At 63.9% G+C, this 56725-nt stretch carries 56 protein-coding genes and 1 pseudogene (2 of these 57 cut by a window edge); 33 read left to right on the top strand and 24 right to left on the bottom strand.

The genetic code is table 11. From position 1 onward, the window contains the following. The 5 genes from miaB to lnt form a co-directional block, all read left to right on the top strand. A protein-coding gene (miaB, locus tag RTH74_RS17175; RefSeq protein WP_039965056.1) for a tRNA (N6-isopentenyl adenosine(37)-C2)-methylthiotransferase MiaB crosses the window boundary here: on the top strand, positions 1–612 show its 3' end. Its footprint begins 732 nt before the window's first position; only the last 612 of its 1344 coding nucleotides appear in the window; the start codon falls outside the window, past its left edge; it ends in the stop codon at positions 610–612. A gap of 87 nt (positions 613–699) precedes the next feature. After that, positions 700–1692 carry a PhoH family protein gene (locus tag RTH74_RS17170; protein ID WP_099526385.1) on the top strand — a complete coding sequence of 331 codons (993 nt, stop codon included), beginning with the start codon at positions 700–702 and terminating at the stop codon, positions 1690–1692. Next, positions 1685–2164 carry an rRNA maturation RNase YbeY gene (gene ybeY, locus RTH74_RS17165; RefSeq protein WP_099526378.1) on the top strand — a complete coding sequence of 160 codons (480 nt, stop codon included), beginning with the start codon at positions 1685–1687 and terminating at the stop codon, positions 2162–2164. The genes RTH74_RS17170 and ybeY overlap by 8 nt, the downstream gene beginning before the upstream one ends. 6 nt (positions 2165–2170) lie before the next feature. Beyond that, on the top strand, positions 2171–3010 hold the full coding sequence (locus RTH74_RS17160) for an HlyC/CorC family transporter (RefSeq protein WP_099526377.1): 840 nt from the start codon (positions 2171–2173) through the stop codon (positions 3008–3010). A gap of 92 nt (positions 3011–3102) precedes the next feature. Then, a complete protein-coding gene (lnt, locus tag RTH74_RS17155; protein WP_316915438.1) occupies positions 3103–4626 on the top strand; it encodes an apolipoprotein N-acyltransferase in 1524 nt (507 codons plus the stop codon). A gap of 82 nt (positions 4627–4708) precedes the next feature. On the opposite strand, the gene RTH74_RS17150 is transcribed toward lnt, so the two are convergent. Then, entirely contained in the window at positions 4709–5479 is a 771-nt protein-coding gene (locus RTH74_RS17150; RefSeq protein ID WP_316915437.1) for a YdcF family protein, read from the bottom strand. Positions 5480–5529: 50 nt separating this feature from the next. Next, positions 5530–5958: a hypothetical protein gene (locus RTH74_RS17145; RefSeq protein WP_179543964.1), complete on the bottom strand. Its 429-nt coding sequence runs from the start codon at positions 5956–5958 to the stop codon at positions 5530–5532. Between the two features lie 179 nt (positions 5959–6137). Between RTH74_RS17145 and leuS the strand changes: the two genes are divergently transcribed. From leuS to lipA, 6 genes and pseudogenes are all read left to right on the top strand, one after another. After that, entirely contained in the window at positions 6138–8750 is a 2613-nt protein-coding gene (leuS, locus tag RTH74_RS17140) for a leucine--tRNA ligase (RefSeq protein ID WP_316915436.1), read from the top strand. 54 nt (positions 8751–8804) lie between these two features. Further along, positions 8805–9416, top strand: a complete 612-nt coding sequence (gene lptE, locus RTH74_RS17135; RefSeq protein WP_296229642.1) for an LPS assembly lipoprotein LptE — start codon at positions 8805–8807, stop codon at positions 9414–9416. Between the two features lie 57 nt (positions 9417–9473). Next, complete coding sequence (gene holA, locus RTH74_RS17130; protein WP_316915435.1) at positions 9474–10508, top strand: DNA polymerase III subunit delta; 1035 nt, start codon at positions 9474–9476, stop codon at positions 10506–10508. Positions 10509–10645: 137 nt separating this feature from the next. After that, positions 10646–10792: pseudogene (gene arfA, locus RTH74_RS17125) on the top strand (alternative ribosome rescue factor ArfA); the annotation flags it as partial. Positions 10793–10873: 81 nt separating this feature from the next. Next, on the top strand, positions 10874–12130 hold the full coding sequence (locus RTH74_RS17120) for a lytic murein transglycosylase (protein ID WP_125881758.1): 1257 nt from the start codon (positions 10874–10876) through the stop codon (positions 12128–12130). 194 nt (positions 12131–12324) lie between these two features. Further along, a complete protein-coding gene (gene lipA / locus RTH74_RS17115; RefSeq protein WP_316915434.1) occupies positions 12325–13377 on the top strand; it encodes a lipoyl synthase in 1053 nt (350 codons plus the stop codon). 207 nt (positions 13378–13584) lie between these two features. Here lipA and lipB read toward each other — a convergent pair whose 3' ends face one another. The 11 genes from lipB to RTH74_RS17060 form a co-directional block, all read right to left on the bottom strand. Continuing rightward, positions 13585–14202, bottom strand: a complete 618-nt coding sequence (gene lipB / locus RTH74_RS17110) for a lipoyl(octanoyl) transferase LipB (protein WP_316915433.1) — start codon at positions 14200–14202, stop codon at positions 13585–13587. A 5-nt stretch (positions 14203–14207) separates the two neighbouring features. Next, positions 14208–14486: a DUF493 domain-containing protein gene (locus tag RTH74_RS17105; RefSeq protein ID WP_017675504.1), complete on the bottom strand. Its 279-nt coding sequence runs from the start codon at positions 14484–14486 to the stop codon at positions 14208–14210. A 151-nt stretch (positions 14487–14637) separates the two neighbouring features. Then, complete coding sequence (locus tag RTH74_RS17100) at positions 14638–15813, bottom strand: D-alanyl-D-alanine carboxypeptidase family protein (protein WP_316915432.1); 1176 nt, start codon at positions 15811–15813, stop codon at positions 14638–14640. A gap of 109 nt (positions 15814–15922) precedes the next feature. Beyond that, positions 15923–16936 carry a septal ring lytic transglycosylase RlpA family protein gene (locus tag RTH74_RS17095; protein ID WP_106733489.1) on the bottom strand — a complete coding sequence of 338 codons (1014 nt, stop codon included), beginning with the start codon at positions 16934–16936 and terminating at the stop codon, positions 15923–15925. Beyond that, positions 16933–17943, bottom strand: a complete 1011-nt coding sequence (mltB, locus tag RTH74_RS17090) for a lytic murein transglycosylase B (RefSeq protein ID WP_316915431.1) — start codon at positions 17941–17943, stop codon at positions 16933–16935. Before mltB ends, RTH74_RS17095 begins: the two co-directional genes overlap by 4 nt. An 18-nt stretch (positions 17944–17961) precedes the next feature. Beyond that, positions 17962–19065: a rod shape-determining protein RodA gene (gene rodA, locus RTH74_RS17085; RefSeq protein WP_279922021.1), complete on the bottom strand. Its 1104-nt coding sequence runs from the start codon at positions 19063–19065 to the stop codon at positions 17962–17964. A gap of 38 nt (positions 19066–19103) precedes the next feature. Then, entirely contained in the window at positions 19104–20996 is a 1893-nt protein-coding gene (gene mrdA, locus RTH74_RS17080) for a penicillin-binding protein 2 (RefSeq protein ID WP_106733488.1), read from the bottom strand. A 10-nt stretch (positions 20997–21006) separates the two neighbouring features. Next, on the bottom strand, positions 21007–21474 hold the full coding sequence (gene rlmH, locus RTH74_RS17075; RefSeq protein WP_013717179.1) for a 23S rRNA (pseudouridine(1915)-N(3))-methyltransferase RlmH: 468 nt from the start codon (positions 21472–21474) through the stop codon (positions 21007–21009). 9 nt (positions 21475–21483) lie between these two features. Next, on the bottom strand, positions 21484–21837 hold the full coding sequence (gene rsfS, locus RTH74_RS17070) for a ribosome silencing factor (protein WP_003240193.1): 354 nt from the start codon (positions 21835–21837) through the stop codon (positions 21484–21486). Between the two features lie 66 nt (positions 21838–21903). Next, positions 21904–22563 (bottom strand): nicotinate-nucleotide adenylyltransferase, encoded by a 660-nt coding sequence (gene nadD / locus RTH74_RS17065; protein ID WP_316915430.1) that lies wholly within the window; start codon positions 22561–22563, stop codon positions 21904–21906. Beyond that, positions 22564–23829: a glutamate-5-semialdehyde dehydrogenase gene (locus RTH74_RS17060; protein ID WP_316915429.1), complete on the bottom strand. Its 1266-nt coding sequence runs from the start codon at positions 23827–23829 to the stop codon at positions 22564–22566. It lies immediately after the preceding gene. Between the two features lie 234 nt (positions 23830–24063). Between RTH74_RS17060 and RTH74_RS17055 the strand changes: the two genes are divergently transcribed. Next, positions 24064–24783 carry a DNA-3-methyladenine glycosylase gene (locus RTH74_RS17055; RefSeq protein ID WP_316915428.1) on the top strand — a complete coding sequence of 240 codons (720 nt, stop codon included), beginning with the start codon at positions 24064–24066 and terminating at the stop codon, positions 24781–24783. Further along, the gene (locus RTH74_RS17050) at positions 24780–26096 is read left to right on the top strand and encodes a bifunctional DedA family/phosphatase PAP2 family protein (RefSeq protein ID WP_106733485.1); all 1317 of its coding nucleotides are present in this window, start codon (positions 24780–24782) and stop codon (positions 26094–26096) included. The genes RTH74_RS17055 and RTH74_RS17050 overlap by 4 nt, the downstream gene beginning before the upstream one ends. A 9-nt stretch (positions 26097–26105) precedes the next feature. On the opposite strand, the gene RTH74_RS17045 is transcribed toward RTH74_RS17050, so the two are convergent. From RTH74_RS17045 to RTH74_RS17035, 3 genes are read right to left on the bottom strand one after another with little or no spacing between them, the layout of a single operon-like run. Next, positions 26106–26690, bottom strand: a complete 585-nt coding sequence (locus RTH74_RS17045; RefSeq protein WP_316915427.1) for an LON peptidase substrate-binding domain-containing protein — start codon at positions 26688–26690, stop codon at positions 26106–26108. A 60-nt stretch (positions 26691–26750) separates the two neighbouring features. Further along, positions 26751–27467: an LrgB family protein gene (locus tag RTH74_RS17040; protein WP_316915426.1), complete on the bottom strand. Its 717-nt coding sequence runs from the start codon at positions 27465–27467 to the stop codon at positions 26751–26753. Further along, positions 27464–27823, bottom strand: coding sequence for a CidA/LrgA family protein (locus RTH74_RS17035; protein WP_179543953.1), 360 nt, complete (start codon positions 27821–27823; stop codon positions 27464–27466). The genes RTH74_RS17040 and RTH74_RS17035 overlap by 4 nt, the downstream gene beginning before the upstream one ends. A 255-nt stretch (positions 27824–28078) precedes the next feature. Between RTH74_RS17035 and RTH74_RS17030 the strand changes: the two genes are divergently transcribed. The 6 genes from RTH74_RS17030 to RTH74_RS17005 all read left to right on the top strand — a co-directional run bounded on the left by RTH74_RS17030 (position 28079) and on the right by RTH74_RS17005 (position 34878). Beyond that, on the top strand, positions 28079–28534 hold the full coding sequence (locus RTH74_RS17030; protein ID WP_099526354.1) for a MaoC family dehydratase: 456 nt from the start codon (positions 28079–28081) through the stop codon (positions 28532–28534). Positions 28535–28682: 148 nt separating this feature from the next. Then, positions 28683–30407 carry a C13 family peptidase gene (locus tag RTH74_RS17025; protein ID WP_316915425.1) on the top strand — a complete coding sequence of 575 codons (1725 nt, stop codon included), beginning with the start codon at positions 28683–28685 and terminating at the stop codon, positions 30405–30407. A 174-nt stretch (positions 30408–30581) separates the two neighbouring features. Next, positions 30582–31223, top strand: coding sequence for an oxidoreductase (locus RTH74_RS17020; protein ID WP_099526351.1), 642 nt, complete (start codon positions 30582–30584; stop codon positions 31221–31223). Positions 31224–31239: 16 nt separating this feature from the next. Continuing rightward, positions 31240–31584, top strand: coding sequence for a DUF5629 family protein (locus tag RTH74_RS17015; RefSeq protein ID WP_099526350.1), 345 nt, complete (start codon positions 31240–31242; stop codon positions 31582–31584). Between the two features lie 3 nt (positions 31585–31587). Beyond that, complete coding sequence (locus RTH74_RS17010; protein WP_179543951.1) at positions 31588–32199, top strand: class I SAM-dependent methyltransferase; 612 nt, start codon at positions 31588–31590, stop codon at positions 32197–32199. Positions 32200–32268: 69 nt separating this feature from the next. Beyond that, on the top strand, positions 32269–34878 hold the full coding sequence (locus RTH74_RS17005; protein WP_316915424.1) for an EAL domain-containing protein: 2610 nt from the start codon (positions 32269–32271) through the stop codon (positions 34876–34878). Between the two features lie 4 nt (positions 34879–34882). Here the strand turns inward: RTH74_RS17005 and RTH74_RS17000 are convergent, their stop codons facing one another. Beyond that, the gene (locus tag RTH74_RS17000; RefSeq protein ID WP_064494980.1) at positions 34883–35521 is read right to left on the bottom strand and encodes a response regulator transcription factor; all 639 of its coding nucleotides are present in this window, start codon (positions 35519–35521) and stop codon (positions 34883–34885) included. 87 nt (positions 35522–35608) lie between these two features. Beyond that, a complete protein-coding gene (locus tag RTH74_RS16995) occupies positions 35609–37543 on the bottom strand; it encodes an ATP-binding protein (RefSeq protein WP_316915423.1) in 1935 nt (644 codons plus the stop codon). Positions 37544–37684: 141 nt separating this feature from the next. Here RTH74_RS16995 and RTH74_RS16990 point away from each other — a divergent pair, with 141 nt between their 5' ends. From RTH74_RS16990 to RTH74_RS16965, 6 genes are all read left to right on the top strand, one after another. Then, positions 37685–39304, top strand: coding sequence for an acyl-CoA synthetase (locus RTH74_RS16990; protein WP_316915422.1), 1620 nt, complete (start codon positions 37685–37687; stop codon positions 39302–39304). A gap of 125 nt (positions 39305–39429) precedes the next feature. Further along, positions 39430–40803, top strand: a complete 1374-nt coding sequence (locus RTH74_RS16985; RefSeq protein ID WP_316915421.1) for a solute carrier family 23 protein — start codon at positions 39430–39432, stop codon at positions 40801–40803. Positions 40804–40862: 59 nt separating this feature from the next. Then, the gene (locus tag RTH74_RS16980) at positions 40863–42635 is read left to right on the top strand and encodes an acyl-CoA dehydrogenase C-terminal domain-containing protein (protein WP_316915420.1); all 1773 of its coding nucleotides are present in this window, start codon (positions 40863–40865) and stop codon (positions 42633–42635) included. A gap of 131 nt (positions 42636–42766) precedes the next feature. Beyond that, complete coding sequence (locus RTH74_RS16975; protein WP_125834457.1) at positions 42767–43945, top strand: acetyl-CoA C-acetyltransferase; 1179 nt, start codon at positions 42767–42769, stop codon at positions 43943–43945. Positions 43946–43983: 38 nt separating this feature from the next. Next, complete coding sequence (locus tag RTH74_RS16970) at positions 43984–44850, top strand: MBL fold metallo-hydrolase (protein ID WP_316915419.1); 867 nt, start codon at positions 43984–43986, stop codon at positions 44848–44850. A gap of 159 nt (positions 44851–45009) precedes the next feature. Further along, positions 45010–45489: a YbaK/EbsC family protein gene (locus RTH74_RS16965; RefSeq protein ID WP_316915418.1), complete on the top strand. Its 480-nt coding sequence runs from the start codon at positions 45010–45012 to the stop codon at positions 45487–45489. A gap of 55 nt (positions 45490–45544) precedes the next feature. On the opposite strand, the gene RTH74_RS16960 is transcribed toward RTH74_RS16965, so the two are convergent. The 5 genes from RTH74_RS16960 to RTH74_RS16940 form a co-directional block, all read right to left on the bottom strand. Next, positions 45545–45835 carry a YceK/YidQ family lipoprotein gene (locus RTH74_RS16960; RefSeq protein WP_316915417.1) on the bottom strand — a complete coding sequence of 97 codons (291 nt, stop codon included), beginning with the start codon at positions 45833–45835 and terminating at the stop codon, positions 45545–45547. Next, positions 45832–46122, bottom strand: coding sequence for a DUF2845 domain-containing protein (locus tag RTH74_RS16955; protein ID WP_316915416.1), 291 nt, complete (start codon positions 46120–46122; stop codon positions 45832–45834). The genes RTH74_RS16960 and RTH74_RS16955 overlap by 4 nt, the downstream gene beginning before the upstream one ends. Positions 46123–46133: 11 nt before the next feature. Beyond that, positions 46134–46763 (bottom strand): flavin prenyltransferase UbiX, encoded by a 630-nt coding sequence (ubiX, locus tag RTH74_RS16950; RefSeq protein WP_064494985.1) that lies wholly within the window; start codon positions 46761–46763, stop codon positions 46134–46136. Continuing rightward, on the bottom strand, positions 46764–48119 hold the full coding sequence (gene mpl, locus RTH74_RS16945; RefSeq protein WP_316915415.1) for a UDP-N-acetylmuramate:L-alanyl-gamma-D-glutamyl-meso-diaminopimelate ligase: 1356 nt from the start codon (positions 48117–48119) through the stop codon (positions 46764–46766). 89 nt (positions 48120–48208) lie between these two features. After that, the gene (locus tag RTH74_RS16940) at positions 48209–48370 is read right to left on the bottom strand and encodes a hypothetical protein (protein WP_316915414.1); all 162 of its coding nucleotides are present in this window, start codon (positions 48368–48370) and stop codon (positions 48209–48211) included. Between RTH74_RS16940 and RTH74_RS16935 the strand changes: the two genes are divergently transcribed. Continuing rightward, entirely contained in the window at positions 48369–48824 is a 456-nt protein-coding gene (locus RTH74_RS16935; RefSeq protein ID WP_036998299.1) for a GNAT family N-acetyltransferase, read from the top strand. The two genes, RTH74_RS16940 and RTH74_RS16935, sit on opposite strands and share 2 nt — an antisense overlap. A gap of 27 nt (positions 48825–48851) precedes the next feature. Here RTH74_RS16935 and RTH74_RS16930 read toward each other — a convergent pair whose 3' ends face one another. Then, entirely contained in the window at positions 48852–50435 is a 1584-nt protein-coding gene (locus RTH74_RS16930) for a protein kinase (protein WP_316915413.1), read from the bottom strand. Positions 50436–50549: 114 nt separating this feature from the next. Here RTH74_RS16930 and RTH74_RS16925 point away from each other — a divergent pair, with 114 nt between their 5' ends. From RTH74_RS16925 to RTH74_RS16895, 7 genes are all read left to right on the top strand, one after another. Further along, on the top strand, positions 50550–51377 hold the full coding sequence (locus tag RTH74_RS16925) for a zinc-dependent peptidase (protein ID WP_316915412.1): 828 nt from the start codon (positions 50550–50552) through the stop codon (positions 51375–51377). Between the two features lie 78 nt (positions 51378–51455). Next, positions 51456–51983, top strand: coding sequence for an inorganic diphosphatase (gene ppa, locus RTH74_RS16920; protein WP_013717208.1), 528 nt, complete (start codon positions 51456–51458; stop codon positions 51981–51983). Positions 51984–52137: 154 nt separating this feature from the next. Next, the gene (locus RTH74_RS16915) at positions 52138–53766 is read left to right on the top strand and encodes a methyl-accepting chemotaxis protein (RefSeq protein WP_099526338.1); all 1629 of its coding nucleotides are present in this window, start codon (positions 52138–52140) and stop codon (positions 53764–53766) included. Between the two features lie 2 nt (positions 53767–53768). Further along, positions 53769–54263, top strand: a complete 495-nt coding sequence (locus RTH74_RS16910) for a chemotaxis protein CheW (RefSeq protein WP_316915411.1) — start codon at positions 53769–53771, stop codon at positions 54261–54263. Positions 54264–54267: 4 nt separating this feature from the next. Then, positions 54268–55515 carry a CheR family methyltransferase gene (locus RTH74_RS16905; protein WP_316915410.1) on the top strand — a complete coding sequence of 416 codons (1248 nt, stop codon included), beginning with the start codon at positions 54268–54270 and terminating at the stop codon, positions 55513–55515. After that, positions 55508–56191: a chemotaxis protein CheW gene (locus RTH74_RS16900; RefSeq protein WP_316915409.1), complete on the top strand. Its 684-nt coding sequence runs from the start codon at positions 55508–55510 to the stop codon at positions 56189–56191. The genes RTH74_RS16905 and RTH74_RS16900 overlap by 8 nt, the downstream gene beginning before the upstream one ends. Continuing rightward, on the top strand, positions 56188–56725 hold the beginning of the coding sequence (locus RTH74_RS16895) for a hybrid sensor histidine kinase/response regulator (protein ID WP_316915408.1). It continues 1727 nt past the right edge of the window; only the first 538 of its 2265 coding nucleotides appear in the window; its start codon is at positions 56188–56190; its stop codon lies beyond the right edge, outside the window. Before RTH74_RS16900 ends, RTH74_RS16895 begins: the two co-directional genes overlap by 4 nt.

Here is a 56725-nt window from a genome sequence, read left to right as displayed (position 1 = left end):
TCCGACGCGATCATCCAGGCCCACGCCGAGATCCCGCAGTTGGTCAAATACCTGCACCTACCGGTGCAGTCCGGCTCCGACCGCATCCTTGCGGCGATGAAGCGCAACCACACCGCGCTGGAATACAAGTCGCGCATCCGCAAACTGCGTGCGGCGGTACCGGACATCCTGATCAGCTCCGACTTCATCGTCGGCTTCCCCGGCGAGACCGAGAAGGATTTCGAGCAGACCATGAAGCTGATCGAGGACGTCGGCTTCGACTTCTCCTTCTCCTTCATCTACAGCTCGCGCCCCGGCACCCCGGCCGCCGACCTGGTCGACGACACCCCGGACGAGGTGAAGAAACAGCGCCTGGCCCTGCTGCAGCACCGCATCAACCAGAACGGCTTCGAGAACAGCCGGCGCATGGTCGGCACGGTGCAACGCATCCTGGTCAGCGATTATTCGAAGAAGGACCCGGGCATGCTCCAGGGCCGCACCGAGCAGAACCGCATCGTCAATTTCCGCTGCGATAACCCGCGCCTGATCGGCCAGTTCGTCGACGTGCACATCGACGACGCCCTGCCGCACTCGCTGCGCGGCACCCTACTGGATGCCGAGACCCTCCACTAACGTAGCGGTCGTCCACACTTTGCGTTGTGGGCGACCAGCGTTATGCTGCCTTTTCATACCCAGACAAGTGACGATCACTCCATCACCTTGAACGCCTCTCTAGAACCTCATCGTTTCACCCTCGAACCCTTCGAGGCCCGCCGTTTCGCCAACCTCTGCGGCCAGTTCGACGAGCACCTGCGCCTGATCGAAGAGCGCCTTGGTCTGGAAATCCGCAACCGTGGCAACCAGTTCGAAATGCTCGGCAGCGCCGACAAGACCCAGGCTGCCGAGCAACTGCTGCGCAAGCTGTACCGCGAAACCAAAGCCACCGAGCTATCGCCCGACCTGGTGCACCTGTACCTGCAGGAGTCCGGCGTCGAGGAACTGGTCAACCCCAGCAACCTTCCGCAAGTGACGTTGCGTACCAAAAAGGGCGTGATCAAACCGCGCGGCGCCAACCAGCAGCGCTACGTCAAGGCGATCCTCGACAACGACATCAACTTCGGCATCGGCCCGGCCGGTACTGGCAAGACCTACCTGGCCGTGGCCTGCGCGGTGGACGCGCTGGAGCGCGAGCAAGTGCGGCGCATCCTGCTGGTGCGCCCGGCGGTCGAGGCCGGCGAGAAGCTCGGCTTCCTGCCTGGTGACCTGGCACAGAAGATCGACCCTTACCTGCGCCCGTTGTACGACGCACTCTACGAAATGCTCGGTTTCGAATACGTAGCCAAGCTGATCGAGAAGCAGGTGATCGAGATCGCGCCGCTGGCCTACATGCGCGGCCGCACGCTTAACAACAGCTTCATCATTCTCGACGAAAGTCAGAACACCACAGTCGAGCAGATGAAGATGTTCCTCACCCGTATCGGTTTCGGCTCCACCGCCGTGATCACCGGCGACATCACCCAGGTCGACCTGCCGCGTGGCACCAAGAGCGGCCTGGCCCACGTCATCGAGGTACTGCGTGACGTGCCCGGCATCAGCTTCACCCACTTCAAGCCCAAAGACGTGGTGCGCCACCCGTTGGTGCAGCGCATCGTCGAAGCCTACGAGCGCCACGACGCACGCCTGAACGGCAAGGGCGACGGCCACGATGCTTGAACTGGACCTGCAACTGGCCAGTGACGGCCAGCACCCGGACGAGGCGCAACTGCGCCGCTGGTGCGAGCTGGCGCTACGCCAACGCACGGCCGATTCGGAGCTGACCATCCGCCTGGTCGACGAGGCCGAAGGTCGTGAGCTGAACCATACCTGGCGGCACAAGGACTACGCCACCAACGTCCTGTCCTTCCCTGCCGAGATTCCCGATGGAATTCTCGACATCCCGCTGCTCGGCGACCTGGTGATCTGCGTGCCAGTGGTCGAGCGCGAAGCGGCCGAGCAAGGCAAGGCGCTGGAGGCGCACTGGGCGCACCTGGTGATCCACGGCTGCCTGCACCTGCTGGGCTATGACCACATCGAGGAAGACGAAGCCCTCGAGATGGAAGATCTGGAACGACAATTGCTCGCCGAATTGGGTCATCCCGACCCGTATGCCGGTGACGAATCTCCTAATGAAAAGGACCCCGAGTAAAACGCCATGAGCGAAGACCGATCGAGCAACGAGCAGAAGTCCTGGTTCAACAAGCTGACCCAGGCTTTTGCTCATGAGCCGAGAAACCGCCAGGAACTGCTGGAAGTCCTGCGCGAAGCCCACCAGAACAAGCTGCTCGACAGCGAAGCACTGGCCATCGTCGAAGGCGCCATTCAGGTCGCCGACCTGCAGGTACGCGACATCATGGTGCCGCGCTCGCAAGTGATCAGCATCAAGGCCAGCCAGACGCCCCGCGAGTTCCTGCCCGCCATCATCGATGCCGCGCACTCGCGCTATCCGGTAGTCGGCGAGAGCCTCGACGACGTGATCGGCATCCTCCTGGCCAAGGATCTGCTGCCGCTGATCCTGCAGGGCGAACAGCCCAACTTCAACATCAAGGACCTGCTGCGCCCGGCCACCTTCGTGCCCGAGTCCAAGCGCCTGAACGTGCTGCTGCGTGAGTTCCGCGCCAACCACAACCACATGGCCGTGGTCATCGATGAATACGGCGGCGTCGCCGGCCTGGTGACCATCGAGGACGTGCTCGAGCAGATCGTCGGCGACATCGAGGATGAGCACGATGTCGAGGAAGACGGCTACATCAAGCCGCTGCCATCCGGCGACTACCTGATCAAGGCGCTGACGCCCATCGACAGTTTCAACGAAACCTTCGACAGCGAGTTCTCCGACGACGAGTACGACACCGTCGGTGGTCTGGTGATGAGCGCCTTTGGCCACCTGCCCAAGCGCAATGAAGTCACCGAGATCGGCGAATTCCGCTTCCGCGTGCTCAATGCTGACAGCCGCCGCATCCACCTGCTGCGCCTGACGCCGGTTAGCCGCTGAGTCTCAGCCGCCCTTGCCCAGCGAGGGCGGCCGCTTCCCCCTGCGCCATTTCCGCTCTACCCTTGCGCCACCCTGATTCCAAGGATCTAACCATGCTGCAATGGATCACTCGTCCAGGCTGGCCCGGCCACCTGCTTGCCTGCGGCGCAGGCGCCCTGACCACCCTGGCGCTCGCCCCGTTCGATCTCTGGCCATTGGCCGTGCTGTCCATTGCCCTGTTCTATTTCGGCCTACGCCATCTGCGCCCCGGCCAGGCAGCGCTGCGCGGCTGGAGCTACGGCTTCGGTCTGTTCGCCGCCGGCACCAGTTGGGTGTATGTCAGCATCCATGACTATGGCGCGGCATCACCGGCACTGGCCGGCTTTCTCACCCTGGGTTTCGTCGCCGGCCTGGGCCTGCTCTTCGCCCTGACAGGCGCCCTCTGGGCGCGCTGGATACGCCGCAACGAAGCGCCACTGGCCGACGCCCTGGCATTCGCCGCGCTATGGGTCGCCCAGGAAGTGTTTCGCGGCTGGTTCCTCACCGGCTTCCCCTGGCTCTACGCCGGCTACAGCCAGCTCGAAGGACCGCTGGCCGGCCTGGTGCCAATTGGCGGAGTCTGGCTGTCGTCCTTCGTCATCGCCCTGTCGGCGGCGCTGATCATCAACCTGGAGCAACTGCGCAAGCATAAACCGCGTTACCTCTGCGCTCTGCTTCTGCTGCTGAGCCCCTGGCTCGCAGGCCTGGCACTTAAGGATCACAACTGGACCCGCGCCGCCGGCAACAGCCTCACCGTCGCCGCCGTGCAGGGCAACGTCGAACAGAACATGAAATGGGACCCGGCCCAGCTCAACGCGCAGCTCGCCCTGTACCGCGACCTCAGCTTCAGCGCCAAGCAGGTCGACATACTGGTCTGGCCGGAAACGGCGATCCCGGTACTCAAGGACATGGCGCAAGGCTATATCGGCGTGATGGATCGCTTCGCCCGTGACCGCAACAGTGCGCTGATCACCGGCGTACCGGTGCGGCAGTCCAACGAGCGCGGGGAGATTCGCTATTACAATGCGATCACCAGTTTTGGCGAAGGCCAGGGCACCTACCTCAAGCAGAAGCTGGTGCCGTTCGGTGAATACGTGCCCCTGCAGGACCTGCTGCGCGGCTTGATCGCTTTCTTCGACCTGCCGATGTCCGACTTCGCCCGCGGCCCGAATGACCAGTCACCGCTGCTGGCCAAGGGACATCGCATCGCGCCGTTCATCTGCTACGAAGTGGTCTACCCGGAGTTCGCGGCGGCACTTGCGGCGGACAGCGACATCCTGCTGACGGTCAGCAACGATGCCTGGTTCGGCACCTCCATCGGCCCGCTACAGCACCTGCAGATGGCACAGATGCGCGCACTGGAGGCCGGGCGCTGGATGATCCGCGCCACCAACAACGGCATGACGGTGATCATCGATCCACAAGGGCGCATCCAGTTCCGCTTGCCGCAGTTCGAACGCGGCGTGCTCTACGGCGAAGTGGTGCCCATGCAGGGGCTCACGCCCTACCTGCAATGGCGCATCTGGCCACTGGCGATTCTCTGCGCCCTGCTATTGGGCTGGGCGCTGCTGGCCAGCCGCATGGCCAAGACGCTGTAGGGCGGTCTCGCGAGCGAAGCGAGCAGCCCGCCAGCCCTCGGAACGCAGAATCCGCAGGCGAACTGCCTGCGGCGAGCACGCCCTACTGCTTGCCGTAGACAATGGGATACGCCAACAACCCTATGAACTCGTTGAGCAACTGACTGCTCTGCCAGATAGCCCTCGACTCCGGTAGCCAGCCACCCAGCGGGCGATCGTAACCCGCGCTGAGATAGCCCATCGGCGCGGTGATCACCTCGAAGCCGGCCTGCTCGAAACTCCAGCGTGCACGCTGCATATGCCAGGCCTGGGTGACCAGCACCACGCGCCGCACGCCCTGGGGCTGCAACAATTCAGCGCTGAGCACGGCATTCTCCCAGGTGGTGCGGCTTTGCTCCTCCAGCCAGCGAATCTCCAGCCCGTAGTCGAGGCGCATGGCATCGGCCATCAACGCTGCCTCACTGGGCGGCTGGCCGTAGTGCAGGCCGCCAGTGGCAGCAAGTGGCAGGCCGGAGGCGCGCGCCAGGCGAGCGGCGTAGCGCAGGCGCTCCAAGGCCATCAGCCCAGGCTGATCGGTACGCCCCCAGCCCGGATCATTCTGCTCGCGCCCGGCACCGAGAATCACGATGGCGTCGGCACGCTGCGCCAGCGTTGCCCACTGCGCCTGCTCCAGCACCGGCTCCCGCTCCAACCAGGCGGCACTCCACTGCGTCATGGCTGGCAGGCTCATCAGCCACAGCCCACCGAAACCGACGGCAAAGCAGGCAAACGCGAGCCGTGGAAAGCGGCGACGCAGCCACCAGCCCAGCGCGATCAGCAGGAGTAGAACGCCTGGCGGCATCAACAGCTGTTTAAGGATGAAGCGAATCGGCATCAGGCACCTCCGGGGCGCCCAAGCCTAGCAGGTTGGTTTTCAACTAGCCGCTAACGCGGATTGCCGCTGCGAAACAGCCTGGAGCCACAGGCCTGGCAAGCTCGTGCATCCTGCCCTCGATGCCAGCTGACTGGCGCACCGCAGAGTGCGCAACAAAGCGCCTGACGCCGCTTCATCATCGGCTTGACCCTGCCCATCGGCTTGCCGCCAACGGATTTGGCACTGCGCAGTGGCTGGCGCTGTATCAGCGCCAACTCTTCAGCCGCCGCGTGCCAGCCGCGCAGCCAGTGCAGGTCACGATTGAGGTAGGCACGGATCAGGTCCAGCTCCGCCGGACTCAGCCCATCAAGCTCCAGCTCGCGCAGCGGCTCGGCATGCAGGCGACTCGCGGTATCGGCCTCTTCGAGAGCCAAGGCAAGCCTTTGCAGCAGTCGCTCGTAAAGGCCACCCCCTCGTTCCGCCTGCCGTGCATCCACCATCTAACCACCTCGCGAGCCCCGACAATCGCGGGCCTTGAGTAAAGCTTAGCGAAGGCCCTGCGTGCAGCCTGGCGCCGCGACCAACGGCGGGCTCGGCATAATCTGGGTTTCCCTCGATAGACGGCGCTCATGTATGCTACGACGTTTTCCGCAAGCCCCATTCCTTCAGCGCCAGAGCCATGCACGAACAGTACTCGCCCCGTGAAATAGAAGCCGCCGCGCAGTCCCACTGGGACGCGCAACAATCCTTCGTCGTCAGCGAACAACCCGGCAAGGACACCTTCTACTGCCTGTCGATGTTCCCCTACCCCAGCGGCAAGCTACACATGGGGCACGTGCGCAACTACACCATCGGTGACGTGATCGCCCGCTACCAGCGTATGCAGGGCATGAACGTGCTGCAGCCGATGGGCTGGGACGCGTTCGGCATGCCGGCGGAAAACGCCGCGATGAAGAACCAGGTAGCGCCGGCCAAGTGGACCTACGAGAACATCGCCTACATGAAGTCCCAGCTCAAATCGCTGGGCCTGGCCATCGACTGGACGCGCGAAGTCACCACCTGCAAGCCGGATTACTACCGCTGGGAGCAGTGGCTGTTCACCCGCCTGTTCGAAAAGGGCGTGATCTACCGCAAGAACGGTACCGTCAACTGGGACCCGGTGGACCAGACCGTACTGGCCAACGAGCAGGTCATCGACGGCCGTGGCTGGCGTTCGGGCGCGCTGATCGAGAAGCGCGAAATCCCGATGTACTACTTCAAGATCACCGCTTATGCCGAAGAGCTGCTGAGCAGCCTGGATGAGCTGGATGGCTGGCCCGAGCAGGTCAAGACCATGCAGCGCAACTGGATCGGCAAGAGCTTCGGTGCCGACATCGTGTTCGACTACGACGTCGCCAGCATCGGCATCGACGGCCAACTGAAGGTTTACTCGACCCGCCCCGACACCCTGATGGGCGCCACCTACGTCGCCGTGGCCGCCGAGCATCCGCTGGCCCAGCGCGCCGCCGAGGGCAACGCCGCCATCTCCGCCTTCATCGCCGAATGCAAGGCCGGCTCCGTGGCCGAGGCCGACATGGCCACCATGGAGAAAAAGGGCCTGGCCACCGGCCAGTTCGTCATTCATCCGCTGACCGGCGACAAGCTGCCGGTATTCGTCGCCAACTACGTGCTGTGGGGCTACGGCGAAGGTGCGGTAATGGCCGTACCGGCGCATGACGAGCGCGACTTCGAATTTGCCAACAAGTACGACCTGCCGATCACGCAGGTCTACGCCGGTGAAGGCAAGGACTACGACGCCAGCACCTGGCAGGATTGGTACGGTGACAAGGCCGGCCTGACCACCATCAACTCCGGCAAGTATGACGGCCTGGACTTCAGCGCCGCCTTCGACGCCATCGTCAGCGACCTGGAAGCCAGCGAGCACGGCGCCCGCAAGACCCAGTTCCGCCTGCGCGACTGGGGCATCAGCCGCCAGCGCTACTGGGGCTGCCCGATCCCGATCATCCACTGCGACACCTGCGGCGACGTGCCGGTGCCGGAAGACCAGTTGCCGGTGGTGCTGCCCGAAGACGTGGTGCCGGACGGCGCTGGCTCGCCGCTGGCGAAGATGCCCGAGTTCTACGAGTGCAGTTGCCCGAAATGCGGCGCCCCGGCCAAGCGCGAAACCGACACCATGGACACCTTCGTCGAGTCGTCCTGGTACTACGCGCGCTACGCTTCGCCGCAATACACCGGCGGCATGGTCGACCCGGCTGCGGCCAACCACTGGCTGCCGGTGGATCAGTACATCGGTGGCATCGAGCACGCCATCCTGCACCTCTTGTACGCGCGCTTCTTCCACAAGCTGATGCGCGACGAAGGCCTGGTGTCGTCCAACGAGCCGTTCAAGAACCTGCTGACCCAAGGCATGGTGGTCGCCGAGACCTACTACCGCACCCTGGAGAACGGCGGCAAGGACTGGTTCAACCCGGCCGACGTGGAAGTCGAGCGTGATGCCAAAGCCAAGGTCATCGGCGCCAAGCTCAAGAGCGATGGCCTGCCGGTGGAAATCGGCGGCACCGAGAAGATGTCCAAGTCGAAAAACAACGGCGTCGACCCGCAGGACATGATCGACGCGTACGGCGCCGACACCTGCCGCCTGTTCATGATGTTCGCCTCGCCGCCCGACATGAGCTGCGAGTGGTCGGATGCCGGTGTCGAAGGCGCCAACCGCTTCCTGCGTCGCGTCTGGCGTCTGGCTCAGAGTCACATCAGCGCCGGCCTGCCGGGCAAGCTGGACGTGAACACTCTCACCGACGAGCAGAAGGCCGTGCGCCGCGCCATTCACCTGGCGATCAAGCAGGCCAGCAACGATATCGGCCAGCACCACAAATTCAACACCGCCATCGCCCAGGTGATGACCCTGATGAACGTGATGGAAAAGGCCGCCACCGCGACCGAACAGGATCGCGCACTGGCTCAGGAAGGCCTGGAAATCGTCACCCTGCTGCTCGCGCCGATCACCCCGCATATCAGCCACGAGCTGTGGCAACACCTGGGTCACACCGATGCGGTGATCGATGCGCAGTGGCCACAGGTCGACGAATCGGCCCTGGTGCAGGACAGCCTGACCCTGGTGGTACAGGTCAACGGCAAACTGCGTGGCGAGATCATCGTGGCAGCCAGCGCCAGCCGTGAAGACGTCGAAGCCGCCGCCCGTGCCAACGAAAACGTGCTGCGCTTCACCGAAGGCCTGAGCATTCGCAAGGTCATCGTGGTGCCAGGCAAGCTGGTCAACATAGTCGCCAACTGATTAAGCTCGGCGCCACACATGTGTGGCGCCGTGATCCGCCAAGGGGATATGAGAATGATGAAACGGAATCTGCTGATCATCGGCCTGGCTGGCCTGCTCAGCGCGTGCGGCTTCCAGCTGCGCGGCACCGGCGACATGCAGTTCGCCCTCAAGGAACTCGACGTCAGCGCGCGCGACGCCTATGGCGACACCGTGCAGCAAGTGCGCGAAGTGCTGGAGAACAACGATGTTCGCGTCTACCCCGGTGCGCCCTACAAACTGGTGATCGCCCGCGAGACCGAAAATCGTCGCAGTGCCAGCTACAGCAGCGGTGCGCGTACCGCCGAGTACGAGCTGACCATGGGCCTGGAATACGAGATCCGCGGCGCGAAGAACCTGCTGCTGACCGGCAACAAGGTGGAAGTGCAGAACTACTACCAGCAGGACGACAACAACCTCGCGGGCTCCGACCAGGAAGCCGCTCAGCTGCGCGGTGAACTGCGCCGTGAAATGATCCAGCAACTGATGTTCAGCCTGCAACAGATCAGCCCAGAGCGACTGGATCAACTGCAGCAGACCGCAGAAGCCCGTGCCAAGGCCGAAGCCGAAGCACTGGAAGCTGAGCGCCGTGCGCGCGCGAGCCAGGTCGCCCCGCAGCAGTCGCCAATCGAACTGCCGTCCCGCTAAAGGCTCAAGGGCCGCACCTGCGGCCCGACGCCCCGTCTGCCTGATGACATCGACTCGATGAAGCTTGCCCCCGCGCAACTCGGCAAACACCTGCAAGGCGCACTTGCGCCTGTCTATGCGATCAGCGGCGATGAGCCATTGCTGTGCCAGGAAACTGCTGACGCCATCCGCAATGCCTGTCGCCAGCAAGGGTTCGGCGAACGCCAGGTGTTCAATGCCGAAGCCAACTTCGACTGGGGCAACCTGCTGCAGGCGGGTGCCAGCCTCTCGCTGTTCGCCGAGAAGCGCCTGCTGGAACTGCGCCTGCCTTCCGGTAAGCCAGGCGACAAGGGCACCGCCGCGCTGCTCGAGTACCTGGCCCGCCCCCCCGAGGACACCGTCCTGCTGCTGAGCCTGCCCAAGCTCGATGGCAGCACGCAAAAATCCAAATGGGCCAAAGCGCTGATCGACGGCCAGGTGAGCCAGTTCATCCAGATCTGGCCGGTGGATGCCAATCAGCTGCCGCAGTGGATTCGCCAGCGCCTCGCGCAGGCCGGCCTGAGCGCCAGCGCCGATGCGGTGGACATGATCGCCGCGCGGGTGGAAGGCAACCTGCTGGCCGCCGCTCAGGAAGTGGAAAAACTCAAGCTGCTCGCCGACGGCAACCAGGTCGATGCCGAAACCGTCCAGGCCGCCGTGGCCGACAGTGCGCGGTTTGACGTCTTCGGCCTGATCGACTGCGCCCTCGCTGGCGATGCCGCACACGCCCTGCGCGTCCTCGAAGGACTGCGTGGCGAAGGTGTGGAAACCCCGGTGATCCTCTGGGCACTGGCGCGCGAGATTCGTCTACTGGCCGGCATCGCCCACCAGCAGAGCCAGGGTATTCCCTTGGACAAAGCCTTCTCCAGCGCCCGCCCGCCAGTCTGGGATAAACGTCGCCCCCTGGTTTCCAAAGCCTTGCAGCGCCACAGCAGCAAACGCTGGGGCCAGTTGCTGCAGCAGGCGCAGTTGATCGACGCACAGATCAAGGGCCAGGCGCCCGGTGATCCGTGGAGCGAGCTGGCCATGCTAACTCTGCAACTGTCCGGACAAAGGCTGCGTCTCGCTCCGTAGTGCAGGCGTCGCCCGCCGCCCAGTAATGGCGGGCTGCATCCGCCCTGCAGGCGCCCCAAATCTGGACATTTTCTGTACAGCGGCGCATAGTCTCCGCCGCCTGCATTGGCGCAGGCCAGTCTGCATGAGGAAACGCCATGAGCAAGAAAGCCGGCAAACGGCCGAACAAGGCCAAATCCATCGTCGCCCAGCCACTGTTTCGCTCCCGCCAGGAACGACCACAGAAAGGTAAAGGCAGCTACCGCCGCGAAGCCTCCCACAATTGGGAGGCTTCTTGCTTTATGGGCCTCTTCGCTTCGCTGATAGCCCAGAATCCCCGTCGAGCGTGCTAAGGTAACCGCCTGCTTAAACGCCTTGAGATAGACATGCCACACCAGCTTCCACGTCGCGCCCTGGCTCTGCTTCCTCTCCTGCTGCTGGCGGCCTGCGCCCAGGCCCCAGCGGAAAATCTGCCTACCACCACTGCCCCTGCAGCGGTCCAGACTGCTGCCGAAACGCCCTTGCCCAGTTTTGCCGACTGGCGCCAGACGATGCGTAGCGAAGCGATTGCCGCCGGCATCGACGCAGCGCTGTTCGATCGCGTATTCGCCGGCGTCACCCCCGACCCTGCGGTACTCAAGGCAGACAGTAGTCAGCCCGAGTTCACTCGCCCGGTGTGGGAATATCTGGACGGTGCCGTCTCCTCCAGCCGTATCGGCCGCGGCCGGGTACTGCTAGCTCAGCACAGCCTGGTGCTGCAACGCATCGAGCAGCAGTACGGCGTCGAAGCCCCGATCCTGGTAGCCATCTGGGGCCTGGAGAGCAACTTCGGCAACAACATCGGCAGCAATAGCGTCATTCGCTCCCTCGCCACCCTGGCCTATGACGGTCGCCGCCAGGGTTTCTGGCGCGCTCAATTGCTGGCTGCCCTGCAAATCCTGCAGAACGGCGATGTGTCCAGCGAGCGCATGATCGGCTCCTGGGCCGGTGCCATGGGGCAGACCCAGTTCATGCCAACGACCTACAACCAGCATGCCGTCGACTTCGACGGCGACGGCAAGCGCGACCTGTGGGGTTCTTCGACCGACGCGCTGGCATCCGCCGCACATTATCTACAGGCCTCTGGCTGGCAGCGTGGTCAACCTTGGGGCTTCGAGGTGAATCTACCGAACGGCTTCGACTACGCCCTGGCCGATCCCGATCAGCGCCGCACGCTGGCCGAATGGGCGGAGCTCGGCGTCCGCCCGCTGGCACCGACCGGTGCGGCCGCCAGTGCCCGCGCCAGCCTGCAATTGCCCGCCGGCCACAAAGGCCCGGCTTTCCTGTTGCTGGATAACTTCCGCAGCATCCTCAAGTACAACAACTCCACGTCCTACGCGCTGGCCATCGGCCTGCTCGCCGACAACCTGCTGCGTCCAAGCGAAGTCAAAGGACAGTGGCCGCGCGGCGAGCGCCAACTGGGTCGTAGCGAACGCGTCGAACTGCAGGAGCTGCTGACCAAGGCAGGATTCGACCCAGGCCCGGCCGACGGCATCATCGGCGCCAATACGCGCAAGGCCATTCGCGCCCTGCAACTGCAGTTGAACTGGCCAGCCGATGGCTACCCCAATACCCAGCTGCTGGAACAGCTGCGCACACGCTGAATCCAGGCCTGTTCCGGCAGGGCTTGCCATCAGTGGCGAGCCCTTTGCCAAGCTGTCACAGCGACGCCCAGGCGGCACCTTGCCGGTGCTTTGTCGACAGGCGGCCTCAACGTCTGCATACACCTTCTGTGGTAGACTGGCCGGCGGCCAAAAGCCACCTGCCCACGGAGCCTCTACCGGAGCCCAGATTTCCGATGTCCGACACCTCCTCGCCCAAATCCGTCGCCAGCGGCGAAAAGTTTCGCACCGCCCAAGGCATCACCGCGATCAAGGATGGCCAGAAGCGCCGCGCCTCGGCCGAGCCCCAGGTTTTCGAACCCAAGCCCAAGTGGCTGCGGGTCAAGGCCCCTGGCGGCAGCCGTTTCGAGGCCGTCAAGCGCAACGTCGGCGAACACCGCCTGAGCACCGTTTGCCAGGAATCGCACTGCCCGAACATGGGCGAGTGCTGGTCCAACGGCACGGCCACCATCATGCTGATGGGCTCGGTGTGCACCCGTGCCTGCCGTTTCTGTGCCGTGGACACCGGCAACCCCAATGGCTGGCTGGATCTGGAAGAGCCACAGAACACCGCCAAATCGGTGGAGCTGATGGCCCTGCGTTATATCGTGCTGACCTCGGTGGATCGTGACGACCTCGAAGACGGCGGCGCCGGCCACTATGCAGCTTGCGTGCGAGCGATCAAGGAAAACACCCCGCAGGTGGTGGTCGAGGCCCTGACTCCGGACTTCGATGGCGATCACCAGGCCATCGAACGCGTGGTCGACTCCGGCCTGGAAGTGTTTGCGCAGAACGTCGAGACGGTCAAACGCCTCACCTATGTGGTTCGCGACCCGCGCGCTGGCTACGAGAAGACCCTCAAGGTGCTCGAGCACGCCAAGAAACACCGTCCGGACGTACTGACCAAGACCAGCCTGATGCTTGGCCTGGGTGAAACCGACGAGGAAATCCTGGAAACCATGGATGACCTGCGCGCCATCGGCGTGGACATCCTTACCCTCGGCCAGTACCTGCAACCCACGCGCAACCACCTCAAGGTGCAACGCTGGGTCAGCCCTGAAGAGTTCAATCGCTTCCGTGACATCGGCCTCGAGAGAGGCTTCATGGAAGTCGCCGCTGGCCCGCTGGTACGTTCCAGCTATCGCGCCGACCGCGTGTTCGAGAAGAACAACCTGGGCCTCGCCGCCCCGGTTCCGGTGCCTGGCCAGGAGGTCAACGCCAGCCTCATTCCGGCGCTGAATCTGAACTGAGATCTTCACGACCAACGAAAAAGGGACGCCTCGGCGTCCCTTTTTCGTTGCTGACAGAAAGATGCACTCGGCACGCCGAAATGCAGTGACCTCATTGCTGCGCACAGCGCGCACTACGCACGACTCAGCCGGACTACAGCTCGTAGGGTGCACCGTGCGCACCAAGAAATCGCCAATATCATGCCGCTTGGGCGGCACCACAATCCGCTACGCGTAGCCCAGACGGGCGCGCAACGCCTGCTCCAGACGTTGCGCCACGTCGTCGAACGCGGGCGGCGATGGCATCAGGTCACGCAGCTGCACCATCTTCAACCCGGCGTAGCCACAGGGGTTGATACGCAGGAAAGGCGCCATTTCCATATCGACGTTCAGCGCCAGGCCGTGGAACGAGCAGCCACGGCTGACGCGCAGCCCCAGGGAAGCGATCTTGTCACCTGCCACGTATACACCGGGCGCATCCGCCTTGGGCGCCGCCTCGATGCCATAGCCGGCCAATAGCTCGACCAGGCTCTGCTCCATGGCGGTGACCAGCTCACGCACGCCGAGATCGAGGCGACGTAGATCGAGCATCAGATAGGCCACCAGCTGCCCAGGACCGTGATAGGTCACCTGCCCGCCACGCTCGACCTGGATCACCGGGATATCGCCCGCAGCGAGCACATGCTCGGCCTTGCCGGCCTGCCCCTGAGTGAACACCTTGGGATGTTGCAGCAACCAGATTTCGTCCGGGGTCTGCGCATCGCGCTCACGGGTCAGTTGGCGCATGGCCTCCAGCGTGGGCTGGTAGTCGACCAGCCCGAGGTGACGGACGACAAGCTCGGGCATGGGTATCACAGCACCATATGCACACGGCCGGTTGCACGCAGATCGACGTGAATCGCCTGCAGCTGCTCGACACCGGTGGCAGTGATCAGCACCTGAACGGAAAGGAAGTTACCGTTGCGGCTGTCACGCATCACCAACGTGGAGGTATCCAGGTCGGGGGCGTGGCGCTGGATCACTTCGATTACCAGGTCGGAGAAACCCTCGCCAGCGGTACCAATGACCTTGATCGGGTAACGCTCACAGGGAAATTCGATTTTTGGCGGTTGGACATCGCTATCGGTCATGGCATCAGCGGGCTTGTGGCCCGTCCAGAAAGGGCCGCTCCGGGTTGGAGCGGCGGGCTAAAAGAGGCATGGCTTACAACACGTAAATGGGCACTGCTTCAGCCGGTTTCAATGCCATGACGACAACGCAGGTCGCTTTCAGCGGTGCCTGTCAGTTGAACAGGCCGAAGAAGAACAGTCGAATGCTGTCCCACAGACGACGCAGCAGGCCGCCCTCTTCTACCGGCTCCAGCGCCACCAGATCGGTGCTGCGCACCACGTCGTCACCCAGTTTGACTTCGACCTTGCCGATCACATCGCCCTGCTGGATCGGGGCGATCAGCTGCGGGTTGATGATCATGCTGGCCTGCAGTTTTTCCAGCTGGCCCTTGGGCATGGTGATGGTCAGGTTCTCTGCCAGACCTGCCTTGACCTGATGTGTAGCGCCCTTCCAGACGGTGGCCTGAGCCAGCTCTGCGCCTTTCTGGTAGAAGGTGCGGCTTTCGAAGAAGCGGAAGCCATAGGTCAGCAGCTTCTGGGTTTCCGCCGCACGGGCCTGCTCGCTGTCGGTACCGAATACCGAGGTGATCATGCGCGCGCCATCACGCACGGCCGAGGCCACCAGGCAGTAGCCGGCCTCCGAGGTGTGACCGGTTTTCAGGCCATCGACGGTACGGTCGCGCCACAGCAGCAGGTTACGGTTGGGCTGTTTGATGTTGTTCCAGAGGAACTCCTTCTGCGAGTAGATCGCATAGTGCTCGGCGTCCTCGTCGATGATCGCGCGCGCCAGGATCGCCATGTCATGGGCACTGGAGTAGTGCTCCGGGTGCGGCAGGCCGGTAGCGTTCATGAAGTGGCTGTTCTTCATGCCCAAGCGTTCGGCGGTGGCGTTCATCATGTCGGCGAAGGCGTCTTCGCTGCCGGCGATGTATTCGGCGATGGCGATGCTGGCGTCGTTGCCGGACTGGATGATGATGCCGTGCAGCAGATCGTCGACCGTGGCCTGGCTGTTCAGTGGCAGGAACATGGTGGAACCACCGGACGCGGCGCCACCGGTGCGCCAGGCATGCTCGCTGATGGTCACCAGATCCTGCTCGCCGATCTTGCCGTTGCGGATTTCCAGGGTGGCGATGTAGGCGGTCATCAGCTTGGTCAGACTGGCCGGCGGCAGGCGCTGGTCAGCGTTGTTCTCGACCAGGACGTTGCCGCTGGCGGCGTCCATCAGCACATAGGATTTGGCGGCCAGTTGCGGCGCCGCAGGCACCACCTGCTGGTTGGCCATGGCGAGTGGCGCGGCCAGAAGGGTAAGAACCAGTGAAGCACGTTGCACGAAGCTGGTGATGTTCATCCGTCTCTCGAAAATCGTTGCATGGGTTGTACGGCCCCGTAGGGCCATCTTTCGACTCGCCAGTAGGCGAGCCTCGGATTTAGTCCGGCAAACACCGGTTAAGTTGCCATCAGTCGGCACGCACGAGCGTGGGCTGCCCCAGGTTGGCCAGGCGCACACTGCTCTGCAGCTGCTCAGCCTCGCCCTGGTTGCTGATCGGCCCCATGCGCACCCGATGCAGAATCTGCTGGTCGCGCACCACTGAGCTGATGAACACCGGCACACTGCTGGTCTGGCTCAGCTTGGACTTGAGCAGCTCCGCAGCGTCCGGATTGGCGAAGGCTCCCACCTGGAGATACAGGCCAGAGGCTCCGAGTGAATCGTTTTTTTTTGCGTCGATCTGCACAGGCACCACCGCAGCGGCGTGCTGTGCGGGCGGCGGCGCGTACTGCTCGACGACCTGCGGCACGGGCTGCGCGACGGGTTGAGCAACAGCAGCCTTGGCCGGCTGATTGTTGGCCAGCACCAATGGCACCGGACGGCCCTGCTGCGCCCACCACTCGTGCGGGTCGATACCTTCGACCTTGACCCGCGCAGTGCCCTTCTCGGCATAGCCGAGCTTCTTAGCGGCAGCGAAGGACAGATCGATGATGCGGTCGGAGTAGAACGGCCCACGGTCATTGACCCGCAGGATCACCACCTTGCCGTTCTCCAGGTTGGTCACGCGCACGTAACTGGGCAGCGGCAATGTCTTGTGCGCTGCGGTCATGCCATACAGATCGTAGGTTTCGCCGTTGGCAGTGGCCTGGCCATGGAATTTGGTGCCGTACCAGGAAGCAGGCCCTGTCGCCTGGTAGCGACGGGCGTCCTGAATCGGGTAGTACTGCTTGCCGAACACCACATAGGGGCTGGCTTTGACCGGCCCGTAATGTGGCATGGGGATGGCGTCCTGAATCTTCGAGACATCGACGTCCCACCAGGGTGCGCCATCTCTGTGTGGACGGTTGAAATCATCCGGGCCAGAGATACCGGCCGACTGACCGGGCACCACCGCGGGCTGCGGTGCCCGATTGGAGGAGCAGCTCGCCAGCAACAGCGCTGCCGTTACGCAGGCTGCCAGCGGCAGCAGTTTGGACGCACTCATCGATTACCCCGCGTTTCGACCAGCAGTTCGGCCAGTTGGTTGACTGCCATGGCATACATCACGCTGCGATTGTAGCGGGTGATGGTGTAGAAGTTGGGCAAACCGAACCAGTATTCGTCGCCTTGCGCGCCTTCCAGACGGAATGCGGTCACCGGCAGGTCTTCTGCCAGTTTGTCCTGGCTCTTCCAGCCCAGCGCGCGCAGTTCGGCGACGCTTTTCACCGGGTCCAGGCCCTGGGTCAGGCCTTCGTCGACGCGAGCACCGCTGGCCTCGACGCGACTGGCGACCTGGCCGCCGGCCTGCCAGCCGTGACGCTTGAAATAGCTGGCAACACTGCCGATGGCATCGGTCGGGTTGCTCCAGATGTTGATATGGCCGTCGCCGTCGAAGTCCACGGCGTAAGCACGGAAGCTGCTCGGCATGAACTGCGGCAAGCCCATGGCACCGGCGTAAGAGCCCTTGAGGCTGGTCGGGTCGACCTGCTCCTCACGGGTCAGCAGCAGAAACTCACGCAGTTCCTTGCGGAAGAACGGTGCACGCGGCGGATAATCGAAGGCCAGGGTCGACAGTGCATCCATCACCCGCCAGCTGCCGGTATTGCCGCCGTAGAACGTTTCCACGCCGATGATGGCGACGATGAACTGTGGCGGCACGCCGTACTCGGCTTCTGCCTTTTCCAGCGCCGCCTGGTTCTTGTTCCAGAACTCGACACCCTGGGCGATACGCTTGTCGGTGATGAAGATCGGGCGATAGTCCTTCCAGGGTTTGACCTTCTCGGCCGGACGCGAGATGGCGTCGAGAATCGCCTGCTTGCGCTCGACCTCGGCGAACAGACTGACCAGTTGCTCACTGGCAAAGCCATAGTCGCGGGTCATTTCCTCGATGAACTCGGCCACCTGCGGCGAGCCGTCGTAATCGGCCGCCAGCGCCTGAGCGCCAGTGCCGAACACGCCGGCGATACCGACTCCCATCAACGTACGAGCAGCCCAACTACGCAGAGAATGCATTAACCCATAACTCCCAAATCAAACCTGAGCGATCCACTTTCTGTGGGTGTGGATCGCCATCAATATCCCGAAGCCTGACAACAGCGTGACCAGATGGGTTCCGCCATAACTAATGAAGGGCAGCGGAACCCCAACCACCGGCAGCAACCCGCTGACCATGCCGATGTTGACGAATACGTAGACGAAGAAGGTCATGGTCAGCGCCCCGGCCAGCAGCTTGCCGAACAGCGTCTGCGCCTGGGCGGTGATCACCAGGCCGCGCGCCAGCAGTAGCAGATAGAGCAACAACAACAGACAGACGCCGACCAGGCCGAACTCCTCCGCGAGCACGGCAATGATAAAGTCCGTGTGGCTTTCCGGCAAAAAATCCAGGTGCGACTGAGTACCCAGCAACCAGCCCTTGCCCAATACACCGCCGGAACCGATGGCGGCCTTGGACTGGATAATGTTCCAGCCCGCGCCCAGCGGGTCGCTCTCCGGGTTGAGAAAGGTCAGCACGCGGCGTTTCTGGTAGTCATGCATGACGAAGTACCACATGCCCACCGCGACCGGCACCACGGCAGCGGCGGCGCCGATGATCCAGCGCCACTGCAGGCCGGCCATGAACACCACGAACGCACCCGAGGCGAGGATCAGCAACGAGGTGCCCAGGTCCGGCTGCTTGACGATCAGTACGAAGGGCACACCGATCATCGCCAGGCTGACGACAATATGCTTGAAGCGCGGCGGCAGGTTGTGCCGCGACAGGTACCAGGCGATGGTCATCGGCATGATGATCTTCATCAGTTCCGACGGCTGGAAGCGGATCACCCCGGGGATATTGATCCAGCGTGTGGCGCCCATCGCGGTATGGCCCATTACTTCCACCACCATCAGCAGCGCGACGCCTATCACGTAGGCAAGGGGCACCCAACGCGCCATGAAGCGCGGGTCGAACTGGGCAATCACCACCACCGCGAGCATGCCAATGCCAAAGGACGACGCCTGCTTGAGCAGCAGGTCGATGTTCTTGCCACTGGCCGAATACAGAATGAACAGGCTGCCAGTGCCGAGAATCAGCAACAGCAGCAGCAACCAGCCATCGATGTGCATACGCTGCAGCAGGCTGGCGCGACGACGCAGCACGTCCTCGTCGGACAGGGTACGGTCGAAATTGCTGATCATCGCTGACTGACCTCGGCAGGCTTGGGCAACGCGAACTTGGCCTTGAGCTGGCCGGTTTCCTTATCCAGCAGCCAGGCATCCATCACCTGCTTGACCACGGGCGCGGCAACACCGGAGCCGGACTCACCGTTCTCCACCATGACCGCGACGGCGATCTGCGGGTTGTTCGCCGGTGCAAAACCGATGAACAGCGCGTGGTCGCGGTGGCGCTCCTGTACCTTGTTACGGTCGTACTTCTCACCCTGCTTGATCGCCACCACCTGCGCCGTACCGCTCTTACCGGCGATACGATAGACCGAACTGTCACCAACCTTGCGCGCGGTACCGCGAGGGCCGTGCAACACCTCTTCCATGCCGCGAATGCCGTAATCCCAGAACTTGGGATCACGCAGGACGATATCCGCAATCGGATTGGGGTCTGACGGCAGGCGGCCGTCGACGCTCTTGGCCAGGTGTGGGCGAATCCACTTGCCGCGCGTGGCCATCAATGCGGTGGCCTGCGCCAATTGCAGCGGCGTGGTCTGCATGTAGCCCTGACCGATACCGAGAATCAGCGTCTCGCCCGGATACCAGGGTTGGCGATAACGCGCCCGTTTCCAGTCGCGAGAAGGCATCAGGCCGGCGGTTTCTTCGAACATGTCCAGCGAAACACGCTGCCCAAGGCCGAAGCGGCTCATGTAATCGTGCATGCGATCGACGCCCATCTTGTGCGCCAGATCGTAGAAATAGGTGTCGTTGGAGCGAGCGATGGCCAGATTGAGATCGACCCAACCGTCACCAGTACGGTTCCAGTTACGGTATTTGTGGCTGTGGTTGGGCAACTGATAGAAGCCTGGGTCGAACACCCGCGAAGTAGGCGTGACCACACCGGCATCGAGACCGGCCACAGCAACCATCGGTTTGATCGTCGAACCCGGCGGGTAAAGGCCGCGCAGCACCCGGTTATACAGCGGCTGATCGATGGAGTCGCGCAGCTCACCGTAGGCCTTGAAGCTGATACCGGTGACGAAGGGGTTGGGGTCGAAGCTGGGCTGGCTGACCATCGCCAAGACTTCGCCATTATTCGGATCGATGGCTACCACGGCGCCACGTCGACCGCCCAGGGCGTTCTCGGCCGCCTCCTGCAGGTGCACGTCGAGGCTGAGCACAATGTCCTTGCCCGGTTTCGGATCGACGCGGTTGAGTACGCGCAATACGCGGCCACGGGCATTGGTCTCGACCTCCTCATAGCCGACCTCGCCGTGCAGCTCGTCCTCGTAGAAACGCTCGATACCGGTCTTGCCGATATGGTGCGTGCCGGCATAGTCGGTAGGGTCGAGGCGCTTGAGCTCCTGCTCGTTGATGCGCCCGACATAGCCGACCGAATGAGCGAAGTGCTCCTGCTGCGGGTAATGCCGCACCAGCTGCGCAGCCACCTCGACGCCCGGCAGACGGAACTGGTTGACCGCGATGCGGGCAATCTGCTCCTCGCTCAGCTCGAACAGGATCGGTACCGGTTCGAACGGACGCCGCCCCTGGCGCACGCGGCGTTCGAACAACGCGCGCTCGTCCTCGCTAAGTTCCAGCACCTCGACCACTGTGTCGAGCACGCTGAGCCAATCACCGGCACGCTCACGGGTCACGGTCAGGCTGAAGCTGGGACGGTTGTCGGCGATGATCACGCCGTTTCGGTCGTAGATCAGCCCACGGGTCGGCGGCAGCGGCTGCACGTGGATGCGGTTGTTCTCTGCCAGAGTGCTGTGATGCTCGTACTGAATCACCTGCAGGTAGTACATGCGCATGACCAGCACGCAGGTCAGCAGGATGATCACCACGCCGCCGACGAGCACCCGGCGCTTGACCAGGCGAGCGTCCTTTTCGTGATCCTTGAGGCGAATCGGCTGCGGCATGACTACTTGATCACTTGTGGTACGGGTGGCCGGACAATACGGTCCAGGCTCGGTAGATCTGCTCGCCGAGCAGGATACGCACCAGCGGATGCGGCAACGTCAGCGGCGACAGCGACCAGCGCTGCTCGCTACGCGCGCAGACCTCCGGTGCCAGCCCTTCCGGGCCACCAACCATGAGGTTGACGTTGCGTGCATCGAGGCGCCAGCGATCGAGCTCCGCTGCCAGTTGCTCGGTGCTCCATGGCTTGCCATGGACCTCCAGCGTGACGATACGTTCGCCGGGCTGCACCTTGCTCAGCATGGCCTCGCCCTCCTGACGGATCAGGCGGGCGACGTCGGCATTCTTGCCGCGGGTGTTGAGGGGAATTTCCACCAGTTCCAGCGGCAACTCGGCAGGCAGACGCTTGACGTACTCCTGCCAGCCCTCTTCGACCCAGCGCGGCATGCGCGAACCGACGGCGATCAGTTTGATCCGCACGGTTTACGCTTACTCGGCCGAATGTTGCGCGCGGCTCTGCTCGGCGCCCTGCCACAGGCGCTCGAGGTCGTAGAACTGACGCGCGGTCGGCAGCATCACGTGCACGACGATGTCGCCGAGGTCGAGCAGGGCCCATTCGCCGCTGTCCAGACCTTCGCTACCGATCGGGCGCACGCCCTGCTCCTTGACCTTTTCCAGCACGTTTTCCACCAGCGATTTGACCTGACGGCTGGAGCTACCGCTGGCGATCACCATGAAGTCGGTGATGCTGGTCTTGTCCTTGACGTCGATCACGGTGATGTCGGTCGCCTTGATCTCTTCCAGCGCCGCCACGGCGATCTTGACCAGCTCTTCGCTGGGCATGTTCTGCTTGCTCATAAATGACTCATTTGCCTCGTGTAATGGACGCCAGCGCACATGCGCAGCGTTTCAAGCATTGGGCGCACGGTACAGATCGTGCGCCTGGATATAGGCCAGCACCGCATCGGGCAGCAGATATCGCGCCGAGCGGCCGGTTGCCAGTAAATGGCGAATCTGCGTGGCGGAAATCGCCAGCGGAGTCTGCCAGATGAAACTGATTTGCCCGCCTGCACCCTGCAGGCTCAGCGGGTCGCTGACACTGCGTGCAGCCAGCAGATCGCGCAGCGCCTCCGGCGCCTCGCTGTCGGCATCCGGCCGCTGCAGCACCAGCAGATGGCAGTGTTGCAGCAACTCCTGCCAACGATGCCAACTCGGCAGGCCGCAAAAAGCGTCCCAGCCAAGCAGCAGAAACAGCTGATCGTCCGCCGCCGACTCGGCACGCACCGACTCCAGCGTGTCCACCGTGTACGACGGCTTGTCGCGAAGAAGCTCGCGGTCATCGACCGTCAACAGCGCCTCGCCAGAGACCGCCAGTTCGACCATGGCCAGGCGCTGCTCGGCCGTCGCCTGCGGCGTATCACGGTGCGGCGGCCTGGCGCTGGGGATCAACCGCAGCTCGTCCAGCGCCATGAATTCCGCCACTTCCAGCGCGGCACGCAGATGCCCGATATGCACCGGGTTGAAGGTACCGCCGAGCAGGCCGATGCGTCGGGCGCCGAGTCCGTTCATTTATGTGCGAATGTGTCCATCGCCAAAGACCACGTACTTCTCGCTGGTCAGGCCGTCCAGGCCGACCGGGCCGCGTGCGTGCAGCTTGTCGGTGGAGATGCCGATCTCCGCACCCAGGCCGTACTCGAAGCCATCGGCGAAGCGAGTCGAGGCATTCACCATCACCGAAGCGGAATCCACTTCGGTGAGGAAGCGCCGCGCATCGCTGAAATTCTCGGTGATGATCGAATCGGTGTGCTGCGAGCCGTAGTGGTTGATGTGCTCGATGGCCGCATCCAGCGAGTCGACGATGCGAATCGCCAGGATCGGCGCGTTGTACTCGGCGAACCAGTCGTCTTCGCTCGCTTCCAGCACATCGCCGCCCAGCAGCTCGCGGGTGGCGGCATCGCCACGCAGCTCAACACCTTTGTCGCGGTAGATGGCGGCCAGCGGCGGCAGCACCTTGCCCGCCACGGCAGCGTGCACCAGCAGGGTTTCCATGGCGTTGCACGGCGAGTAGCGCTGGGTCTTGGCGTTGTCGGCAACGCGAATCGCCTTGTCCAGATCAGCGGCGATGTCGATATAGACGTGGCAAACGCCGTCCAGATGCTTGATCACCGGCACCTTGGCATCGCGGCTGATGCGCTCGATCAGGCCCTTGCCACCGCGCGGCACGATCACGTCGACGAATTTCGGCATGGTGATCAGCTCACCGACGGCAGCACGATCAGTGGTTTCCACCACCTGCACGGCAGCCGCCGGCAGGTCGGCCTCGGCCAGGCCCTGCTGGATGCAGCGGGCAATCGCCTGGTTGGAATGAATGGCCTCGGAGCCGCCACGCAGGATGGTGGCATTACCGGACTTCAGGCACAGGCTGGCGGCATCGATGGTCACGTTCGGACGCGACTCGTAGATGATACCGATCACGCCCAGCGGCACGCGCATCTTGCCGACCTGAATGCCGGACGGCAGGTAGCGCATGCCCTGAATCTCGCCAATCGGGTCAGGCAGGGTCGCCACCTGGCGCAGGCCTTCGATCATGCTGTCGATCACCGCCGGCGTCAGCGCCAGGCGGTCGACCATGGCCGGCTCCAGACCGCTGGCGCGGGCGGCTGCCAGGTCCAGTTCATTAGCGGCAGTCAGCTCGGCGCGAGCGGCGTCGAGGGCATTGGCGGCGGCCTGCAGCGCGCGATTTTTCTGCGCGGTACTGGCGCGGGCGAGCACCTTTGATGCCTGGCGGGCGGCTTGGCCCAGGCGGGTCATGTAGTCGTGCACGGACTCGGTCATGGCGGCGGAGGTCTGGCAGTTGGAAAAAGGGGCTGATTATAGCGGGCTCGCAGGGCCGCGCCCAGCGGCGTCTGGCAAGCGGTAGGTAACCCATCCGCCGGGTGATGAATGCCAGACGTAGCCGATGTAACGCGCCGTGGGCAACCGCGGCCATCATGGGCACTGGAACGTTCAGGCATTTTTAAGCTTCTTGTTGCTATGCTCGCCGCCCGAGACTTAGCACCCGTGCGACAGATGAAGCCTGCCGACCCCACTCTCAGCTTGCCCTGGCCTGATACCAATCCATTGCCCGACACCTTCTTCGACCGCGATGCACAGCTGCTCGCCCGCGAACTGCTTGGCAAGGTCATCCGCCATCGCGTCGGTGCGCTATGGCTAAGTGCACGGATCATCGAGACCGAGGCCTACTACCTAGTCGACAAGGGCAGCCATGCATCGCTCGGCTACACAGAGAAGCGCAAGGCGCTGTTCGCAGATGGCGGGCATATCTACATGTACTACGCGCGCGGCGGCGATTCGCTGAACTTCAGCGCTCACGGGCCTGGTAACGCGGTGCTGATCAAATCCGCACATCCCTGGGTCGATGCCATCAGCGGCCCCGATGCCCTGGCGGCGATGCAACGCAACAACCCGGGCAGCCTCGACCAACCCCGCGCCATCGAGCGCTTGTGCGCCGGGCAGACGCTGCTCTGCAAGGCGCTGGGTCTGAAAGTGCCGGACTGGGATGCGCGCCGTTTCGATCCGCAGCGACTGTTCGTCGAAGATGTCGGCGAACGACCGCATGTGATCATCCAGTGCGCGCGCCTGGGTATCCCCAAGGGCCGCGACGAAGACCTGCCCTACCGTTTCGTTGATGCCGCCTACGCACGTCACTGCACACGCAACCCTTTGCGTCGTGGACAGGTCGAAGGGCGTGATTATCGATTGTTGAGCGCTTCAGGAGCAGAACAATGAGCGTCTGGCTGGATAACCTGACCACCTGGCTGAGTGGCAACCCGCAATGGCTGGGGGTGGCGATCTTTATCATCGCCCTGCTCGAATGCCTGGCCCTGGTAGGCATCGTGCTGCCTGGCGTGGTGCTGCTGTTCAGCGTCGCGCTGCTCGCCGGCAGCGGGATACTGACGCTGTGGCAGACGCTACTGCTGGCCTACACCGGCGCGCTGTGTGGCGACATGATTTCCTACGCGCTGGGCAGACGCTTCAAACACAACATCGGGCGCCTGCCGGTGCTGCGCCATCATCCGCAGTGGATTTTGCGTGCCGAGCTCTACTTCCGTCATTACGGCGTGGCCAGCCTGTTGGTCGGTCGTTTCATCGGCCCGCTGCGCCCAATGCTGCCGCTGGTAGCCGGCATGCTGAACATGCCAGTGCTGCGTTTCATACTGGTCAGCCTGGTGGCGGCAGCCGGCTGGGCGGTGGCTTACCTGCTGCCGGGCTGGGCGACCGGCGCGGCCCTGCGCCTGCCAATGGCAGAAGGTTTCTGGACGGAAGCAGCGGTACTGCTGGCCGGTATTGGCGTGATCCTGCTGCTGACCATTCAAGCCAGCCTGGCGGAAAAGCCACGCGCCAGCCTGCTCGGTGGCGGCCTCAGCCTGTTACTGCTGTTGGCCATCATCATCGGCTGGCCGCATCTCGATGCGCTGGATCAGGGCCTGATGTCTTTGGTCCAGGAACAGCGCCAGCCGCACCTGGATCAATGGATCGGCACCCTGACCCGGCTGGGCGACTTCCATATCCAGTTGGCGGCGGCTGCAGTGCTGTGCGCCTTGCTGTTCCTGGCACGGCAATGGCGTCACCTGCTCTTCGCCGGCTCGACCCTGCTGGTCACGGCGCTAGGCAATACCACGCTCAAGCATGGCTTTGCCCGGGCGCGCCCTGACGTGCTGAGCGAGCCACTGACCACCTTCAGCTTTCCCAGCGGCCACAGTTCGGCAGCCTTTGCCTTTTTCCTGGTGCTGGGGGTGCTGGCCGGCCGTGGTCAATCGGCACGCCTGCGCCTGGCCTGGCTGGTAGTGGCGTGCCTGCCAGCCTTGGCGATCGCCTTGTCGCGGGTCTACCTGGGGGTGCACTGGCCCAGCGACATTATCGCCGGCGCTCTGTTGGCCTCGGCGGTATGCGGCCTGAGCCTGGCCCTGTGTCAGCGCCAGGAAGCGCTGCCGCCGCTACCGGCGCGCCTGTGGTGGATCATCCTGCCCGCCTGCCTATCGGTGCTGGGCGCCATGGCGACCTGGCAGTTGTCCACCGCACTGCTGCGCTATTCCTATTAAGGCGTCGCCTCAGACATCGCCCTGGAGCACTTCCAGCATGGCGTGCAGTTGCTCCAGGCGCAGGGCAGGATCATCGAGCTGAAGTAGCTGCAGTTTCTGCGCCGGCTCCAGCGGCAATAGATAGGCCAGCTGATTGGCCAGTTGCTGCTGACCGGCGACCACGCCGGTCATATCCAGGCCCGCCACCAGCGGATGCTCGGCCAGGGCCGCGTGCAAGGCGGCCAGGTCAGCGTGCTCGGCCTGCAGCGGACTGTTGGGTTGCTCCTCCAACCACTGCACGTCGGCGACGGTCAGTTGATCCGGCAGAACCTGGGCGCGCTCGACATGAAAACGCCGACCGCCCTCGACGCGAATACCCAGCAGACCATTGGTACGCTGCTGAAAGTCGCGCACCAACGCCTCGCAGCCAATAGCGGCGAAACGGCTGGCGGCTTCTCCCACTTCTTCGCCCTCGACGATGCACACCACCCCGAACCCCGTGCCCTGTTTCATGCAGCGGCTGATCATGTCCAGGTAGCGTGCCTCGAATATCTGCAGGTCGAGCACGCAGCCGGGAAACAGAACGGTGTTGAGCGGGAACAGCGGGAGCTTCATGGTTTACGGCCTGTTATCAACGCAAGGCTGCCGGAGCATCAGGGATGGTCAGGCAGGCTCTCACAGGAGCATGACAATCGCCAGCGGCAACAGCACGGCGGTGATGACCCCCATCAGGCTCATCGCCAGCGCGGCGAAGGCGCCGCACTCGTCGCTCTCCTGCAGGGCACGCGCCGTACCCACGGCATGCGCGGTGATGCCCAGCGCCATACCCTGCGCCGCCGGATGATGAACCCGGCACAGTCGCAGAATGGACGGTCCGACGATGGCGCCGATGACCCCGGTGATCATCACGAACACCGCCGCCAGGGCCGCGATACCACCGATCTGATCGGCCACCAGCATGGCGATCGGCGAGGTCACCGATTTCGGCGCCATGCTCATCAGCATGATGTGCTCGGCGCCGAACAGCCAGGCCAGGCCCGCACCGAGTAAGGTGGCGAAGGTGCCGGCAATCAGCAACGTCAGGATGATCGGCCAGAACAGCTGGCGAATCCGCCGCAGGTTAAGGTATAGCGGCACGGCCAGGGCCACGGTGGCCGGGCCGAGCAGTAGCGTCAGCGCCGCGACGCTGTTGCGGTATTCGGCGAAACTCAGGCCGCACAGCAGCAGAATGCCGATTACCGTGAGCATCGACACCAGTACCGGTTGCAGGAACACCCAGCGAGTACGCTCGTAGGCGGCCATGGCCAGTTGGTAGGCGCCCAGGGTGATGCCGATGCCGAACAGCGGGTGATGAGTCAATGCCTGCCAGGCGCCCTGCCAATCCGGACTCATACGTCCTCCTGGCGCTGCTGACGCTCGATCAATTTCTGCATCAGCCAGCCAGCGAAGGCCAGCGACACCAGCAACGACAGTACCAGCGCGCCGACCACAGCCCAGAAATCGGCGGCGATATCGCTGGCATAAGCCATCACGCCCACTGCCGGCGGCACCAGGATCAGTGGTAGGTATTTGAGCAGGCTGCTGGACGCGACGCTGAGCGGTTCCCCCACCTCGCCACGCAGCATGAGAAAGACGAACAACAACAGCATGCCGATGATCGGGCCAGGCAACATCGGCAGCAGCAGAACGTTGAGGGCAGTGCCGAGCAACTGGCACAGCACCAACCAGGAAAGGCCGCGAAGCAGCATGTTTGAAGTCTCCGAAAAACGAGCGATGGCCGCGGCCTCCGCTCATAAGAGGGGATTCCGGGCATCTATTAAGGCATGTCGGCCATTATAGGCGTGATGCCATCTCGCTGGCCTCTGTATTGCTTCGTCGAGCGGGCCTATGCAGCGTCATTCATCACGCCAAGGCAGGCTTGACCCGATGCCGCCCCCATGATGATCTAGGCCGCAACGGTTTCACGCACACAAGAAAAACACCCGCGTCCTCAAGGAGGAACTATGCCGTTAGTACCCGTAGCAGAGCTCAAGGACTATGTTGGCAAGGAACTCGGCAAGTCCGAGTGGCTGACCATCGACCAGCAGCGCATCAACCAGTTCGCCGAGTGCACCGGCGACCACCAGTTCATCCACGTCGACCCGGAAAAGGCCAAGCTGACCCCCTTCGGCACCACCATCGCCCACGGTTTCCTGTCGCTGTCGCTGGTGCCGATGCTGATGGAAAAGATCATGATCATGCCGCAGGGCCTGAAGATGGCAGTGAACTACGGCCTCGACAGCGTGCGTTTCATCCAGCCGGTCAAGGTCAACTCCAAGGTGCGCCTGGTGGTGACGCTGGTCGACGCCAACGAGAAGAACCCCGGCCAGTGGCTGCTCAAGGCACGTGCCGTGCTGGAGATCGAAGGCCAGGAGAAACCTGCCTACATCGCCGAGCCGCTGACCCTCTGCTTCGTCTGATCCCTCCCGGGTATCTCCAGTCGCTCCTGTTTCCCGTGCCCTGCGCCGGAACAGGAGCGATCCTGCATCCGTAACGAGTGCGGCTATGCAGCGCAAGCATCCAGGCTTGCGGCATACTGCGTGCAAAGCACCGACCTGGACGTCCGTCATGAATCCCCTTGCCCTGCGTTTGCTGCCGCTGTGCCTGTCCTTGCTGCTCGCCGGTTGCGATGAGGCGCGCCCGCTGTTGCCGGCCAATGCCACCCTACCCGATGGCGGCCAGTATCGCGGCGAGATAGTCGACGGCTTGCTGCAAGGCCCCGGGCGGCTGGACTACCGCAATGGCAGCTGGTTCGTCGGCCAGTTCAAGGACGGCATGCTCGAAGGTAGCGGCGAATGGCAGGGCCCCGGCGGCGAGCACTACCTGGGCGAATTTCACGAAGGCATGTTCCATGGCCAGGGCACCCTGACCTACAGCGACGGTAGCCGCTACGAAGGTGGTTTCGAACGCAACCGTTTCAGCGGCGTCGGCCTGCTCGAACAGGGCGGCCAGCGCTACCAGGGGGAATTTCTCAACGACCGTTTCCATGGCCTGGGCAAACTGGAGATGGCCGACGGTAGCAGCTTCCAGGGCCAGTTCGTCAACGGCCAGGCAGAGGGCCAGGGCGTGCGCAGCGACGCCTACGGCAACCAGTACAGCGGCGTGTTCGTGCAAGGGCTGCTCAGTGGCCAGGGCAGTTACCGCAATGCCGATGGCGACAACTACAGCGGTGGTTTCCAGAACGACGAGTTTCATGGAAAGGGCCGCTACCAGAGCGCTGGCGGCGAGACCTGGGCCGGCGAGTTCGTCGAGGGCGTGCTGCAGGGCCCCGGCGAGTACACCGACGGCGAAGGCACCCGCTACCTTGGCGAGTTCGCCGACTGGCAGTACGAAGGCGAAGGCCTGCTCACTCTGCCCGACGGCAGCGCCTACCGCGGCCACTTTTCAGGTGGTGATTACAGCGGCGAGGGCACTCTGACCCTGGCCGATGGCAAGCGCCAGTCAGGCACCTGGCAAAGCGGCCGCCTGGTACGCGACGAGCAGGGTCAGGTCCTGCCTGACAGCCTCGAACTGGGCCTGCTGCAACAGGGGCAGCTGCTCGACCAGGCCATCGCCGCTATCCCAACCTCGACACCAGCACGCGAACTGTATGCGCTGACCCTGGCCGGTGACGGCAAGCAAAGCGTATTCATGCGCGAAGCCGATTACGTCAGCCGACTGATGCGCGAGCGCTTCGGTGCCTATGGCAGCATCACCTTGGTCAACCATCGCGACCATCTTGCCGACCGCCCGCTGGCCACTCGCGAGAATCTCACCCGCGCGGTGCAGGCGCTGGCCGAACGCAGCGGCGAGGAAGACCTGATCTTCATTTACCTGACCAGCCACGGCTCGCGCCGCCATGAACTCAATCTCGACCAGCCGCGCCTGCAACTGGCCGACCTGCCTGCCAGCGAGCTGGCTGCCCTGCTCGCTCCGCTCAAGCAGCGCAACAAGGTGGTGGTGATTTCCGCCTGCTACTCCGGCGGTTTCATCCCGCCGCTGAAAGACGAAAAGACCCTGGTGATGACCGCCGCGCGCGCCGACCGGGTGTCCTTCGGCTGCAGCGAGGAAAACGACTTCACCTATTTCGGTCGCGCCCTGTTCGCCGAAGCGCTGGGCGAGACCGACAACCTTGAACGGGCCTTCGAACTGGCCAAGGAACGTGTCGCCGAGCGTGAGCAGAGCGACGGCTTCGAACCTTCCGAACCGCAGATCTGGGCGCCCCGCGGCGTACTCCAGCACTGGCGTGAACTGCGCCAAAGCCAGGCCGAGCGTGCGCTCGGTGCCGTGGCCAGCGGTCCGGCAAAGGACTAACAGGCCGTTGAAAAACGTAGGCGAGGCAGGCAAGACGAGGCAAAAACAGCCGAAAAAGCGCAGTTTACGAGTTGTAAATGAGCATTTTGAGGCTGTTTTAAACGAAGCATTGCCAACGCAGGTAGTTTTTCAACAGCCTGTTAAGCTGAACTGTAATGGACAAGAGACAACTGCATGTACCTGACCCCGCAGCACATCCTTATCGCCGGCGCCACCGGACTCACCGGTGAACACCTGCTCGACCGCCTGCTCAGCGAGCCAACGGTCGCCCGCGTGCTGGCACCGACACGCCGCCCCCTGGCCGCACACCCGCACCTGGAAAACCCGGTAGGTGACCTGCAGGCCCTGCTGCCGCAGCTATCCGGCCAGGTCGATACCGCCTTCTGTTGCCTGGGCAGCACTATCAAGCAGGCCGGCTCACAGGAAGCCTTCCGCGCTGTCGACCATGACCTGGTGCTGGCATTCGCCCGTCGCGCTCGCGAGCTCGGCGCACGGCACTTGGTGGTGATCAGCGCCCTGGGCGCCAACGCCGGATCAAAGGTGTTCTACAACCGCATCAAGGGCGAAACCGAGGAAGCGTTGAAAGCCATGGACTGGCCGCAACTGACCATCGCCCGCCCATCGCTACTGCTCGGCGCGCGTCATGAATTCCGTCTCGGCGAGCGCCTGGCGGCGCCGCTGCTGCGCTGGCTGCCGGGCAAGTACCGCGGCATCGACGCCTGTGCCCTGGCCCGCGCCCTCTGGCGCCTGGCTCTGGAAGAGGAAGACGGCGTGCGCGTGATAGAGTCCTCCGACCTGCGCCGCCTGGGGCGCTGACGTGGTGGATAAAGCGATGAAACCGACAAGCCTGATCGAGGCGCTGCAAGACGCCGACATGCTCGAGATCGACGGTCTGTATGCCTGGCAGTTCGACCTCGACACCGAACTGCTGGCGCAAATCAGCGCTGGCACGGCGGGCAGCGACAGCGCCGCCAAACCGCTGCTACAGGTGCACTGCATCGATGGTCGCGAGCGCCGCTTGTGGAAGTTCTCCCTGGCTTCGGTACAGGCCGCGCGCTACAGCGAAGCGGACGACAGCTGGCTGATCGAAGGCAACGATGTCAGCCACACGCTCAAATGCTTCGCCGCCTACCGCGGCGACAACGATGAGGACGATGAAGGGCAGGACGAAGCCTGAACCATGGGCCTCTATGACCGCCATATCCTGCCGCATCTGATCGATTTCGCCTGCGGCATGGGCGCGGTGATGAAGGCGCGCTCGCAGATCGTGCCACTGGCCAAGGGCCGAGTACTGGAGATCGGCATCGGCAGCGGCCTCAACCTGAGCTTCTACGATCCGCAGCGGGTCGAGGTGGTGGTTGGCGTCGACCCGTCCGCCGCCATGCAGCGCCTGGCCCGTGAGCGCGCCGAACGTTGCCAGGTACCGGTGGAGATGATCGCCCTGGAGCTGGGGCAGATTCAGGCGGCGGATGCCAGCTTCGATGACATCGTCTGCACCTTCACCCTATGCACCATCCCCGATGCGGTCTCTGCTCTGCGTGAAATGCGCCGCGTGCTCAAGCCCGGCGGACGCCTGCTGTTCTGCGAACACGGCCTGGCACCGGACCTCCCCGTGGTGCGCTGGCAGAAGCGCCTGACGCCACTTTGGAAACCGCTGGCCGGCGGCTGCCATCTGGATCGCGACATAACCGCGCTGATCGAGGCTGGGGGCTTTCATATCCGCCAACTGGATACCGGCTACCTGAAAGGGCCCAGGCCCATGACCCACGTCTATCGTGGCTGGGCCGACTGAGCACCGCTCTGAGCTCGCATAGTCGACATAGGCGGCCATACTGCAGAACAGGTTGCTGGAACTCTGCCCATGGAAGCCGCCCCGCGCATGAAGCCCCTCTCGTTACACCACCTCGTTAACCTGCTGCTGTGTCTGTGCCTGCTGGGCTGCGCCTGGAGCACCGCCGCGGAGGCACGCACGGTCAGGGTCGGCGTGTACGCCAACGAACCAAAGATATTTGCCGATGCCAACGCGCAGCCCTCGGGCATTCTCGGCGAGTTGCTGCAGGCCATTGCCAACGAGGAACGCTGGCAGCTGCAGACAGTGCCCTGCGCCTGGCAGCAATGCCTGCAACTGCTGCAGGACGGCGAGATTGATCTGCTGCCGGACGTCGCCTTCAGCGAGGAGCGAGCACAACTGATGGACTTCCACCAGGTGCCTTCGCTGTTCAGCTGGTCACAGCTGTACAGCCATGAAGAACTGCGCCTGCAGAGCGTGCTCGACCTGCGCGGCCTGCGTATCGCCGCGTTGGAGGGTTCGATTCAGTTCCAGTATCTGCAGAGCCTGCTCGGCAGCTTCGGTCTGCAGGCGCAGATGATTCCGCTCAGCGACCTGAGCCAGGGCTTTGCCATGGTGCTTGCCGAGCAGGCCGATGCAGTGGTGGCCAATCAGCTGTTCGGTGACTATCACGCCGCTAACTACCGCCTGAGCGCGACACCGATCATGTTCCAGCCTGCACAGCTGTTCTACGCCACGCGCAAGGGCGCCAACGCCGAGCTGCTCAGTGCCATCGACCAGCACCTGCAGAATTGGCAATCAGCGCCTGGTTCTATCTACTTTCAGGTGCTGCAGCGCTGGAGCGGCACACCTCAGCAGCGCAGCGTACCCGTCCTGTTCTGGTGGGGCCTGGCGCTGCTCGCCGCACTGCTGACGCTGGCCATTGGCGGCAGCCTGCTGTTACGCCGCCAGGTAGCGGACAAGACCCGACACCTCAAGACCAGCGAAGCGCGCCTCAATACCATCCTCGACAGCGTCGAGGCGCATATCTACATCAAGGACCCCCAACTGCGTTATCAGTACGTCAATCGCAAGGTCTGCGAGCTGTTCGGCCGCAGCGCCGAACAGGTCATCGGTCATAGCGATGCCGACTTTTTCGACAGTGACACGGCGCAAGCACTGGGCATCAACGACCGACGCGTACTGGCTGGCGAGCGCATCGAGAGCGAGGAAACCAACCGTGATCGCTACGGCCGTAACGAGCGCACCTACTTTTCGGTGAAGCTGCCGCTGCGTGCAGCCGATGGCAGCATCTACGCCCTGTGCGGCATTTCCACCGACATCACCGAGCACAAGAAGAACCTCGAACAGATCCATCAACTCGCCTATTACGACGCGCTCACCGGCCTACCCAATCGCCGCCTGCTGCTCGAACACCTGCAGTTTGCCCTGGCCCGCAGCGCACGCAGTCGACGTGAGGGCGCGCTGCTGTTCATCGATCTGGACAATTTCAAGCAGCTCAATGACACCCTCGGCCACGACATGGGCGATCTGCTGCTGCAACAGGTCAGCGAGCGCCTGCTCAATCAGGTGCGCCTCGAAGACAGCCTGTCGCGCCTCGGCGGCGACGAATTCGTATTGATCCTGGAGAACCTCGAGCCCGAGCCTCAGGCTGCCATCGCCACTATCGAGCATGTCGCAGAAAAACTGCTGCGCGCTCTGGCCACCCCGTTCGAGCTGCCCGGCTATAACCACAGCGGCAGCGCCAGCATCGGTGTCGCCTTGTTCTCGCAACCCCATGACAAGCCCGAGGAGCTGCTCAAGCACGCCGACCTAGCGATGTATGAAGCCAAGGCCGCCGGGCGCAATACCCTGTGCTTCTTCGACCCGCGCATGCAGCAGGCACTGGCGGCCCGCGCCACCCTGGAGCACGAGCTGCGCCGCGCTCTGAGCGAGGCTCAGCTGCTTCTGCACTACCAGCCGCAGGTAAATGAACGGGGTGAGCTGCTCGGCGCCGAGGCGCTGGTGCGCTGGCAACACCCGCAGCGCGGTCTGGTACCGCCAGGCGAGTTCATCCCGCTGGCGGAAAGCACCGGGCTGATACTGCCCATGGGCCGCTGGATCCTTCACACCGCCTGCCAGCAACTCGCCTCGTGGGCCAATGACCCGCAGCGCGCCGAGCTGACCGTGGCGATCAACGTCAGCGCCCGCCAATTCCATCATCCGGACTTCGTCACCGACGTGCTCAGCGCGCTACAGAAGACTGGAGCCAACCCGCACAGGCTGGAGTTGGAGCTGACCGAGAGCCAACTGGTGCAGGACATCGAAGCGCTGATCAACAAAATGGGCCAGCTCAGAGCCCACGGCGTGCGCTTCTCGCTGGACGACTTCGGCACCGGCTACTCATCGCTCAGCTACCTTAAACGCCTGCCACTCGACCAGTTGAAGATCGACCGCAGCTTCGTTCGCGACCTGCTCGACAATGCCAGCGATACCGCCATCGTGCGGACTATTCTCGCCCTGGGGCAGGCGCTCGAATTACGCGTCATCGCCGAAGGCGTAGAGAGCCAGGCACAGCGCGATGCCCTACTACGCCTGGGCTGTCGCCATTTCCAAGGCTACCTGTATGGCGTCCCACTGCCGGCCGAACAGATCGGCGCCTATGGCCGCGCCACCCTCGACCTGCAGCAGGGCTCAGCGTAGAGGCTCAGACGCGCACTGGCTCACGCAACGCCAGGCTGTCCACCAGACCGGCGGCGATAGCCATACCCACCAGCTCGGCCAGCGTCTCGGCCTGCATGCGTTTCATCACCCGTGAGCGATAGAGGTCGACGGTTTTCACGCTGATATCCAGCTGCTCGGCGACTTCACGGTTGGTGTAGCCGCGCACCAATGGCAACAGCACGTCACGCTCACGCGGGGTGAGTTGATCGAGCCGTGCCTGTACCGCTGCCAGACGCGGATCCTGGCGCACCGCAGGCAAACGACGCTCTAGCGCCTGCTGAACACTGTCGAGCAGCAACTGCTCGTTGTAGGGCTTCTCGATGAAATCCACGGCGCCGGCCTTGAACGCACGCACGACGATAGGCACGTCGGCATGACCGCTGACGAAGATGATCGGCAGGTCGATACCCCGTGCGCGCATTTCCTCCTGCACATTGAGCCCACCCATACCCGGCATGCGCACGTCGAGCAGCACACAGGCGTTGGCCGCCGCATCGCAGGCCTCGAGAAAAGCGCGACCGCTGGTGAACGGCACGCCCTTGAGGCCTACCGACTCCAGCAGCCAGAGCGTCGAGTCGAGCATGCCCTGGTCATCATCGACCACGTAAACCAGTTGTTGCATCCCTGTGCTGCTCCTCTTGTTGTTATGCGTTTCATCGATCGCGGCTAACGCCCCCTCGCACAGTTTGCATGCCCTGTGGGAGGGGCTTTAGCCGCGACTGTTCGACAATGACTCATCGTCCCTACCCAGCGGCAAGCGGCACTCCAGACACAGCCCGCCGCCCTCAGCCGGGAAGGCCTCCAGCGCCCCACCAAAGCCCTCGATGATGCTGCGGCTCATGGACAGGCCTAGCCCCAGTCCATCGGCCTTGCTGGTGTAAAAGGGGGTGAACAGCTTGCCCATCTGCTCGTCACTGACACCCGGCCCCTGATCGATCACCCGGATCGCCAGGTTGCCGTCCGCTTCGCTTGCCTCCAGACGCACCTGCGAAGGTGCACCAGGGTGACGTTCGCGGTTGGCATCGATGGCATTGCGCAGCAGGTTGAGCAGTACCTGTTCGAGCAGCACGCGGTCGGCAAATACCGGCGGCAGATTGTCCGGCAACAGGTCGCTCACCGCCACCTGCGCCGTACCGGCCTCCCAGTTGCACAGACGCACCGCTTCGCGCGCCACCTCGGCCAGGTTCAGCGCCTGCATGCGCCGCTGGCCCTTGCGCAGGAAAGCACGCAGGCGCTTGATCACGGCCGAGGCATGATTGGCGTGCTCGGTGATGCGTGCCAGGCCCTGGCCCACCTTGTCCACACCGGCAGGATCGCCGCCGACGCCCTGCAGGTAGCGCTGGCTGGCGCTGGCGTAGTTGACCACCGCCGCCAGCGGCTGGTTGATCTCGTGGGCGATGCCCGAGGCCAGCTCGCCCAGGGTGATCAGCCGCGTGGTGTGCGCCAGCTCGTCCTCCAGGCGGCGCTTGTTCTCCTCGGCCTGGATGCGCGCGGTAATGTCGCGCGACACGCTGACCACCTCCACCACCGCACCGGTGTAAGTCTCGCGGATGGCGCGGCTGGCGGTCTCGAACCAGAGGTAGTGACCGTCGCGGTGGCGAATGCGATAGCTCATGGTGTGGTAGCCATCCTGCTCCAGTGCCTCGCGCGCCTGCTTGGCTTGCTGAGCCTGATCCTGCGGATGCAGCAGGCTGTCGACCGCCATGCCGCGCAACTCTTCCGGCCAGTAGCCGAGCAACGTCCAACTGGCGGGCGTGGCGTCAAGAAACACGCCGTCCGGCGTATGCCGGGAAATCAGGTCGGTGGTGTTCTCGGTGATCAGCCGATACAGCCGCCGTGCGCGCGCCGCTTCGCGCTGCTCGCGAATCTCCTGGGTCGCTTCGCGGCAGCGCGCCAGCACACGGCGCTCGACAACATCGGGGATAAAGCTCCAGATCAGGATGCGCTCACCGTCCTGTGCCTCCACTGCCTCGATAGCGCGCCCCTGCTCCAGGCAAGCACGCACCAACGGCACATGGTTGACTGGCAGCAGCGCGCCCACCTGCACCAACGCACGGTCGCCGAGCAAGGTCTGCAGGGCCTGATTGAATTCCAACGCCCGTGCCTGCTCATCGAGCAGCAGCGCCGGCTGCGGATCGGCCGACAGCAGCGGTGCGCTGCGCGCCATGCCACCGGCCAGCGCGATCAGTTGCGCCAGCAGCTCGCGCAGCCAGGGCAACCACTCCAGGCCGGCATCTTCGTCCACCTGCAGCAACAACAGACCGGCACCACCCTCCTCCAGGCTCAGCGCCAGGGCCTGACCGTGATGAATAGCAGCGCGGCGCAGTCGACCCGCCAGCCAGCAGGGCAACTGACGCACTGCTTCCAGGCTCAGGCAGGGCTGCGTCGTCAGCGCCTCGAACAAGGCCTGATCGCTGGCGGCCAGCGGATCACCCTGGCCCGGCGGCAAACGTGGCCCACCATCTTCCTGGGCATAGGTGCGGCTGGCCGGCTGCCAGGTCAGGTACCAGGCCTGGCGTACCTGTAGGCAGCCAAGCACGGCGCGACGCAAAGCTGCCGCCCGCTCGTTGAGGGATGGCGCTTCGCGCTGGATACGCAGCCAGGCCTGCAGCGGCACGGCCGCCTGATCACTCGAAAGATTCATATAGTAATTATTCTATAAAACCTTGGTACAACTTCCATAAAAAATAGAAATGACCTATAAATTACCGCCAGCAAGCTTCGGTAATGCCTGCATCATTACCGGAATAACCAGAGCTAACAATCAGCCAAAGGTGTATCCGCCATGTCGATCTACGAGCAGGGCCTCGGCCGCGCCGCCGTCAACCATGTCGCCCTCAGCCCCCTTAGCTTCATCGAGCGCACCGCGGCGGTCTACCCGCGATATCCGGCGATGGTGCATGGCTCGATTCGCCGCAACTGGGCCGAAACCTACGCGCGTTGCCGGCGCCTGGCTTCGGCGCTGGCCGGTCGCGGTATCGGCAAGGGCGACACGGTAGCGGTGATGCTGCCGAACATTCCGGCCATGCTCGAAGCGCATTTCGGCGTGCCGATGATCGGCGCGGTGCTCAACACCCTCAACGTGCGCCTGGACGCCGAAGCCATCGCCTTCATGCTGCAGCATGGCGAAGCCAAGGTGGTGATCGCCGACCGCGAGTTCTATGACGTGATCCATGCGGCCATCGGCATGCTCGACCACCCGCCGCTGGTGATCGACGTCGACGACCCCGAGTACGGCGAAGGCCAGGCGGTCAGCGATCTGGACTACGAGGCCTTCCTCGCCGAAGGCGATCCCGAATTCGCCTGGCAGTGGCCCACTGACGAGTGGCAGGCCATCAGCCTCAACTACACCTCTGGCACCACCGGCAACCCCAAGGGCGTGGTCTATCACCACCGTGGCGCCTTCCTCAATGCCATGGGCAACCAGATGACCTGGGCCATGGGCAACCACCCGGTCTACCTGTGGACGTTGCCGATGTTCCACTGCAATGGCTGGTGCTACCCCTGGACGATCACCGCCCTGGCGGGCGTGCACGTGTTCCTGCGCCGCGTCGACCCGGCGAAGATCCTCACCCTGATCCGCGACGAACAGGTCACCCATCTGTGCGGCGCGCCTATCGTACTCAACGCCCTGGTGAACATGCCGGCCGAGGCCAAGGCGGCCATCGATCACCCGGTCAAGGCCATGGTCGCCGGCGCCGCGCCACCCGCCAAGGTCATCGGCGCGGTGGAAGAAATGGGCATCGCCGTGACACACGTCTACGGCCTCACCGAGGTCTATGGCCCGGTAACCCTGTGCGCCTGGCACGCCGAATGGGACGAGCTGCCGCTGGAACAACGCGCCACCATCAAGGCGCGCCAGGGTGTGCGCTACCCGACCCTGGAAGGGGTGATGGTCGCCGACCCGAAAACCCTCGAGCCGGTACCGCGCGACGGCCAGACCATTGGCGAGATCTTCATGCGCGGCAATACGGTGATGAAGGGCTACCTGAAGAACCCCAGCGCCACCGCCGAGGCCTTCGAGGGTGGCTGGTTCCACACCGGTGACCTGGGCGTGTGCCACGCCGACGGCTACGTGGAAATCCGCGATCGCCTCAAAGACATCATCATCTCCGGCGGCGAGAACATCTCCACCATCGAGGTCGAGGGCGTGCTCTATCGCCACCCGGCGGTGCTGGAAGCAGCCGTGGTAGCCCGACCGGACGAAAAATGGGGCGAGACGCCCTGCGCCTTCATCACCCTGAAGACCGGCCAGCAGGCCAGCGACAGCGAAATCATGAGCTTCTGCCGCGAGCACCTGGCCGGCTTCAAGGTGCCCAAGACCGTGGTCTTCACGACATTGCCCAAGACCAGCACCGGCAAGATCCAGAAGTTCGTCCTGCGCGATATGGCCAAGGCTCTCTGACCACGTAGCCCGGATGCAATCCGGGGACAGCGATTCGGCCCCCCCGGATTGCATCCGGGCTACGGCAAAACCGCACCGTTTTCACAACAACAAGAACCGGCCCTGGCGGCCGACGGAGAACCCTCATGCAAATTTTCAAGCGCCGTGACGGCGACGAGCAACCGCACTGGCCTCTGGGCCCTTTCAAGCTGCGCCTGCCCTTCGTGCATTACCGCTGGGAAACCGCCGAGATGCTGCAGGCACTGATCATGTTCGTGGTCAGCCTGGCGATGATCCCGCTGCTGGAGAAATACCTCGGCCTGCCCTACGACGTGGCCCTGGCCTACGTAGTGGTGTGCGGCATCGGTTTCATGCTGCCGGCGCTGCTCGGCGTGCCGCTGGTGCCGGGCTGGATCACTCCCGGCATTCCGGTGGTGCTGTTGTTTCTCGGCAACTACGAGCCGGGCCCAGCGGCTATTCAGGCACTGTTCGCCCTACAGTTTCTGGTGTTCGTGATCTTCCTCTTCCTCGGCGTCACCCGCCTGGGCAGTGCACTGGTACGACTGATCCCCAACTCGATGAAGGGCGGCATCATCATCGGCGCAGGTATCGCCGCACTGATGGGCGAGATCAGCGCGGGCGGCCGCCTGGCCAACACGCCGATTTCCCTGGTGCTGGGCAGCCTGATCTGCCTGTACCTGATGTTTTCGGTGTCGTTCAAAGGCCTGACCGAGCGCGTGCCCTTCGCCCGCAAGATCGTCAACTACGGCATGGTGCCGGGCATGCTGATCGCCATCTTCATCGGCATCGCCGTGGGCGAGTACAAGATGCCGGACGTGAAGTGGGGCATCACCGCGCCGGCCTTCGGCGAGATGTGGAACTACCTGCCATTCAATGTCGGCTTCCCCGGCCTGGACGTGTTCATGCTGGCCGTGCCCACCGCGGTGATCGCCTACGTGATCGCCTTCGGCGACATCATCGTCGGCCAGTCGCTGATGCAGCGCGCCGATGAACTGCGCACCGACGAGTTGATCGAAAACAACGTCGACCGCATCCACCTGGTGACCGCCATCCGCAACGCCCTGCATGCCTTCTTCGCGCCCTACCCTGGCCTGGCCGGCCCGTTGTGGACGGCCGTGGCGGCGACCATGGCCGAGCGCTACAAGTACGGCCGCAAGGCGATGGATTCGATCTACAGCGGCGCAGGCACCTTCTGGATCACCGGTTTCGCCGCGCTGTTCATGCTGCCGCTGGTCAGTTTCTTCCAGCCGGTGCTGCCGATCGCCCTGTCGCTGACACTGATCCTCACCGGCTACATCTGCCTGATGGTCGGCTTCGAGCAACTGAACAACAACACAGAGCGCGGCATCGCCGGCACCATGGGGGTGGTGCTCGCTGTCTACGGTGCGGGCTGGGGCCTGGCCGCGGGCGCGGCGCTGTACATTCTGGTCGAACGCACCCATCTGCTTAAATTCACCAGCGTCAAGGATAAGCCGCAAAGTCCGGCGGAAGCCGACTGACGGATTTCGTTCCACACGCGCCGCGCTCGTCGCGGCGCCACTGCTGTCGAGGTTGCACAATGCCCGAGTTAAACGCCCCGCTGCGCGATATGCGCTTCGTCCTCCATGAAGTCTTCCAGGCGCCCAGCCTGTGGGCACGTCTGCCGGCCCTGGCGGAAACCGTCGATGCCGACACCGCCGACGCCATCCTCGAAGAAGCGGCCAAGGTCACCGGCGGCCTGATCGCACCGCTCAATCGCAGCGGCGACGAGGAAGGCGCACAGTGGGTCGACGGCGACGTGCGCACCCCGGCTGGTTTCCGCGAGGCCTACGCTACCTACACCGAAGGCGGCTGGGTGGGCCTTTCTGGTAACCCGCAGTACGGCGGCATGGGCATGCCCAAGATGCTCGCCGTGGCCTTCGAGGAAATGCTCTATGCCGCCGGCTCCAGCTTCGCGCTGTATTCCGCGCTGAGTTCCGGCGCCTGCCTGGCCATTGACGCCCACGCCAGCGAAGAGTTGAAAACTACCTACCTGCCGCCGATGTACGAAGGCCGCTGGGCCGGCTCCATGTGCCTGACCGAGGCCCATGCCGGCACCGACCTGGGCATCATCCGCACCCGCGCCGAGCCACAGGCCGACGGCAGCTACAGGATCACCGGCAGCAAGATCTTTATCACTGGTGGTGAGCAGGATCTGACCGAGAACATCATCCATCTGGTGCTGGCCAAGCTGCCGGACGCACCGGCCGGGCCGAAGGGCATCTCGCTGTTCCTGGTGCCCAAGGTGATGGTGAGTGCCGATGGCAGCCTTGGCGAGCGCAATGCGGTGAGCTGCGGCTCGATCGAGCACAAGATGGGCATCAAGGCTTCGGCCACTTGCGTGATGAACTTCGACGGCGCCACCGGCTACCTGGTCGGCGAAGTCAACAAGGGCCTGGCGGCGATGTTCACCATGATGAACTACGAGCGCCTGTCCATCGGCATCCAGGGTATCGGCTGCGCCGAGGCCTCCTATCAGTCGGCCGTCAGCTACGCCCGCGAACGTATCCAGAGCCGCGCCGCCACCGGTCCGGTGGCGAAGGACAAGATCGCCGACCCGATCATCGTCCACGCCGACGTACGCCGCATGCTGCTGACCATGAAGGCGCTGAACGAGGGCGGTCGTGCCTTTGCCTGCTACGTTGGCCAGCAGCTCGACCTGGCCAAGTACGCCGAGGACGCCGGCGAGCGGCAGAACGCCGAAGCGCTGGTCGCCCTGCTGACACCTGTGGCCAAGGCCTTCTTCACCGACACCGGGCTGGAAAGCTGCGTACACGGCCAACAGGTATTCGGCGGCCACGGCTACATCCGCGAATGGGGCCAGGAGCAGTTGGTACGCGACGTGCGCATCGCGCAGATCTATGAAGGCACCAATGGCATCCAGGCGCTCGACCTGCTCGGGCGCAAGGTGGTGGCCAATGGCGGCGCCGCGCTGCGCCTGTTCGCCGGTGAAGTGCGTGACTTCGCCCATGCCCATGAATCGCCCTTCGGTGATCGCCTGGTGGAAGCGCTGGAACGCCTGGAAGCAGTCAGTGGCTGGCTGCTGGAGCAAGCCAAGAGCGAACCCAACGCAGTCGGTGCCGCCTCGGTGGAGTACCTGCATCTGTTCGGCTACGTCGCCTACGCCTACATGTGGGCACGCATGGCCGCCGTGGCGCAAAGCAAGCTGGGTGAAGACGAAGCCTTCTACGGCAGCAAGCTCGCGACCGCCGAGTTCTTCTTCGTCCGTCTGCTGCCGCGCACCCTGAGCCTGGAGGCGAGTATTCGTGGTGGTAGCCAGTCCTTGTATGGCCTGGCCGCCGAACAGTTCTAAACATAGGGCAGGTGCAATCCGCCACCGCCGAGCCGGCGGCCCTGCAAGGTTGAGCGTGTTGCGCGGCGCTTTGGCGCCGCGTTTTTTTATTCGAGCTTCGGCTGGCCCTGCCCAGCCGACGAGGAGTCCTTATGCGTGAAGTCGTGATAGTCGCCGCCTGCCGTACCGCCATCGGCAGCTTTCAGGGCGCGTTGAGCCGCATACCCGCGCCGCAACTGGGCGCCGCGGTGATCCGTGAACTCCTGGCCCGCACGGGAATCGAGGGCGAGCAAATCGACGAAGTGATTCTCGGCCAGGTGCTCACCGCGGGTTCCGGGCAGAACCCGGCGCGCCAGAGTGTCCTGCTCGCCGGCCTGCCACATACGGTGCCGGCCATGACCCTGAACAAGGTCTGCGGCTCCGGCCTCAAGGCGGTGATCCTCGGTGCCCAGGCCATTCGTGGCGGCGACGCAGAGATCATCATCGCCGGCGGCCAGGAGAACATGAGCCTGGCGCCCTACGTCATGCCCGGCGCCCGTAGCGGCCTGCGCATGGGCCATGCGCAATTGGTCGACACGATGATTCAGGACGGCCTATGGGATGCGTTCAACAATTACCACATGGGTATCACCGCCGAGAATCTGGCCGAGCAGTACGGCGTCACCCGCGCCGAGCAGGACGCCTTCGCCCTGCGTTCGCAGCAGCGCGCCCAGGCCGCCATCGACGCGGGGCGCTTTGCAGGCGAGATCGTCCCGGTGGAAATCCCCCAGCGCGGCGCCGAACCACTGCGCTTTGCCCAAGATGAACAACCGCGCGCCGGCACCAGCCTGGACAGCCTGGGCAAGCTGCGCCCGGCTTTCAAGAATGACGGCACGGTGACCGCAGGCAACGCCTCGACCCTCAACGATGGCGCCGCTGCCGTACTGCTGATGAGCGCTGAGAAAGCCGACGAACTGCAACTGCCGGTTCTGGCCCGTATCGCTGCCCACGCCAGCGCCGGGGTCGATCCGGCAGTGATGGGCATCGGCCCGGTATTCGCCAGTTGCAAGGCGCTGGAACGCGCCGGCTGGAGCCTGGAACAACTTGACCTGATCGAAGCCAACGAAGCCTTTGCCGCCCAGGCCATCGCCGTCGGCCGCGAACTGCATTGGGACAGCGCCAAGGTCAATGTCAACGGTGGCGCCATCGCCCTCGGCCACCCCATCGGCGCCTCCGGCTGCCGCATCCTGGTCAGCCTGGTGCACGAGATGCAGCGCCGCGATGCCCGTCGTGGCCTGGCCACCCTGTGCATCGGCGGCGGCCAGGGTGTGGCCCTGGCCATCGAACGCTGAAACAATCGCCACGAACGGACAAGAACAAGAGAAACCCCATGCGAACCCTGACCACCCTGACCGGCAACAGCCAGAAACTCGATGGCGGCGCCATGTTCGGCAACGCGCCCAAGACCCTCTGGCAGCGCTGGATGCCGGCCGACGAACTGAACCGTATCGACCTCGGCTGCCGCGCCCTGCTGGTGCAGGAGGACGAGCGCAACATTCTTGTCGAGACCGGCATCGGCGCCTTTTTCAGCCCGGAGCTGAAGCAGCGCTTCGGCGTACAGGAAGAGCGTCACGTGCTGCTCGACAGCCTGGCAGCCGTCGGCCTGAGCGATGCTGATATAGACATCGTCATATTGACCCACCTGCACTTCGACCATGCCGGCGGCCTGCTCGCCGCCTGGCAGGCGGATCAACCCGCACGCCTGCTGTTTCCCAACGCACGCTTCGTCACAGGTCGTCGCCAATGGCAGCGCGCCTGCAATCCACACGCCCGCGATAAAGCCTCTTATATCCCGGAGCTGCTGGCTCTGCTGGAAGCCAGCGGCCGCCTGCAACTGATCGACGAAACCGACAGTTGCGAGCTACTCGGTCCAGACTGGCGCCTGCACTGGAGCGACGGCCACACACCGGGCCAGTTGCTGCCGGAGGTGGTCATGCCGGGTGGGCCGGTGGTGTTTCCCGGAGACCTGATCCCCGGTGCGCCCTGGGTGCACCTGCCGATCACCATGGGTTACGACCGCTTCCCCGAAGGCCTTATCGAGGAAAAGGAAGCGCTGCTCAGCGATCTGTTCTCCCGGGGCGGCCGACTGGTATTCACCCACGACCCGGACGTGGCCATGGGCCGGGTAACACGTGACGAAAAAGGTCACTTCGGGCTCGATGAAGCCGAAAAAGCAGCGCATCTGCTGGCAAACTGACGCCATCAGGCCTTGACGTGCTGGCCATGCGGCGCGAGCATGGCCGCTTGTTTTTTCGCCGTGCTCACGACCACGCCAGCGCCAGGACGGGGCTGTGCCTGACCAGCACAGACTGGCCACAGCGTCGTGCTCACCTCGACAGACCTGGGGAACCGCTTCATGAGCCTGGCCTCTGTACGCGCCTTCTTCGCCGCCAAGGCGCCCGACATCGCGATCATCGAACTGCAGTCCAGCACCGCCACCGTGGCGCTGGCTGCCGAGGCGCATGGCGTATCGCCGGGACAGATCGCCAAGACCCTGGCCTTTCGTATCGCCGAACGCGACGTGCTGATCGTCGCCCGTGGCGACGCCCGCATCGACAACCGCAAGATGAAGGAATGCTTCGGCGCCAAGTCGCGCATGCTCGATGCGCAAACGGTGATCGAGCTGACCAGCCACCCGGTGGGCGGCGTCTGCCCATTCGGCCTGGCTACACCGCTCAGCGTCTACTGCGACCGCTCGTTGCTGGCCTTCGATGAAGTCCTACCGGCGGCCGGCGCCACCCACAGCGCCGTACGCATCGCTCCGCAGCGCATGGCCGAACTGGTCGATGCCGAGTGGATTGACGTATGCCAGGAAGTGGAAACAGAAGCCTGCTGAACGACGCCAGCAACGCCACCTCCATAGGCTGCGCCAGCGCCTTCTCCGCACCGAGTTACAGCCCGCCGCTGATGCCCAGGCTCACGCCCAGCGCAGTGGCCAGTGACAGGGGCAGCAACAAGGTATCGAGCAGCGCACTGCCCGGCAGATCCAGCCCGGGATAGCTTGGCGCTTCGGCGCCGAAACGGTCCAGCGGGCAGCAGCCGCCATTGATCGTGTACCAATCCAGCCGCGTACCGGCATAGACCACCGGCGCACCAGGCTTGGCCGCGTCCAGCGTGCGCACGGTGGCACAGCCGCTCAGATTCAGCGCCAGCAACAGGGTGAGCGTTACAGGCCGTCTCATCCGCGTTCGGTCCTTATTTCCACCAGCTTGCCATCGAGAAAACGCAGGTAGCGGTAGACGCCATTGCGAGGCCCATACACCCATTGTTCGACTGTCACCCCACCACCCTGCGGACTGCTGGGTGGTGTCACCTCACGCTGATCGGGTTCACCGCATTTGCGTAGCACCTCGACGCTACGCTCGCCCTCGTAAACCAGAGCGGTACCGCAGCGCATGGAGGCCTCTGCAACAGGCAGCAACGACAACATGAAGACGCTTCCCAGCACACCGCGACTCACAATGGACATCAGCACTCTCCTTAGTCATCTGATACCAAATGATGCTCGCCCCAGCGCGGCAGCATGTCCTGGGGGATATTCAGGCAATTGAGGATGCGCGCAACGACGAAGTCCACCAGATCATCCAGCGTTTGCGGCTGGTGATAGAACCCCGGTGATGCCGGCAGGATGGTCACACCCAGATTTGACAGCTTGAGCATATTCTCCAGATGGATGCTCGAATACGGTGCCTCGCGCGGCACCAGAATCAGCTGGCGGCGCTCCTTCAAGGCTACGTCGGCGGCGCGCTCGATCAGATTGTTGCAGGCACCGGCAGCGATGGCCGACAAGGTGCCGGTGCTGCACGGCACTACCACCATGGCCGTTGGCGCGCCGGAGCCGGAGGCGGCCGGGGCCATCCAGTCTTCCTTGCCATAGACGCGGATCTGCCCTGGCGCCGCGCCGGTGTATTCGGTGAGGAACTGCGCCATGGACTGCGGCTTGGCCGGCAGCGCCACGTCGGTCTCGGTAGCCATCACCAATTGCGCAGCCTTGGAGATCAGGAAGTGCACCTCGCGCTCTTCCTGCACCAGGCAATCGAGCAAGCGCAGGCCATATTGCGCGCCCGAGGCGCCAGTCATCGCCAGGGTGATTCTCTCAGGGCCAGACATTCATCCCTCCAGAGCTGCTGCCAGCTTGCCGTGCAGGCCGCCGAAGCCGCCGTTGCTCATGACCACCACTTGGGTACCGGGGCGCGCCAGGGCCTTCACACCGTCGATGATCGACTCCAGCGAGTCGCACACCCGTGTCGGGTTACGCGCCTGCGCCACGGTGGCGGCCAGATCCCAACCGAGATTCGGCGGTGCGTACCAGAACACCGCGTCGGCCTGCTCGGCCGACTCGGCCAGGCCATCGCGATGGGCGCCGAGTTTCATCGAATTGGAGCGCGGTTCGATCACCGCGATCACCTGGGTATCGTCACCGACACGCTTGCGCAGGCCATCGAGCGTGGTTGCGATGGCAGTGGGGTGGTGGGCGAAGTCATCGAAGACGGTCACACCGTTCACCTCGGCGACCTTTTCCATACGCCGCTTGGCGTTGATGAACTGGCCCAGTGCCTCGATACCCAGCGCCGGCACCACGCCGACATGGCGCGCCGCAGCGAGTACGGCCAGGGCGTTGGCGACGTTGTGCTGGCCGGTCAGGTTCCACTCCACGGTGCCCTCGACCTTGCCATCGAAGCTCACCTCGAAACGTGAGCCATCGGCGCTGAGCAGGCGCGCCTGCCATTGCCCGCCTTCACCAGTGGTCTGCACGGGCGTCCAGCAGCCCATCTCGATCACTCGCGCCAGCGCAGTTTCACTGGCCGGATGGATCACCAGACCCTCGCTCGGGATGATGCGTACCAGATGGTGAAACTGCCGCTCGATAGCCGCCAGGTCAGGAAAGATATCCGCGTGGTCGAATTCCAGGTTGTTGAGGATCGCCGTGCGCGGGCGGTAGTGGACGAACTTGCTGCGCTTGTCGAAGAAGGCGCTGTCGTACTCGTCGGCCTCGACCACGAAGAACGGCGTATCGCCCAGGCGCGCGGAAATCCCGAAGTTTTGCGGCACGCCGCCAATCAGAAAGCCCGGCGCCATGCCGGCGTGTTCCAGCACCCAGGCCAGCATGCTTGAACTGCTGGTCTTGCCATGGGTGCCGGCGACCGCCATCACCCAGCGCCCCTGCAGCACATGATCAGCCAGCCACTGCGGGCCGGACACATAGGGCAAGCCCTTGTTCAGCACATATTCCACTGCCGGGTTACCACGGCTCATGGCATTACCCACCACCACCAGGTCAGGCGCCGGCTGCAGATGGGCGGGGTCATAACCCTGCATCAGTTCGATGCCCTGAGCTTCCAACTGTGTGCTCATAGGCGGGTAGACGTTGGCATCGGAGCCGGTGACGCGGTGGCCAAGTTCCTTGGCCAGAACGGCAAGCGAGCCCATGAAGGTGCCGCAGATGCCGAGAATATGAATGTGCATGAATGACCTCTGAACGCGCCCTACTCGTAGGGCTTAAAGCGATGGCGGCAGGTTAGCACAGCGCCCACCAGGCGGCTGCTGCGCCCAGTTCAGACAGATGCACCAATACCAAGTTGCTCGGCCTCGGAAAAATCAAACGCTTGCTTGGATTGCGCTTTCAACTGGCTTTGAGGCAGCATCGGCTGACCCGCTGGCACAACAGCTGCATCGCCACTGCTGCCCCACCATAGAGAAAAGCCGAGGCCCACCATGCGCATCGTCCAAGCCACCCTGGAGCACCTGGACCTGTTGACCCCGCTGTTCGTCAAATACAGAGAGTTCTATAACGAGCTGCCCTACCCCGAGTCGTCACGTAAATTCCTCGAGAAGCGCCTGCGCCGCAAGGAATCGGTGATCTATCTGGCTCTGGCCGACGACGAAGACAAGCTGCTCGGCTTCTGCCAGCTCTATCCCAGCTACTCCTCGCTGTCGCTCAAGCGCGTGTGGATTCTCAACGACATCTATGTCGCCGAGGATGCTCGCCGCCAACTGGTAGCCGACCGCCTGCTGCACACCGCCAAGCAGATGGCCAAGGAAACCAACGCCGTGCGTATGCGCGTGGCCACCAGCCGCGACAACGAGGTGGCGCAGAAGGTCTACGAGTCCATCGGTTTCGTCGAGGACGAGCAGTTCAAGAACTACGTGCTACCGATCAACTCCGATTGATCGACTCGCAGGTGTAGCGGCTGCCCGTCAGCCGCCGAGACTGAGCAGCAGCCCCAACAGCAATGGCAACGTGACCAGACCTAGCGCAGCCAGGCCTGCCGGCTGCATTGGCACGCGCCGCAGCGCTTGACTGCGACGCGCCTGCAAGGGCTGCTGCAATGCCAGCTGAAACTCCGACAGCGCCTCGAAACGTGCCTGTGGCTGTGGCGCCAGGGCGCGAGCCAGCACGCCATCCCAGCCTTGCGGCACATGCACGGTAAAGGTCGCCAGGGGCACATAACAGTGTCCAGGCCTGACGTCGCTGCGCGCCGCCTCCGGCCATTGCCCCGACATCAGCCAGTAGATCAGCGCCGCCAGGGCGAACTGATCGGCACGACCATCCAGTGCTCGCCCGCTGCGCAGTTCCGGCGCTAGCGGTACAACCTGCTCAGGCAAAGACTGACGCGCCACACCGGGCAGGATCGCAGCGGCGCCTGGCAGAAACAGCACGCGCCCGTCATCACCGAGCAAAATCTGCCTAGGGCTCAACCAAAGCCCCTGCATGCCACGGCGCTGCAGCGAACGCACGGCTGTGATCAGTTGCGTCACTATCCCTATCAGCGTCTGCGTATCCGGCGCACCATGAGCCGCCACCCAATCGAACAGATTGCGCATGCCGCGAGGCGGTTTGGCCAACACCAGGTATGCATGGCTGCGCGCCTGATGCGGCGACAGTACCTGCGGCAACGCATGCTGCGCACTACGGCGCAACGCCCACTCACGCTGCCAGAAGGCTTCGTCTGCCTCGTCCTCGGCGAACCAGAGCACGGCTTCCCGCCCGGATTCATCACGCCCGAGGTATACCCGTCCAGACGGCCCATAAGGGCATTGACGCAACAGCGTCCAGCCATCGACTTGCTGGCCACAGGCAATCTGCGTCAGCGCCGGACACGCCGCAACGGAGGGCGCCGGCGCCAGGCACTGGGTTTCCTCCAGGCGCAGCAGAACTGCAGCGCCTGGGGCCTGCAACAGCGGCTTCAGCCGCTCGCCCAAGCCACCCTCCGCCTGGATACATAGCCCTTGCAGATCGCTCACATCGAGTCGCGGTTGCGGCGCCAGCAACAGATGCTCGCCGCGGCTCGGCAACAGACTGTGCTGAACCAGCGCCAACTCGGCCTGAGCGCCGAGAGCCTGTCCCTCACGCCCTGCCAGGACTTGCAAGACACCTTTGTGTGCACGCGCCAGACCGACACTGCCCGCCTGCAGAAACTGCAACTCATCGCCCTGCATCAGCAACACACCGGCATGCAAGTCGGCGACACCCTGCCCGGCCTGCTGCCGGCGGAACAGCTGGAGATTCAGCGCGGCCAGCACCTGTCGCGCCGCCTGGGTTTCACTCCAGCCCTCAGGCGTACAGCGAAAATCGGCGAACAGGGCGTCCAGGTGACGTTCCAGGCTTTGCACCACATCGGGGCAGTGGCGCGCCCAAAGCAGCACGACCAGCAGCAATGGCGGACGCTGCTGGCGACCGGCCAGCCACATCGCCCGAGCCCGCGCGGCCTGGTGCGGCAAGTCCAGCCCGGTGCCGCTCGCCAGCGTGATTCCCGGGTGTTCCAGCAGTTGTAGCACCATGCCCAGCCCTCCTGCTGCAGCGAAGCTGCAAGAGGCGTTGCAGCCTTTATGCCGACTTGTAGCGAGCGCCTGGCGCCCTTATGGTGGCCGGGTCCTCCCAACGAGCCCGCATGCATGTGGTCCTTCAAGGCCTGGCGCCGTCGTCGCACCCTCGAAAACAACCCTGTCGATCCCGCCCACTGGGCCGAAGTACGCAGACGCCTGCCGATTCTCGATGGCCTCGACGAGCACGAAGAGCAGCAGTTGCGCGAACGCGCCGTGCTGTTTCTGCATGACAAGCACCTGACCGCCCTGCCGGGCCTGCAGCTCGGCCCAGTCGAGCACCTGCTGCTGGCAGCCCAGGCGCAATTGCCGCTACTGCACCTGGGCGATCTGGACTGGTACCAGGGCTTTCACGAAATCGTCCTATACCCGGATGATTTCGTGAGCCCGCAGCGCCACCGCGACGCCAGCGGTATCGAACACGAATGGGACGACGCGCGCAGCGGCGAGGCCTGGCAACAAGGCCCGGTAATCCTCGCCTGGCCGGGCGTCGAAAGCAGCGGCGGCTGGGAAGGCTACAACCTGGTGATCCACGAACTGGCGCACAAGCTGGACATGCTCGAAGGCGGTGCCAATGGCCTGCCACCGCTGCACCGCGACATGCGCGTGCAGGATTGGGCGCATGCCATGCAGAGCGCCTATGACACACTGAACGCCGAGCTGGACGCCAATCCCGACGCCGAGACCGCCATTGACCCGTACGCGGCGGAAGACCCGGCAGAGTTCTTCGCGGTGGCCAGCGAATACTTCTTCAGCGCACCGGACCTGCTGGCAGATGCCTTTCCGGACGTCTACCAGCAGCTGTCCTTGTTCTACCGCCAGGACAGCCTGGCGCGATTGCGACGGCTGCAAGCGGAACACCCCGACTACAGGACGGTCGAAAACGCGACCAATGGCTGAGTAGGCCGCCGTAGTAACGCATTGCGAATACGCCTATAATGCGCCCCACTTTTTTGGCCCTCCCTGGGAGTTTCCCCCATGAGCTACAGCAAGATCCCGGCTGGTAAAGACCTGCCGAACGACATCTACGTTGCCATCGAAATCCCGGCCAACCACGCGCCGATCAAATACGAAATCGACCACGACACCGATTGCCTGATGGTCGATCGCTTCATGGCCACCCCGATGTTCTACCCGGCCAACTACGGTTTCATCCCGCACACCCTGGCTGACGACGGTGACCCCCTCGACGTGCTGGTCGTGACTCCTTATCCGGTCGCGCCGGGTTCGGTGATCCGCGCTCGTCCGGTCGGCGTACTGCACATGAGCGACGAAGCTGGCGGCGACGCCAAGCTGGTTGCCGTTCCGCACGACAAACTGACCGTTCTGTACAAAGACGTTCAGGAATACACCGACCTGCCCGCGCTGCTGATCGAGCAGATCAAGCACTTCTTCGAGAACTACAAGGATCTGGAGAAGGGCAAGTGGGTCAAGGTAGAAGGCTGGGGCGGCGCTGAAGAAGCCCGCGGCCTGATCAACAAGGCAGTCGCGGCTTACCAAAAATAAGCCCTGACCACCTCCTAAAAGCCGGCCACAAGCCGGCTTTTTTATTGCCTTTCACCAGGCAACCTGTACAAATTCGTTACACCCAGGCAAAACGGCAATGTGCCGGTATGCTGTAGTTGATGGGTAAATTGATCAGCCAGGGCACGTGGATATGATGAACCTGACCGTACGCAATCGAATCATCGTCAGCTTCCTGCTGATCATCGCCATTCTGGTCCTGCTGGCCGGCGTCTCCTACATGCGCCTGGTCAAGATCGAGAACGAGGCCAATGGCATCCGCAGCGAGTCGATCCCGGGCCTGTATTACCCGAGCAAGACACAAGAGCTCTGGTCCCGTCACATGCTCGACACTCGCCGCTTGCTGTTGCGCGCCGTCGATGAAGACGTTGCCACCCTGCTGGACAACTACCGCGACCAGTTCGCCACGCAGATGCAGGCGCTCGACGAGGAGTTCGGACGCTACCAGAGTGCCACGGCAGACGAGCAGGAGCTGGCGCTGGCCGAACAGTTCCGTCAGGTGCAGCACCAGTATCTGAACCGCCACGGGCAATTGCTCGACAGCCTGCCGAGCCTTGCACCCAAACAGGCTCGCCAATTCAGCGCCGAACGCGTGTTTCCCGAGTGGGAAAAAGGTGAAAGCCTGCTGAGCGAGCTGATCGAAATGAATCGCGGCCAGGCCGATGCCGCCGCGCGTGAGATTCGCAGCGCAGTGCGGATCATGGAAGCGGGGCTGCTGATCGCCATCTTGCTGGCCATCCTCGTCTCCGCCGTCTGCGGCTGGCTGCTGATGAGCGCTATCACCACCCCCGTGAACCGCATCGTCAGCATCCTCAAATCCCTGGAAAGCGGCGACCTGTCGGCGAAACTCGACATGCACCGCCGCGACGAATTCAACGCCATCGAGCTGGGCTTCAACAGCATGGTCGGCGAGCTCAAGAACTTGGTCGGCAACGCCCAGCGCTCTGCAGTGCAGATGACCACCTCGGTCACCGAGATCGCTGCCACCTCGCGCCAGCAGCAGGCCACGGCCACCGAAACCGCTGCCACCACCACCGAAATAGGCGCAACTTCACGGGAGATCGCGGCCACTTCGCGCGATCTAGTCCGCACCATGGGTGAAGTCTCCGACAACGCCGAGCAAACCTCGATTCTCGCCGGCACCGGCCAATTGGGCCTGGCCCGCATGGAAGAGATCATGCACCAGGTAATGGGGGCGGCCGATGTGGTCAACGGCAAGCTGTCGATCCTCAACGAGAAGGCTGGCAACATCACCCAGGTGGTCACCACCATCGTCAAGGTGGCCGATCAGACCAACCTGCTGTCACTCAACGCCGCCATCGAGGCGGAGAAAGCCGGCGAGTACGGCAAGGGCTTCGCCGTGGTGGCCGTGGAAGTGCGCCGCCTGGCCGACCAGACCGCCGTGGCCACCTACGACATCGAGCAGATGGTGCGCGAGATCCAGTCCGCTGTATCGGCCGGCGTGATGGGCATGGACAAGTTCTCCGAGGAAGTGCGCCGCGGCATCGGCGAGATGGCGCAGATGGGTGACCAGCTCAGCCAGATCATTCAGCAGGTGCAGGCCCTGGCCCCGCGTATCCAGATGGTCAACGAAGGCATGCAGGCGCAGTCCACCGGCGCCGAACAGATCAACCAGGCATTGGTGCAGCTCGGTGAAGCCAGCAGCCAGACCGTCGATTCGCTGCGTCAGGCTGGCGCCGCCATCGATGAACTCAACCAGGTGGCCAACAACCTGCGCGTTGGCGTCAGCCGCTTCAAGGTCTGAACATGCCAGCCCCCAGCAAAGCAGCAGCGGGTGAACTGCACTTGCAGTTCACGCTCGGTGATGATCGCTACGCCCTTCCCGCCAGTCAGGTAGTCGAAGTGCTGCCGCTACGCCGCCTGAAACAGGTGCCCGAAGCGCCGCTGTGGGTAGCCGGGTTGTTCGAGCATCGCGGTCGAGTGACCCCTGTGATCGATCTCAGCCATCGCGTGCTGGGGCGCGCCGCCCAATCCCGCAGCAGCACACGCGTGGTGCTGGTGCGCTTCGACCTGCAGTTGGGTGAGCAGTCGCCAGTGCTAGGGCTGATTCTGGAGCAGGCCACCGACACCCTGCGCCTGCCCAGTGAGGCGTTCAAGGCCAGCGGCCTGGAAGCGGGCCAGGCGGACTACCTGGGGCCGCTGCAGCGTGATGCCCGTGGCATGATCCAGCGCATCGAGGTCGCCGGGTTGCTCGACGACGAGGTACGCGCCCTGCTGTTCCAACCTGCGGACCAGGGCTGACGGCATGATCGAGCATATCGAGCGCCTGCTGAAAAGCCGTATTGGCCTGGAAGCCGAATCGGTCGGCCGCACGGTGATCGAACGCGCCGTGCGCCAACGCATGAGCGCCCTCGGCCAGCAGAACCTGGAAGGCTACTGGACCACCCTCGGCGGATCGACACGCGAACAGCAGGCGCTGGTGGAAGCAGTGGTAGTGCCGGAAACCTGGTTCTTCCGCTACCCGGAGTCGTTCAATGCGCTGGCCAGCCTGGCTCAGGAGCGTCATGCCCAGCTGCACGGCGGCCGGCCGCTGCGCCTGATCAGCCTGCCCAGCTCCAGCGGTGAAGAGCCCTACTCCATCGCCATGACTCTGCTCGATGCCGGTTTTTCCGCCGAGCAGTTCCAGATCGATGCGCTGGACGTCAGCGACAAGGTGCTGGAGCAGGCACGCAGGGGCTTGTACGGGCGTAACTCGTTCCGCGGCGATGCCCTGACCTTTCGTGATCGTTTCTTTCACGAGCAGGACGCCGGAAGTTTTCTCCTCGACGAGCGGGTGCGCACGTGCGTCAGGCTGCGCACCGGTAACCTGCTCGACCCCAGCCTGTTCGCTGGCGAGCCCTGCTACGACTTCATCTTCTGCCGCAACCTGCTGATCTACTTCGACCGCCCAACCCAGGTGCGCGTGCTGGAGCTGCTCAAGCGCCAACTGCAAGAAGGCGGCACGCTGTTCATCGGCCCAGCCGAGGCCAGCCTGGCCAGCCAGAACGGCTTGCAGGCGCTGGGCCGGCAGCAGACCTTCGCCTTTCGCCTGGCCCCGGCCCAGACGCCCATCAGCGCAGCACCACGAGCGCCTGCCCCGCGTACGCGCCCGGCGGTGGTTACGGTGCCGCGCCCTGTCCCGCCAAGCCGACCACGACTGCTGGGCAGAACACTCAGCGCAGCGGTGCCGGCAACGATCGTAACGGATACCTGGGCCGACGTGGCCAGCCTGGCCAACGCCGGCCGCACCGACGAGGCGCGCCGGCGCACTGAGCAGCACTTGCAGCAGAACGGCCCCAGCGCCACAGCCTATTACTGGCTGGGCCTGCTCTGCGACGCGGCAGGCCAGGACGATCAGGCCTGCGCCTACTACCGTAAGGCGATCTATCTCGAACCACAGCACCGCGAGGCGCTCACTCATCTGGCCGCACACCTGGAAGCGCAAGGCGACCCGGCAGGAGCCCAGCGCCTGTATCGACGTGCGCAGAACCCCGAGGTAGGCGAAGGTGATTGATCAGGACCTGCTGTACAGCCAACCCGCCGTCGACGACTGCTGGAATCGCATCGGCGTATTCGGCGACAAGAGTTGCCCACAGTTGGAGCGGCATATCCATTGCCGCAACTGTGAAGTCTACGGCGCGGCGGCCATCGCCCTGCTCGACCGCTACGGCAGCACGCTGGAGCGTGACGATGACGACTACGGCCAGGGCGAAACCCAGGAGGCACAGGGCGAACAGCGCTCACTGCTGATCTTCCGCCTTGGCGAGCAATGGCTGGCCATCGCCACGCGCTGCCTGGCCGAGGTCATGCCGGTGTCGCCGATTCACGTGCTGCCGCACCGCAACAGCCGTGGCCTGCTGGGTGTGACCAACGTGCGCGGCACCCTGGTCGCCTGCCTGTCGCTGGCCGAACTGCTCGACCTCGACACGCCACAGGATGCGCGCCGCAGCGAGCGCCGGGTGATTCCGCGCATGCTGATTCTGGAGAGCGGCAGCGGCCCGCTGGTGACACCGGTGGATGAAGTCAGCGGCATCCAGCGCATTCCCGTGGCGCGCATCAGCAGCACCAAACACGACGATAAGCGCGCCATCAGCCGTTTCACCGCCGGTGTCCTGCAATGGCAGGAACAAAGCATTACCCTGCTCGATGACGAACAGTTGCTGCAAACCATGATCGGGAGCCTCGCGTGACACCGGACCAGATGAGGGATGCATCGCTGCTCGACCTGTTCCGGCTGGAAGCCGAGGCGCAGAAGCAGGTGCTCGATACCGGCCTGCTGATTCTCGAGCGCGACCCGACCAACGCCAGCCAGCTGGAAGCCTGCATGCGCGCCGCGCACTCGCTCAAGGGCGCAGCGCGCATCGTCGGCCTGGACCATGGCGTGCAGGTCGCCCACGCCATGGAGGACTTGCTGGTCGCCGCCCAGGAAGGCCTGCTGCGCCTGCTGCCCGACCACATCGACGCCCTGCTGCAAGGTTCCGACCTGCTCCTGCGCATCGGCCAGGCGCAACAGGACGCCGAGCTGGAAGCACGTGTGGAAACCGTCACCACACGCCTGCAGGTGCTGCTTGGCAACGCCGTACCGGCATTGCGCGTGCAACCAGGTGAAAGCGCCGCGTTTGTCGCCGAAGTCAAACCGGCCAGCCTGCCGGAAACGCCCACGACAACCGCTGCCCCCCCCGCCGAGCCAGTGGCCGACGAACGCATCAGCCGCGTATTGCGGG

Source organism: Pseudomonas sp. zfem001, from assembly GCF_032621725.1.
In the GTDB taxonomy this organism is placed as follows: Bacteria; Pseudomonadota; Gammaproteobacteria; order Pseudomonadales; family Pseudomonadaceae; genus Aquipseudomonas; species Aquipseudomonas sediminis.
This window is presented reverse-complemented; position numbering and strand designations above follow the sequence as displayed.

Coding starts and splice junctions, on each gene's coding strand:
- RTH74_RS17100 (WP_316915432.1), bottom strand. CDS start 15,813: ATGAACATCACCAGCTTCGTGCAACGTGCTTCACTGGTTCTTACCCTT.
- lipB (WP_316915433.1), bottom strand. CDS start 14,202: ATGCCCGAGCTTGTCGTCCGTCACCTCGGGCTGGTCGACTACCAGCCC.
- RTH74_RS17045 (WP_316915427.1), bottom strand. CDS start 26,690: ATGAAGCTCCCGCTGTTCCCGCTCAACACCGTTCTGTTTCCCGGCTGC.
- RTH74_RS17025 (WP_316915425.1), top strand. CDS start 28,683: ATGAATCCCCTTGCCCTGCGTTTGCTGCCGCTGTGCCTGTCCTTGCTG.
- RTH74_RS17105 (WP_017675504.1), bottom strand. CDS start 14,486: ATGACCGATAGCGATGTCCAACCGCCAAAAATCGAATTTCCCTGTGAG.
- ppa (WP_013717208.1), top strand. CDS start 51,456: ATGAGCTACAGCAAGATCCCGGCTGGTAAAGACCTGCCGAACGACATC.
- ybeY (WP_099526378.1), top strand. CDS start 1,685: ATGCTTGAACTGGACCTGCAACTGGCCAGTGACGGCCAGCACCCGGAC.
- mrdA (WP_106733488.1), bottom strand. CDS start 20,996: ATGCCGCAGCCGATTCGCCTCAAGGATCACGAAAAGGACGCTCGCCTG.
- RTH74_RS17035 (WP_179543953.1), bottom strand. CDS start 27,823: ATGCTGCTTCGCGGCCTTTCCTGGTTGGTGCTGTGCCAGTTGCTCGGC.
- RTH74_RS17015 (WP_099526350.1), top strand. CDS start 31,240: ATGAAACCGACAAGCCTGATCGAGGCGCTGCAAGACGCCGACATGCTC.
- RTH74_RS17010 (WP_179543951.1), top strand. CDS start 31,588: ATGGGCCTCTATGACCGCCATATCCTGCCGCATCTGATCGATTTCGCC.
- RTH74_RS17000 (WP_064494980.1), bottom strand. CDS start 35,521: ATGCAACAACTGGTTTACGTGGTCGATGATGACCAGGGCATGCTCGAC.
- RTH74_RS16915 (WP_099526338.1), top strand. CDS start 52,138: ATGAACCTGACCGTACGCAATCGAATCATCGTCAGCTTCCTGCTGATC.
- leuS (WP_316915436.1), top strand. CDS start 6,138: ATGCACGAACAGTACTCGCCCCGTGAAATAGAAGCCGCCGCGCAGTCC.
- nadD (WP_316915430.1), bottom strand. CDS start 22,563: ATGAACGGACTCGGCGCCCGACGCATCGGCCTGCTCGGCGGTACCTTC.
- RTH74_RS16965 (WP_316915418.1), top strand. CDS start 45,010: ATGAGCCTGGCCTCTGTACGCGCCTTCTTCGCCGCCAAGGCGCCCGAC.
- lptE (WP_296229642.1), top strand. CDS start 8,805: ATGATGAAACGGAATCTGCTGATCATCGGCCTGGCTGGCCTGCTCAGC.
- RTH74_RS17150 (WP_316915437.1), bottom strand. CDS start 5,479: ATGCCGATTCGCTTCATCCTTAAACAGCTGTTGATGCCGCCAGGCGTT.
- RTH74_RS16985 (WP_316915421.1), top strand. CDS start 39,430: ATGCAAATTTTCAAGCGCCGTGACGGCGACGAGCAACCGCACTGGCCT.
- holA (WP_316915435.1), top strand. CDS start 9,474: ATGAAGCTTGCCCCCGCGCAACTCGGCAAACACCTGCAAGGCGCACTT.
- RTH74_RS17095 (WP_106733489.1), bottom strand. CDS start 16,936: ATGAGTGCGTCCAAACTGCTGCCGCTGGCAGCCTGCGTAACGGCAGCG.
- RTH74_RS16970 (WP_316915419.1), top strand. CDS start 43,984: ATGCGAACCCTGACCACCCTGACCGGCAACAGCCAGAAACTCGATGGC.
- RTH74_RS16990 (WP_316915422.1), top strand. CDS start 37,685: ATGTCGATCTACGAGCAGGGCCTCGGCCGCGCCGCCGTCAACCATGTC.
- RTH74_RS17020 (WP_099526351.1), top strand. CDS start 30,582: ATGTACCTGACCCCGCAGCACATCCTTATCGCCGGCGCCACCGGACTC.
- mltB (WP_316915431.1), bottom strand. CDS start 17,943: ATGCATTCTCTGCGTAGTTGGGCTGCTCGTACGTTGATGGGAGTCGGT.
- RTH74_RS16955 (WP_316915416.1), bottom strand. CDS start 46,122: ATGTCCATTGTGAGTCGCGGTGTGCTGGGAAGCGTCTTCATGTTGTCG.
- RTH74_RS17030 (WP_099526354.1), top strand. CDS start 28,079: ATGCCGTTAGTACCCGTAGCAGAGCTCAAGGACTATGTTGGCAAGGAA.
- RTH74_RS16930 (WP_316915413.1), bottom strand. CDS start 50,435: ATGGTGCTACAACTGCTGGAACACCCGGGAATCACGCTGGCGAGCGGC.
- RTH74_RS16935 (WP_036998299.1), top strand. CDS start 48,369: ATGCGCATCGTCCAAGCCACCCTGGAGCACCTGGACCTGTTGACCCCG.
- RTH74_RS16910 (WP_316915411.1), top strand. CDS start 53,769: ATGCCAGCCCCCAGCAAAGCAGCAGCGGGTGAACTGCACTTGCAGTTC.
- RTH74_RS17160 (WP_099526377.1), top strand. CDS start 2,171: ATGAGCGAAGACCGATCGAGCAACGAGCAGAAGTCCTGGTTCAACAAG.
- RTH74_RS16975 (WP_125834457.1), top strand. CDS start 42,767: ATGCGTGAAGTCGTGATAGTCGCCGCCTGCCGTACCGCCATCGGCAGC.
- lnt (WP_316915438.1), top strand. CDS start 3,103: ATGCTGCAATGGATCACTCGTCCAGGCTGGCCCGGCCACCTGCTTGCC.
- RTH74_RS16960 (WP_316915417.1), bottom strand. CDS start 45,835: ATGAGACGGCCTGTAACGCTCACCCTGTTGCTGGCGCTGAATCTGAGC.
- RTH74_RS17060 (WP_316915429.1), bottom strand. CDS start 23,829: ATGACCGAGTCCGTGCACGACTACATGACCCGCCTGGGCCAAGCCGCC.
- RTH74_RS17145 (WP_179543964.1), bottom strand. CDS start 5,958: ATGGTGGATGCACGGCAGGCGGAACGAGGGGGTGGCCTTTACGAGCGA.
- RTH74_RS17040 (WP_316915426.1), bottom strand. CDS start 27,467: ATGAGTCCGGATTGGCAGGGCGCCTGGCAGGCATTGACTCATCACCCG.
- RTH74_RS16995 (WP_316915423.1), bottom strand. CDS start 37,543: ATGAATCTTTCGAGTGATCAGGCGGCCGTGCCGCTGCAGGCCTGGCTG.
- mpl (WP_316915415.1), bottom strand. CDS start 48,119: ATGCACATTCATATTCTCGGCATCTGCGGCACCTTCATGGGCTCGCTT.
- RTH74_RS16940 (WP_316915414.1), bottom strand. CDS start 48,370: ATGGTGGGCCTCGGCTTTTCTCTATGGTGGGGCAGCAGTGGCGATGCA.
- ubiX (WP_064494985.1), bottom strand. CDS start 46,763: ATGTCTGGCCCTGAGAGAATCACCCTGGCGATGACTGGCGCCTCGGGC.
- lipA (WP_316915434.1), top strand. CDS start 12,325: ATGTCCGACACCTCCTCGCCCAAATCCGTCGCCAGCGGCGAAAAGTTT.
- RTH74_RS17050 (WP_106733485.1), top strand. CDS start 24,780: ATGAGCGTCTGGCTGGATAACCTGACCACCTGGCTGAGTGGCAACCCG.
- RTH74_RS17055 (WP_316915428.1), top strand. CDS start 24,064: ATGAAGCCTGCCGACCCCACTCTCAGCTTGCCCTGGCCTGATACCAAT.
- RTH74_RS16980 (WP_316915420.1), top strand. CDS start 40,863: ATGCCCGAGTTAAACGCCCCGCTGCGCGATATGCGCTTCGTCCTCCAT.
- rsfS (WP_003240193.1), bottom strand. CDS start 21,837: ATGCCCAGCGAAGAGCTGGTCAAGATCGCCGTGGCGGCGCTGGAAGAG.
- RTH74_RS16925 (WP_316915412.1), top strand. CDS start 50,550: ATGTGGTCCTTCAAGGCCTGGCGCCGTCGTCGCACCCTCGAAAACAAC.
- RTH74_RS17005 (WP_316915424.1), top strand. CDS start 32,269: ATGGAAGCCGCCCCGCGCATGAAGCCCCTCTCGTTACACCACCTCGTT.
- RTH74_RS16905 (WP_316915410.1), top strand. CDS start 54,268: ATGATCGAGCATATCGAGCGCCTGCTGAAAAGCCGTATTGGCCTGGAA.
- RTH74_RS17120 (WP_125881758.1), top strand. CDS start 10,874: ATGCCACACCAGCTTCCACGTCGCGCCCTGGCTCTGCTTCCTCTCCTG.